Raw genomic sequence first — 42,700 nt, 5'->3', positions numbered from 1 at the left:
GAGTCGAAAACGATCAACTCTGCTCACCCCTCCCCTTCAGGGGAGGGGCCGGGGGTGGGGCGCTTCCGCAAGCGAAACGCCCATGGCGATGCCCCACCCCAACCCCTCCCCTGAAGGGGAGGGGCTAGGCTTGGTTCGATCCCATGCCATCATGCTCTTGCGGAGCTTGCCAGCGTGCTGAGTAGCGCAGCTTGGGTGAGGGATTGAGCAGGCCGTCACTTCCGCCAAGACGAAGTCGGCACAACCCTCTCCCGTCTATGAGGGGCGAGGGGAAAAGCGGTAGGATTGGCTGTCGATCCACTCCGGATCAGCCATCCCCCTGCGCAACGGCCCGCCAGATCCACGCCGTGGCTGGCAAGGCAATCCGGTCATGGGAGCGATACTGCGACAGCGCTTCTCGCAAGGCCGCCTCCATCCGCCGCCGTTCATCGGGGGCGGCCTGTGCCAATGCCCGCGCCGCGGGACCGATTTGCGACAGGAAGGACAGCGCGTCCTCGACCGGATCGTCGCCTTCGCCCACCACATAGTCGAACGGCACGCGGACGGCCCCGTCAGGCCGCCATCCGCTTTCCATCAGCCACACCCCGACCTGGTCCATGTCGGCAAAGGCGAAGGGACCGGGCAGGTAAGCGTCGTCCTGCGGAGGAGCGATACCGGTCACCGCATCCGCCAGCGTCGCGAAACTGTTGGCGGCCCGTTCCGCAAAGCAGGAAAAGACCAGATGCGCTCCGTCGCACGCGGCTTGCCGCAAGCTGGCCAGCGCCTCGACGGGATCGGGAAAGAACATCACGCCATGACGCGAGCATAACAGATCGAACGGCCCTTCGGCAGCCGCCACGGCCAGCGCATCGCCGCACTGGAAACGCAGGCCGTCGCCAGACGCCCTGTCCACCCGCGCCTGTGCCACCGCCACCAATTCCGCCGACAGGTCGACACCCGTCACGCGCAATCCCGGCCGCGTCGCCCGGAGCGCCAGACTGGTCACCCCCGCCCCGCAACCGATATCGAGGGCATGGCCCCGTTCGGGCGCGACCGATGCGATCGCCGCGTCGAGATGACGGGACAGGTCCGCCAGGCTGCGGTCGGTCCGGCGCCATTCCGCGGCCCAGACCTCACCGACCCGCCCCCGCCAATCCATCCCGCCCGTCACGATCCCGCCCCCGGTATTTGCCAGCAAAAAGGCCCGCCATTGCTGGCGGGCCATATATTTTTAGATATCATCCTCGGCATCGGGGCCGGTCATCATTTCCTCGGCGACCTTTTCGGTCCGCTGGCGGATCGCCCGTTCCAGCCGGTCGGCCATGTCGGGATTGTCGCGCAGGTAATTCTTGGCATTCTCACGCCCCTGCCCGATGCGGACCGAGTCATAGGAGAACCAGCTGCCCGACTTCTCGACCAGCCCCGCCTTGACGCCCAGATCGAGGATCTCGCCGATCTTCGAGATGCCTTCGCCATACATGATGTCGAATTCGACCTGCTTGAACGGCGGAGCGACCTTGTTCTTCACGACCTTCACGCGAGTCGCGTTGCCGGTCACTTCCTCGCGATCCTTGATCGCGCCGGTGCGGCGGATGTCGAGCCGGACCGAGGCATAGAATTTCAGCGCATTGCCGCCCGTCGTCGTCTCCGGGTTGCCGTACATCACACCGATCTTCATGCGCAGCTGGTTGATAAAGATCACCATGCAGCGCGAACGGCTGATGGAGCCGGTCAGCTTGCGAAGCGACTGCGACATCAGGCGGGCCTGAAGGCCGACATGGCTGTCGCCCATCTCGCCTTCGATTTCCGCACGCGGCACCAGCGCGGCGACCGAGTCGACCACCAGCACATCGATCGCATTTGAGCGAACGAGGGTGTCGGTGATTTCCAGCGCCTGCTCGCCGGTATCCGGCTGCGACACGATCAATTCGTCGATGTTGACGCCCAGTTTCTTGGCATAGACGGGATCGAGCGCGTGTTCGGCGTCGACGAAGGCGGCGGTGCCGCCCATCTTCTGTGCCTCGGCGATGACGTGCAGCGCCAGCGTGGTCTTGCCCGAGGATTCCGGACCATAGACCTCGATCACGCGGCCGCGTGGCAGCCCGCCGACACCGAGCGCGATGTCGAGGCCGAGCGAGCCGGTCGAGATAGCCTCGACCTGCATCGCTTCCTTCTGGCCCAGCTTCATCGCCGAGCCCTTGCCGAATGCCCGGTCGATCTGGGCGAGTGCGGCGTCCAGCGCCTTTTGCCGGTCTGCGTTTGCGGTTGCCATGCCTGTTTCGATCACTTTCAGATTGGCGGCCATCAGATGCTTCCCTCGCTAGACCAAGCTGGTGGTCCATTCAACGCATCTGCAATGTATGTGTTTTGTTCCAGGAGAACAAGATGCGAACAAAGCCTATCGCAAAAAAGTCGGCAGCGTCCACCAGCCCTGTGTACGCGCGGCCTCCGCCGCCGCGTCGCGCGCGCCGGTGTCGCCGAAAATGGCAAAGCAGGTCGCCCCCGATCCCGACATGCGCGCCAGCTCGACGCCCGGCGCGCTCGCCAGCAGGGCGAGCACCGAGTCGATCTGCGGCGCGATGGCGCGTGCGGGCGGCTCCAGGTCGTTGCGCCCCGCCGCCGCGACCGCCATCACCGCCCCCTGCCCCAGCGCGCCCCGGTCCACACCGTCCCAGCGCCCGAAGACCGCCGCCGTCGACACGCCGACGCCCGGATTGACCAGCAGCACCGGCCGCTCGCCCAGCGGCTCCAAGGGTTGGAGGGCATCGCCCTTCCCTTCGCCGCGCGCGGTCTTCCCGAGCAGGCAGGCAGGCACATCCGCGCCCAGTTCCGCCGCCAGCGCGAACAGCGCGGGATCATCGGTCGCGACGCCGTGCAGCCGCGCCAGCGCGCGCAAGGTTGCCGCCGCATCCGCCGAACCACCGCCAATGCCGGAGGCAACGGGCAAATGCTTGTCGAGGGTGATCGCATGGGCATCGCCCACGCCGAACTGCGCACCGAAACCGCGCGCCGCGCGCATGACGAGATTGTCGTCCTGCGACTCGCCCGCCAGCACGGCCGCGAACGGCCCGGTCAGCGTCAGGCTGGGGCTGTCCGCCCGCTCGACCGTGACGACATCGCCGTCACGGCAAAAGGCGAACAGCGTCTCCAGATCATGATAACCATCGTCACGACGACGACGCACATGGAGCGCCAGGTTGATCTTGGCCGGGGCGGTTTCGACGATCGCGGTCATGTCCATCCCATGCGTCGCATAGCCCCGCTCGGCAAGGCCGGTCAGCCCGCGATCTTTGCGGCCAGCCTGGCCTGCTCTGCAGCATCCGCCGTCAGGGCCGCCGCGCGCCAGGCATAACGTGCCTCGTAACGCCGCCCCAGCGCCCAATAGATGTCGCCGAGATGGTCGTTGATCTCGCTATTGGCGGGTTCGGCCATGGCAGCGCGCTCAACCAACGGCAGACCGCGCTTGGTCTGTCCCGCCTTGAAATAGGCCCAGCCGAGCGAATCGGTGATCGACGCATCGTCGGGAGCCAGCTTGCTCGCCTTTTCAAGCAGCGCAAGCGAGCCGGGCACGTCCTTGCCCCGCTCGATCCGGGCATAGCCGAGATAGTTGAGCGCCAACGGCTGGTCCGGTCCGAGTTCGACCGCCTTGGCCAGCGCCACGTCCGCCTCGTCCTTGCGCCCGGCCTGGTCGAGCGCCCCGCCATATTGCAGCCACGCCGCCCAGGGCAGTGCAGGGTCGGCGCGGGTTACGCGTTCATACCAGGGCGCCGCGTCGGCCGGGCGCCTGGCGGCGATCAACTGGTCGGCATAGACCTGCCAATCGTCGAGGCTGGACTCCTTCGCGGTCGCCAGCCCCTGTGCCAGCATCAGTGCCTCGCCCTGCCGCCCCGCCTCGGCGAGCAGGCCGATGCGGACGATCGCGGCGCGGTGTGCAAAGGCGCCACCCGGGCGCACATCCCTGATCGCGGCGATGGCGGCATCCCAGGCCTCGTCCTTCGACAGGGCCTCGGCCATGATCAGCCGGGCGCGGTCATTGTCGGGGTCGGCGACCAGGGCGGTGCGGGTCAATGCGATGACCAGCGGGCGCGGCCCCTCGCTCGCCAGCTCGGCGCCGATCCGCACCAGCAGTCGCGACACGCCGAACCCGAGGTCCGGTTTGGCGCCCAGCGCCTTGCGATCGGCCAGGACGAGGGGATCGCTGAGCAGCGCGCGGGCATCGGCTTCGTCGCCACGTCCCGCCATGATCTCGGCCGCCGCGATCCGGGTGTCGGGCGCGGCGCGCATCGTCTCCAGCAGGACGCGGACCGAGGCCGGGTCGATCCGCTTGCTCGCCAGCGCGAGAAGGATGCGATGCTCGTCGGCCAGCCGCTTGGCCACCGGCTCCTTGCCCGCACTGTCGAGGCCGGGCTCGACCGGTTGCTTGCGGTCCCACGCCGCCCAGGCACGCAAGGTCGGCGAGAGGATGCGCAATGCGCCGCCATCGATCCGCTTCAGCGCCGCGTCATAGTCCGCCCGGTCACCTTTACGCGCCGCGATCGCCAGGTCGAGCAGCGCCACGTCGAGCGGCGCGACATTCTCGGCCTCCATCACCCGCGCGGATTTCAGGGCCAACGGCATGTCGCCGCTGGTCATCGCCTCGCGATAGGCACGCACCGCGACCGCCGGATCGTCCGGCCAGCCCGCCAGCGCGATCGCGTAGTCGCCGCTTGCGGCCGTCGCGCGCCCTTCCGACGCGGCCACCCGCGCCGCCAGATAGGCCGATAGCGGCGAGCGGGGCACCTCCACCGCCGCCAGCGCAGGCACGGACCAGCAGGCCCCGACCAGCAACACCCCGGTCAGGGCACGCAGCAACGAACGCTTACATATTGGGATAATTGGGTCCTCCGCCACCTTCCGGCACGACCCAGTTGATGTTCTGGGTCGGATCCTTGATGTCGCACGTCTTGCAGTGGACGCAGTTCTGGGCGTTGATCACGAATTTCGGATCGCCCTCTTCGACGCCCACCACCTCGTAAACACCGGCCGGACAGTAGCGTTGCGCGGGTTCGTCGAACAAGGGCAGGTTGTGTTCGATCGGCACATCCGCGTTCTTCAGCGTCAGGTGGACCGGCTGGTCCTCCTCGTGATTGGTGTTCGACAGGAATACCGAGGACAGGCGGTCGAAGGTCAGCACGCCGTCGGGCTTGGGATAGTCGGGCTTCTTCACCTGATCCTTGCGCCACAGGCTTTCGTGATCGGGCTTGTGCTTCATGGTGAAGGGCATCTTCAGGCCCAAATGCTCGGCCCACATGGTCGCGCCCGCCAGCCCGGAACCCAGCGTGTCGCCATATTTCTTGACCAGCGGCACGACGTTGCGGACGGTCGACAGTTCCTTGTAGAGCCAGGACGCGCGGAACGCCTCCGGGTAATCGGTCAGCTCGTCGCCTTCGCGCCCCGCCTGCACGGCGGCGAACGCGGCTTCGGCGGCCAGCATCGCCGACTTCATCGCGCCGTGCGTGCCCTTGATCCGCGGCACGTTGAGGAAGCCCGCCGAACAGCCGACCAGCACGCCGCCGGGGAAGGTCAGTTTGGGGATCGCCTGAAGCCCGCCGTCATTGATCGCCCGCGCGCCGTAGGAGACGCGCTTGCCGCCCTTCAGCAGTTCGGCGATGACCGGATGGGTCTTCCACTTCTGCATCTCCTGGAACGGGGAGATATAGGGGTTGGTATAGTTCAGCCATGTCACGAAGCCGAGCGCCACCTGCCCGCCCGCCTGGTGATAGATGAAGCCGCCGCCATTGGCGTCATGGCCCAGCGGCCAGCCTTGCGTATGGATCACCCGGCCCGGCACATGCTTGGCGGGGTCGATGTCCCACAGCTCCTTGATACCGAGACCATAGACCTGCGGCTGGCTGTCACGGGCCAGATCGAACTGACGGATGATCTCCTTGGACAGATGCCCGCGAACGCCCTCGGCGAAGAAGGTGTATTTGGCATGCAGCTCCAACCCCGGCTGATAGTCGGACTTGCGTGTTCCGTCGCGCGCGATACCCATGTCGCCGGTCGCGACGCCCTTCACCCGGCCATCGTCGTGGAACAGGATTTCGGCGGCGGCGAAACCGGGGAAGATCTCGACGCCCAGTTCCTCGGCCTTGCCCGCCAGCCAGCGGCACAGATTGCCGAGACTCCCGGTATAGGTGCCCTTGTTGTGCATGAAGGGCGGGGTCAGCGCGTGCGGCAGGTTGCGATGCTTGCCCGCGCTCAGGATCCAGTGGAGGTTCTCTGTCACCGGCACCTCGGCCAGCGGACAGCCATCCTCGCGCCAGTCGGGCAGCAGTTCGTCGAGCGCGATCGGGTCGATCACCGCGCCCGACAGGATATGCGCGCCGACCTCCGATCCCTTTTCGAGGACGCAAACGGCGAGTTCTCCGCCCTGTTCGGCCGCCAGCTGTTTCAGGCGGATCGCCGCCGACAGGCCCGCCGGACCCGCGCCGACGATCACCACGTCATAGGGCATCGATTCGCGTTCGCTCATGGCATCCTCGCATCTGGTCCGCGCCCTGCCATACCGGCCCGCTTCGTGCGGGTTCGTCCGGGCGCGGACGGGAAACATCTTGTCCCGACCGTCGATCCGACAGATTGACGCGCACGTCAACCTTGCAGCATGGGCTTACCCCATATGGGGGCTCTTCCAACGTTCGACACCGCACCGCTCGACGGTGCCCTCGCGGCCAGCATACTCGACTGGTGGCACGATGCGGGCGTCGACCTGCTGGTCGAGGACGAACCCCGCGACTGGAGCGCGCCGGAGCCTGTGCGGGCACCCCGCGTCATGCCGGGCCAGCCCCCAGCCGCCGCCCCCGTTGCCACTTCGGTCGCGTCCCTGCCCGACACACTGGAAGCGTTCCTGGCCTGGCGGCTGTCCGATGCCGCGCCGGAGGCGTCGTGGGACGGCATTTCGCTGACCGCGACCGGCCCGGCCGACGCCGCGCTGATGGTGCTGGTCGACTGCCCGGACCGCGATGACGGCGATGCGGGCCAGATCCTGTCGGGTGCGCCGGGGCGGCTGTTCGACCGGATGCTCGCCGCCATGGGCCTGTCGCGCGAGACGGTGCATATCGCCTCGGTATGCGCGCGGCGGCCGATCGCGGGCCGTACGCCCGCCGGACTGGAGACGCGGCTGGCCGAGATTGCGCTGCACCATGTCGCGCTCATCGCCCCCCGCGGGCTGCTTCTGCTCGGCAATGCGGCGAGCCGTGCCGTGCTCGGGACCGAATTGACCGACGCACGCGGACATTCCCATGCCATTGACCATAAAAGCGGAAAAAGCACGGCTGTCGCCACCTTCCATCCGCGCTTCCTGATCGAGAAGCCGATGGCGAAGGCGGAAAGCTGGAAAGACTTGCAAAGGGTCATGGGGGATTTGCGCGCATGAAACTGGGCCGGACGATCGCGAAGGGCGCGACCATCGGGGCTTTGTTGACGGTCATCGGTGGTGCGGCCCTGGCTGCCGAACCTGGCTCCAACGCCGACGTCCGCAGCCCTGCCGCGCTCAAGGCCCCGCCCGCCATCCCCGCGCTGCTCGATGCCGATCAGAAGGCGGGCTATATGCGCGTCTTCGCCGCGATCCGGGACAGCCGCTGGACCGACGCGCAACTGGAACTGGACTCGCTCAAGCCCGGTCCGCTCCACGCCATCGCCCGCGCCGAACTCTACACCGCCAAGGGGTCCCCCAGGGTCGATGTCGAGCGGCTGGTCGCCCTGCTGAACGAAGCGCCCGAACTGCCCCAGGCCGAACAGCTGGCCCGCCTCGCCCGCTCGCGCGGCGCGCATGACCTTCCACCCCTGCCCGAAGCCCATACGCTGATCTGGCAGGACGGCGCCCCGCGCCGCACCCGCGCCAAGAGCGTGCGCAGCGATCAGATCGCCGCCGATCTGGCCGTCCGGATGCAGCCCTTCGTCAAGGCGGACGACGGCCCCTCCGCCCGCGCGCTGCTCGAATCGACGCAAGGCCTGTCGCCCGAGGCGCTGACCGAATGGCAGCAGAAGGTCGCGTGGATCTATTTCCTCAGCGGCGACGATACCAATGCCCGTATCCTGGCGGCGCAGGCCGCCGAAGGGTCGGGCGACTGGGCCGTCCAGGGCCGCTGGACCGTCGCCCTGTCGGCGTGGCGGCAGAATGACTGCCAGGCCGCCGCGACCGCCTTCGAGGGGACGGCGGCGCGCGCCACGGACGTCGATCTGCGCGCCGCTGCGCTGTATTGGGCCGCACGCGCCGACATGGTGTGCGGCCGCCCCGACAAGATCGAGGGCCGCCTGCGCTCCGCCTCGCAGTTCCGCGAAAGCTTCTACGGCCAGCTCGCCCGGCAGGCACTGGGAATGCGCGGTGATCGCGAGCCCAGGGGACAGCTGGTCGCGACCGACTGGGCCGCGCTGGATCGTCGCCCCAATATCCTGGTGGCCGCAGCGCTGGTCGAAGTCGGCGAAACCGACCTCGCCGATCAGGTGATCCGCCAGCAGGCACGGATCGGCCAGCCGTCCGAGTTCCGCAGCCTCGTCCGCCTGGCCGAATCGCTCGACCTGCCCGCGACCACCGTCTGGCTGGCACATAACTGCCCGGCCGGTGTCACCGCCACGGCGGAGGCGCGCTATCCGACGCCCAGCTGGAAGCCCGACAGCGGCTGGCGTGTCGACAAGGCGCTGGTCTATGCCCACACGCTCCAGGAGAGCGGTTTCCGCAACAAGGTGGTCAGCCCGGCGGGCGCCTATGGCCTGATGCAGATCATGCCCGCCGCCGCGACCGATTTCGCACGTGAGCGCGGCGTATCGATCGACCGCAGCGCCCTGACCAAGCCGTCGACCAACATGGATATCGGCCAGCGCCATCTGGAGCGGCTGCGCGACATGACCGGCGTGACCGGCGGCCTGCTACCCAAGGTGATCGCGGCCTATAATGCCGGGCCGAAGCCGGTGGGCGAGTGGAACAGCCTGGTCCGCGACAATGGCGATCCCCTACTCTATATCGAGAGCATCCCTTATTGGGAGACGCGCGGATACGTCACCATGGTCCTGCGCAATTACTGGATGTATGAGAGCCAGACCGGCAAGCCGAAGTCGCCCAGCCGCGCGGCGCTGGCCCAAGGCCTGTGGCCGCGCTTCCCCGGCCTGCCGGGCGCCTCGGCGATCCGCCTGCAACGCCCGAACGTCGCACAGGCGAGCGTGACGCCCAAGACGACCCTCGCCCTGAATGCGACGGTCAGCCCGCAGTCGAATACGACGATGCCTCAGGCGAATTGATGCGGGTTTGCGGCTGGGGGGATTCCCCTGGCCTTCGACTTCGCTCAGGCTGAGCGGGGGTTGGTGTTCGCTCCCACCTCCGTGCGCGCTGAGCCAAGTCGAAGCGCACGCCGACACAGCAGTTGCGCGCAAAAGTCATAGGTCCCCGCTCCGTTCAGCCTGAGCCAAGTCGAAGGCCACGCCCCGCCGCATCCAAAACGCCCCCGAAACCACCGATCGGACGTTCACCCCGCCATGCCCATCGACACGACCCGCAACTTCACCCCCGTCCGCATCGCGGTCCTGACCGTCTCCGACACCCGCTCGCTGGCCGAGGATCGCTCCGGCGACACGCTCGCGGGCCTGCTCACCGACGCGGGTCATGAACTCGCCGACCGCACCATCCTGCGCGACGATGCCGACCAGATCGTCGCACAGCTCAATCGCTGGATCGACGACGCCAGCATCGACTGTATCCTGACCACCGGCGGCACCGGCGTCACCGGCCGCGATGTCACCCCCGAAGCGGTCGAGCGCGTCGCCACCAAGATGATCCCCGGCTTCGGCGAGCTGTTCCGCTGGCTGAGCTATCAGACCATCGGCACCTCGACCATCCAGTCCCGCGCCTGCGCCTGTGTGGCGCGCGGCACCTATATCTTCGCGCTCCCCGGCTCGACCGGCGCGGTCAAGGACGCCTGGAACGGCATATTGCGCGACCAGCTCGACAGCCGCCACCGTCCCTGCAACTTCGTCGAGTTGATGCCCCGCCTGCTGGAGCAATAATCAGTCGGCCTGCATCGCCGCGAGTTCATGCCCGTCGACATCGCGAAAGTGAAAGCGCCGCCCGCCCGGAAAGGCGAAGATCGGCACGACGACCGCCCCGCCTGCCGCCTCGACCGCCGCCAGCGTCGCGTCGAGATCATCGACCCGGATGACCGGCAGCGGCGCCTTAACTCTGTCCGATGCGGCATCGAGCCCGACATCGGTATCCCCGCTCATCGTCGCGGCATAATCCGGCCCGAAATCGGTGAAGGTCCAGCCAAACGCCCCCGCATAAAAATGCTTCGCCGCCGCCCGGTTACCGACCGGCAATTCCAAATATTCCAGCCGCGCCATTCCCCCCTCCGTTCTCGATGCGTTCCGATGATGGTCGAATCGTGACGTGGCCGCAAGCCCCATAGGCTTGCACGTGTGTTCTCTTTATGTTCTAATCAGATCATGCCGAAGATCGCAGCTCGAGGGGCCACCCACAACGCGACGAGCCGACGCTTCGCCCTGCCGGAGCGGGAGGCGGATGGCGACTGGCTCGACGCCCGGTCGCTGGTCGACGGCGCGCCGCCGCCGCTGCGGACCAGCGTGACGGTCCTGACGCCACGCACGATCCTGACCCGAAACAGCTCACCCGACGTGCCGTTCAGCCAGTCGATCAACGCCTATGCCGGGTGCGAGCATGGCTGCATCTATTGCTTTGCCCGGCCGACCCACGCCTATCACGACCTGTCGCCGGGGCTGGATTTCGAGAGCCGGCTGTTTGCCAAGCCGGATGCCGCCGCGTTGCTTCGCGCCGAGCTGGCCAAGCCGGGCTACCGCGTCGCGCCGATCGCGCTGGGCACCAATACCGACCCATATCAGCCGATCGAGGGTGAGTGGCGGATCACGCGGTCCATCCTGGAAGTGCTGGCGGAAACGGATCATCCGGTGGCGATCACCACGAAGTCCGACCGCGTGGTGCGCGATATCGATATTCTCGCCACGATGGCGGCCAAGGGGCTGGCGACCGTGTGCGTCTCGGTCACGTCACTCGATGCCAAGGTGGCGCGCACCGTCGAACCGCGCGCGCCGACGCCCGAGCGACGGCTGACTGCGGTTGCGAAACTGGCGGCGGCGGGTATCCCCACCTATGTCTCGATCGCACCCGTCATCCCCGCGATCACCGATCACGAGATCGAACATCTGGTCGCCCGCGCCGCCGAAGCGGGCGCGCGGCATGCCTTCTTCATTCCGGTCCGCCTGCCGCATGAAGTCGCGCCGCTGTTCCGCGCCTGGCTGGACACGCATTTCCCCGACCGGGCGGGTAAGGTGATGGCGATCATCCGGTCCTTGCGCGGCGGGCGGGACAATGATCCCGATTTCTTCACCCGGATGAAGGGGCAAGGGCCGTGGGCGGACCTGCTGCGCGTCCGCTTTCACCGTGCCTGTCGGCGGCACGGGCTCAATCTGGATCGGCCCATGCTCGACACCAGCCGGTTCCGTCCGCCCAAAGGGCCGCAGGGCGAGCTGTTCTGAGGATCGTCCTGCCTGTCCAAGGCGTTATGCGATGGAAGGAGAAATGCCATGATGACCGACCCCGAACAGACCAGCCCGGACAATATGCCGAACGAGGATGAGGCGGACACCTCCGGCGGCGGCTATGGCAATCACGGTGATGCCGATGAGGCAGGGCAGGATCGGCGTGAAGTCGGTGGCTGATACAAGACCAGCATGACGGAGCCGCGGACCTTTTTTACGGCCAGCAAGCAACCAAGCTGGCAGCTGCATATTCCTTCCCTGTAAGGGGAAGGGGACCAGCGTAGCTGGTGGAGGGGTATCCCCGGTCTCGATGGCGGGACACCCCTTCGTCAGGTCTGACGGCCTGCCACCTCCCCTTCCAGGGCAGGAATGGGAGGTGTCCGTGTTCGCCGAACACTCGTCGAAGGCGTGCCGTCCTACCCCACCAGCGCCAATCGCGCCTCGGACGATTTCATCGCCACCGCCTTCACGCCAGGCAAATCCTCGATATGGCTGGCCAATTCGGCGTCGAGCAGGAAGTTCCGCCCCAGCGTCAGCAGCGTATCGCCCTCCGGCCCCTCGATCCGGGCGCGGACCTCGCCCCGGCCGTTGCGCAGCGGATCGAGCATCGCATGCAGCGCCTTGAACGCCACCTTGTCGGTCACCGTCACCTCCACCACGAATTTGGCGGTGCTGGCGAGGCCATCGAACAGCTGCACCCGCTTGACGCTGACGCGCGGAGCTTCCTCACCCGGTCGGCGGTCCAGCTCGACGGTAATGAGCGCACAGTCGCCTTCCTTCGCCGCCTTTTCCAGATCCGCCGCGACCGAGTCGTCGAAACAGGTCGCCAGAAACTGCCCCGTCGCGTCCGACAGCTGCGCCATCATGTAGCGCTTGCCGCGCGCCGATGTCCGCCAGCGCGCATCCTCGACCAGCGCCGCCATGGTCGCGCCGATCCGCGCGCCGTCGTCGGGGATAACGAGGTCGGTCAGCGAGGTATAGGTCCGCGCACCGTGCATCTTGGCGATATGCGCATGGCGGTCGACCGGGTGCGCCGAGAAATAGAAGCCGAACGCCTCCTTCTCCTGCTCCATCCGCTGCGACAGGGTCCAGCGGGTCCCGTTCGGCAGCTTGATCGCGTCGCCCGCGACTTCGGTTTCGCCGAACAGTCCCCCCTGCCCGCTCGTCCGCCCCTCATGGGTGCGCGCGGCGATGGCGAGGACGGTTTCAGCGACCGCATGGACGCCCGCACGATTGGCTTCGATGCCGTCGAATGCCCCCGCCGACGCCAGCGTCTCCAGCTGGCGCTTGTTCATCAGGCGCGGATCGACCCGCTTGGCCAGCGCATCGAGCGAGGCGAACGCGCCGCCCGCCTGCCGCTCGACGACCAGCTTCTCCATCGCCCCCTCGCCCACCGACTTGAGCGCGCCCAGTGCATAGCGGACGGCCAAGCCATCCTCATGCGCCTCGACATCGAACTCGGCCTGGCTGGCGTTGATGCAGGGCGGCAACATCGTCACCCCCATGCGCCGCGCGTCGTCAACGAAGATCGCCAGCTTGTCGGTCAACGCCATGTCATAGCACATCGACGCGGCGTAGAATTCGTGCGGATGATGCGCCTTGAGCCACGCCGTCTGATAGGCGAGCAGCGCGTAGGCGGCCGCATGGCTCTTGTTGAAACCGTACCCGGCGAACTTGTCGATCAAGTCGAACAGCTCATTGGCCTTTTGCGCCGGGATGCCGTTCACCTCCTGGCATCCCTTGACGAAGATGGCGCGCTGCGCATCCATCTCCGCCTTCACCTTCTTGCCCATCGCGCGACGGAGAAGATCCGCGCCGCCCAGCGAATAGCCCGCCAGGATCTGGGCGGCCTGCATCACCTGTTCCTGATAGACGAAGATGCCGTAGGTTTCGGACAATATCTGTTCGAGCAGGGGATGCGGGTAGATGATCTCCTCGGTCCCCTGCTTGCGTCGGCCGAAGCTGGGGATATTGTCCATCGGACCCGGCCGGTACAGCGACACGAGTGCGATGATGTCGCCGAAATTGGTCGGCCGCACGGCGGACAGCGTGCGCCGCATCCCTTCTGATTCCAGCTGGAACACGCCGACCGTGTCGCCCTTCTGGAGCAGGGCATAGGTCGCCTCGTCGTCCCAGAGCAGCGCGCCGAGATCGACCACGACCCCGCGCTTGGCGAGCAACTGCACCGCCTTTTGCAGGACCGACAGGGTCTTCAGGCCCAGGAAGTCGAACTTGACCAGCCCCGCGCCCTCGACGAACTTCATGTCGAACTGCGTCACCGGCATGTCCGAGCGCGGATCGCGGTAGAGCGGCACCAGCTGCGCCAGCGGCCGGTCGCCGATCACCACACCGGCGGCGTGGGTGGACGAGTGGCGCGGCAGGCCCTCCAGCTTGGTGGCGAGATCGAGCAACCGGCGGACCTGGTTGTCGTTGGCATATTCCTTGGCCAGTTCGGGCACGCCGTTCAGTGCGCGCTTCAGGTCCCAGGGATCGGTCGGGTGGTTGGGCACCAGCTTGGCGAGACGGTCTACCTGGCCATAGCTCATCTGGAGCACGCGGCCGGTGTCCTTCAGCACCGCGCGCGCCTTCAGCTTACCGAAGGTGATGATCTGCGCGACCTGATCGCGACCGTACTTCTCCTGCACGTAGCGGATGACCTCGCCACGCCGGGTTTCGCAAAAGTCGATGTCGAAGTCGGGCATCGACACGCGTTCCGGGTTCAGGAAGCGCTCGAACAGCAAACCCAGCTTCAGAGGATCGAGATCGGTGATGGTCAGCGCCCAGGCGACGACTGAGCCCGCGCCCGAACCACGCCCCGGACCCACGGGAATGTCGTGATCCTTGGCCCATTTGATGAAGTCGGCCACGATCAGGAAGTATCCGGGGAAGCCCATCTGGATGATGATATCGACCTCGAACTTCAATCGCTCGTGATAGGCCTCGCGCCAGCCGGGCTCGCCCTCGCCCTCCAGCTCGGCGATGCGGTCGAGCCGCGCCTCCAGGCCCGCAAAGGCGTCGCGACGGAGCATCTCGGCCTCGCCCTCGCGGTCGCCCGCAAGGCTGGGCAGGATCGGCTTGCGCCACGGGGCCATGACGGCACAGCGTTGCGCGACGACCAGCGTGTTCTCGATCGCTTCGGGCAGGTCGGCAAAGAGCTGCTTCATCATCTCGGCGGGCTTGAGCCACGCCTCGGGACAGCTTTTCGGGCGATCGTCCATTTCGACATAGGTCGAATTGGCGATGCACAGCATGGCGTCATGCGCGTCGCGGAAACCGCTATCGGTGAAACAGCAGGGGTTCGTCGCGACCAGCGGCAGGTCGCGGTCATAGGCCAGGTCGATCAGGTCCTGCTCCGCCGCCATCTCGATGGGGTCGTCGCGGCGCGCGAGTTCGACATAGAGCCGATCGCCGAAGATCGCCTGCAATCGGTCGGCATAGGCCTTGGCCCGATCCGGCTGCCCTTCGGCGAACAGGCGCGCGATACCCCCCTCGCCGCCCGCGGTCAGCGCGATCAGGCCCTTGCTGAACTTCTCCAGCGTGTCGAACCCGACATGCGCGGCCAGTTCGATCGGCCGATCCAGATGCGCCGCCGACACCAGCGCGCACAGATTGTCATAGCCGGCCATGTCCTGCGCATAGAGCGCGACCCAATCGACCACCGCGCCGACATTGTCGGGCATGTCGGGACGCGCGATGCCCAGCATCGTGCCGATGACCGGCTGCACGCCCGCCTTCTTCGCCGCGTCCGAAAAGGCCATGGCGGCATACAGCCCGTTGCGGTCGGTCAGCCCGGCGGCGGGAAAGGCGTTCGCCTTGGCCTGCGCCGCAATCGCCTTGGGATCGATCGCGCCGTCGAGCATCGTGAAGGAGGAAAAGATGCGAAGCGGCACATATCCGGAATGCATTCTCCATCCCTATCCGACCGCGCATGATTCGACCAGTGCGGAACCCCGCCGTCGGAACACCGCCCAAGCCGATCCGTTATGCCAACAGAAGAACCAATCCAGATCAGGGCGAACGACGATGACCGACAGCGACCGTTCCTTTGCCGCCTCTTTCCAGCCCGGCGCGGGTTGGGGCTGGATCCTGGCCTATGGCATCCTGTCGGCGCTGCTCGGGCTGGCGGCCTTCCTGTTTCCGGTCCCTGCGACACTGGCGGCAACGCTGGTGATCGGGGCCTTCTTCATCGCCTCGGGACTGGTGTCGATCGGCGCCGGCATTTTCGGCAAGGGCCATGAGGGGCGCGGCTATGCGATCGGGTTCGGGCTGGTGTCGCTGATCATCGGGCTGATCATGGCGTTGGAGCCTGCGACGGGTGCGATCTCGATCACGCTGCTGGTGACGGTGTGGCTTGGCCTGCGCGGGGCACTGGAAATCGGGCTGGGCGCACGGATGCGGCGGCGGCGCGGGTGGATGATCGCGCTGGGCGTGCTGAACATCCTGCTCGCGCTGTTCGTGCTGGCGACGCTGCCATGGAGCGCGATGACGCTGCCGGGTTATATCCTGGGGCTGAGCTTCCTGTTCGGCGGGATCACGGCGATCGCCTCGGCGCTGGACCATAAGAAGGGGGCGAGCGCGTTTTCGATTTGAGGGGGCAAAACCCCGTTCAGGCTGAGCGTAGTCGAAGCCCATGCCCCGGCATCCGCTAAAAGGGCACGGTTACCCTTGGCCTTCGACTTCGCTCAGGCTGAACGGAGGTTGGGAATAATAGTTCGCCCCGTTCAGGCTGAGCGAAGTCGAGGCGCAGGCTCCGCCCTAGCGAAGCCGTGCCTCGATATCCTTTACCAGATCCTCGGGCTTGGTCGTCGGGGCATAACGCGCGACCACCTGACCATCCCGGTCCACCAGAAACTTGGTGAAGTTCCACTTGATCGCCTTGGTCCCCAGCACGCCCGGCGCCTGGGCCTTGAGCCACTGGAACAGCGGATCGGCATCGTCGCCATTGACGTCGACCTTCGCCATGACCGGAAAGCTGACGTCATAGGTCAGCGAGCAGAAGTGCGCGATCTCCGCCGCATCCCCCGGCTCCTGCGCGCCGAACTGGTTGCAGGGAAAGCCCAGCACCGTCAGACCCTGCCCCTCATAGCGGCGATGGAGCGCCTCCAGTCCTTCATATTGCGGGGTAAAGCCGCATTTCGACGCGGTGTTGACGATCAGCAGCGCGCGCCCCTCAAAGGTCGCCATGTCGAGCGCCTGACCATCCGCCGCCTTGACGGTGAAATCCGTGATACCGCTCATGCGTATTTCCCCAGCAGATAGTCGAGATTGGCCCGGACGCCCGGCCATTCGCGGTCGATGATCGAATAGACGACGCTGTCGCGGATGCGCCCATCGGCCATCACCTGATGCCCGCGCAGCACGCCGTCCTTCCTGGCGCCCAGGCGTTCGATCGCCGTCTGGCTGCGCGTGTTCAGCGTATCGGTGCGAATCTGGATCGCCTGGCACCCCATGACCTCGAAGGCATGGGCCAGCAGCATCCGCTTCGCCTCGGTATTGACGCCGGTCCGCTGGACGCGGGTGGCGTAGAAGGTGCCGCCGATCTCCAGCCGACGATGCTGGGCCGCGATCCGCATATAGCGCGTGGTGCCGACGACCTCGCCGCCCGGCGTCTCGACCGTGAAGAGCAGCGCTCGGCCCACGTCGCGCTCTTTCAGCGCCGCCGCCAGCCACCGCTCGGGCGTCTTCATCATCGACACATTGGCGAAGAAGATATTCCAGAGATCGCCCTCGCGCGCCACCTCGACCAAGGCGGGCAGGTCGGCCTCGACAAAGGGGCGGAGCGTGACGTGGCGGCCGGTCAGCGTCGGCGTCTCGGTCCAGACGCTCATTGCAGGCGCCCTTCGTGGAGGCGAACCACCCGGTCCATCTTCAGCGCCAGCCGTTCGTTATGCGTCGCGACCAGCGCTGCCGAGCCTTCGCCGCGGACCAGGCGCAGGAACTCGTCGAGCACGATTTGTGAGGTATGCTCATCGAGATTGCCCGTCGGCTCGTCGGCCAGCACCAGCGGCGGCTGGTTGGCGAGCGCGCGGGCGACCGCCACCCGCTGCTGCTCGCCGCCGGACAGCTGGCTCGGCCGGTGCGTCAGCCGGTGGCCAAGGCCGAGCGCGGTCAGCAATCCCTTCGCACGCATTTCGGCGGCCTCGGGCATCGCACCCTTCACCAGCTGCGGCAGGACGACATTCTCGATCGCGTTGAAGTCCGGCAGCAGATGGTGGAACTGATAGACGAAGCCCAGATAGTCACGCCGCGCGACGGTGCGACCATGCGAGTCGAGCTTCGACACCTCCTCGCCCGCAATGCGGATCGAGCCGGAGAAACCGCCCTCCAACAGACCCACCGCCTGCAACAGCGTGGACTTACCCGAACCGGACGGCCCGAGCAGCGCGACGATCTCGCCCGGCGCGATGGCCAGGTCGACGCCGCGCAGCACCTCGATGGTCTGGCCGCCCTGGGTGAAGCTGCGCGACAATTCGCGCGTAGCCAGCACGGGCTCGGCGGCATGGGGCTGGGCGACCGTTCCCATGCGGATGATCGGATCATTCATAGCGCAGCACCTGAACCGGGTCCGTGCTCGCCGCCTTCCAGGCGGGGTAGAGCGTGGCGAGGAAAGAAAAGACGAGCGCCATCGACGCGATCACGACGATCTCGACCGGATCGGGCTTGGACGGCAACTCGGTCAGATAGCGGATCGAGGGGTCCCAGAGATTCTGACCGGTCACGAACTGGACGAAATTCACAACCGCCTGACGATAGAACAGGAACACCGCACCCAGCCCCAGGCCAGCGACCGTGCCCAGCGCGCCGATGATCGTGCCCACCGTCATGAAGATGCGCATCAGCCCGCCGCGCGTCGCCCCCATCGTGCGCAGGATCGCGATGTCGCGCGTCTTGGCGCGGACCAGCATGATCAGCGAGGACAGGATGTTGAACACCGCGACCAGGATGATGATCGACAGCACGGTGAACATCGCCACCCGCTCGACCGCCAGCGCCTCGAACAGCTGCGCGTTCATCGTCCGCCAGTCGGCGATGACCGCGCGCCCGCCCAGCTTGTCGGCCAGCGGCGCCAGGATCTGGCCCACCCGGTCGGCGTCGACCGTCTGCACCTCGACCATGCCGACCGTGTCGCCCATCAGCAGCAGAGTCTGCGCATCCTCGATGGGCATGATGACATACGCCTTGTCATAGTCGTACACCCCGATCTCGAAGATGGCGCCGACCGTATAGCTGACGATGCGCGGCACGGTGCCGAACGGCGTCGTCTGCCCCTGCGGACTGATCAGCGAAATTTCCGAGCCGACCTGCGCACCCAGCGCCTCGGCCAGGCGGCTGCCGATCGCGATGCGGCCGCTGCCCGGCGTGATGCTGTTCAGATTGCCCATGATGATCTTGGAGCGGATGGCCGAATTACCACGGATATCGGCGACCCGCATGCCGCGGACCAGCACCGCCTCGACCCGGCCGTTATAGCTGGACATCAAAGGCTGTTCGATCATCGGCACCGCGCTCGTGACACCGGGCGTGGCGCGCGCATCACGCACGATGTCGCGCCAGTCGGGCAGGCGTCCGCCCACCCCCTGCACCACGGCATGGCCGTTCAAGCCGACGATCTTGTCGAACAGCTCGGCGCGAAAGCCGTTCATCACGCTCATGACGATGACGAGCGCGGCGACGCCCAGCATGACCGCGACCAGGCTGATCGAGGCGACCAGGAAGATAAACGCCTCTCCCTTGCCCGGCAGCAGATAGCGCCGGGCGATCATCCGTTCATAGCGTGACAGGATCATTGATGTCCGATCGATCCGTGGAGAAACTGAAAAGCCCTGGGGCTGTACGGGGGGCTTCGGGTGCTGGCAATGCCGCGCCCGGATTGGGAGGCCAAACGGCCGACCCCGCCCATTGTTGCGCGCACGCCACACATCCGAGTCAATCGTAGCGCGAATGCCGCAAGAGGGATGACAAGCCGCCCCGCCGTACCGTACCACCGTCTTACTGAGACACAGGCACCAAAGGCCGTGGTTCGGGGATTGCTCCAACGCTCACCCAACGAGGTTGATGCGGGAGCGGGAAAAGGGGGCTGACGAGCGATCGTCACGCAGGCGCCCGGATCGGAAACGGTCCGGGCGTTTGTCATTCGGGTCTCGTCGCGCATCATTCCACCCGCAAAGCCGCCGGAACCGGCTGAGGTACGGGGAGCTTCCAGACTCCGTCCCCAAATGCCGGCCCGGCGCCCGTTCACGGGATCTTCGCTATACCAGATCAAGATGAACCGAATGTGGACGAATCCTGAGATTCGCCTACCCAATCCTCCCCAAGCTTGCTTGGGGAGGGGGACCGCCGGGCGTCAGTCCGGTGGTGGAGGGGCCATGCCGTTGGCTGGCGTAACCCGCCCCTCCACCACCGCTAACGCGATGGTCCCCCTCCCCTTCGAAGATGGGGAGGATTTGTCTAGAACGACTTGGAAATGGTGAACCCATAGGTGCGCGGATCGCCTGGCTGACCCACGATCAGCCCGGTCGACCCCGATTGGGTGGCCAGCAGTTCGTAATAATCATGGTCGAACAGGTTACGCACCCAGACAAAGGCATTCCAGCTGCCCGGCGCCTTGAACCCGGCCCGAACGTTGGACAGGCTATAGCCATTGATGTCCGTATAGGCCGAGCGCGACGGATTGGATGAGAATTTCGACCGATAGCTGCCGTCATAACCCAGATAGAATTGCCCCTCGGTCCCTGCCACGGTTGCGGGCAGGTCATATTCCGCGCCGTAGGAAAAGGCCCAGCGCGACACGCCCGGCAGCCACTGGCCCGAGATGTCGCAATAGGGCAACGATGCCCCCGGCTTCCCCGCCGCGGCCGGGGTCCCGACGATCTGGCCGTTCACCACCGGCAGCGCGGTGCCGCCCGACAGCTCGGGCGGGCATGGCGCGTTGGTGAAGCGGGTATAACGCGCGTCGGTGAACGCCCCATTGGCATAGACGTTGAAACGCTGCGTCGGACGGAAGGCCGAGTCGATCTCGATCCCGCGCGTCCGCACCCGGCCCGCATTGGCGAGATAGCCGCGCAGAACGTTGACCTGAAGATTGTTCACCGTCGCCTGATAATCGCCGATCTCGGTCCAGAAGCCCGCGATGTTCACGGTCGCGCGGCGATCCGCGAACTGGGTCTTCAGCCCCAGCTCGAAATGATTGACCTTTTCGGGCCGCACCGTCTGCGTCGCCAGGATGGGGTTGTTCTGTGCATCGAGCGGCAGGCCGGACAGGTTGATCCCGCCCGACTTATAGCTGCGGGCGTAGGTGGCGTAATAATGGACGTTGGGATTGAATTCATAGGCGATGGTCAGGTCGCCGGACAGGTTCCAGTTGGTGAAGGAGGGCGTGTAGTTCTGCGGGGCGAGCACCCCACGCTGGTCGCTGGTCAGCGTCGTTGAGCCCGCCCCGTTGGTCACGACCGAAACATAGGAGCCGTCCTTGCGATCATAGTTCAGCCGCAGGCCCGGCGACACCGACAGGCGATCGTCGACATGCCAGGTCAGCTTGCCGAACAAGGCCGCCGAGGTGTTGGTGAAGCCGATCGTGTTGCGCGAGGTCAGGCCGTTCAGCGTCGCCGGATTGCGCCCGCCCGCGCTGGTCGGGTTGAGCAGGAAGGCGCTCGCCGCCGGTCCCTGGACCTGTAGCCCCTGCGTGTCGATCGATTGCCAGAAATAAAAGGCGCCCAAGACATAATCGAGCGTCCGCTTGCCATTGGAGGCGATCCGCACTTCCTGCGTCACCTGGCTCTGCTGCGACGGGTTGGCCGAGACGGTGGTGATCGGCAGGCCGATGAAATCGCGGTCGTTGGACGGATCCCAATGCCAGAAGCGCCATGCCGACACGCTGGTCAGCGTCGCCTCGCCCACATCCCAGTTCGCCACCAGCGACAGGCCGCCCAGCTCCTGCTTCGCGCGCAGATCGGTATCGACATCGGTCAGCCGGTCGAAGGCATTGGTCGACGGCACGCTATAGCCCTGCGCTGCCGCCAGTGCCGCATATTGCCGGGTGAGCGGCCGCTGCGTCGCGCCCACCCGCGCATAATATTGCACGCAGCAATTGGGGTTCTGCCGCGCATAATCACCCGACAGCGTCAGGTCGAGCGTCGGCGTCGCGTGCCACAGGAACTGGCTGCGCAGCGACAGATTGTCCTGCGAGTTCTGCCATTCCTGCTGGCGGGTATTATAGACGGTGCCGCGTCGCGTGGTGATCGACGTCGACAGCCGCACCGCGACCTTGTCATCGACGAGCGGGCCGGACACCGACGCCTTGCCCTGGAAGAAATCGTAATTGCCCCCACTCAGCTCGACCCGTGCCTCGGGCGTGAAGCTGGGCGGGCGGGTAATGATGTTGATCGCCCCCGCCGTGGTGTTCTTGCCATAGAGCGTACCCTGCGGCCCGCGCAGCACCTCGATCCGTTCGGTATCGGTGAAGTCGAACGTCGCCGAGGCGATGCGGCTGTAATAAACCTGATCGACATAGATGCCGACGCCCTGCTCGATCCCGTCATTGGTCAGCCCGAACGGCGCGCCCAGACCGCGGATATTGGCGGCCGAATTTCGCGGATTGGTCGAGTAGAATTGCAGCGTCGGCTGTATCTGGGTCAGCCGATTGACGTTGTAGGTCCCCGTCTCGGCCAGCGCGGTGCCGCCGATCACCGACATGGCGATGGGGACGCTCTGGATCGTCTCGGCCCGCCGCCGCGCGGTGACGACGACATCGCCCCCGCCCTGCTGCGCGGTGCCCAACCGCCCTTCGTCGCGGCGGGTCTGAGCGGTCTGCGGATCGGCATTCGGATCGGTTTGCGGATTGGCAGCGACGGCCGTCTGCGCCGCCAGGATGAAGGCCAGGGTCAAGGACATGGAAGCTCCCCTCTTAATTTCATCTCCTATTCACACATCGTTTTAGTAGGTGTTCAATCCAGCGATGGCTTGGCCCGCCCGAAGTTTTGCTTTTCGATCCTCAATGGCCCTTGAAGGCGCTTTTGCATGAACCATATGGGTTCGCGTGCGGTGCCGTTATCGGGCCGCACGGATGGGTCGAACCGCCCCGTGCCGGGGTGGACCGGCCGATCCCGTTTCAATTCGCTTCTGATGGAGGTTTTGACATGCGTATCGACCTGACTCCGTATCGCCGTTCGACCATCGGCTTCGACCGGCTGTTCGATCTGCTGGAGGCCAATTCGCGGGCCAATTCGGCGGAAAATTATCCCCCCTTCAACCTCGAGCGTCTGGCCGACGACCGTTACCGCATCACCCTGGCGGTGGCCGGTTTCAGCCGTGACGAGATCGAGATCACCGCGCAGCAGAACATGCTGCTCGTCACCGGCAAGAAGGATGACAAGGCGAACGCGCCCAACTTCCTGCATGTCGGCATCGCCAATCGCTCGTTCGAGCGGCGCTTCGAGCTGGCGGACTTCGTGTTCGTCGAGGATGCGCGCCTGAACGACGGCCTGCTCGTCATCGACCTCGTCCGCGAGGTGCCCGAGGCGATGAAGCCCAAGACGATCGCGATCAAGACGGGCCAGCCGCTCGCCGCGGTGGAACATCAGGTCAACGAGGCCAAGGCGGCGTAACCAGCTCGACGTCTTATTCTCCCTAAAGACGTCGCGGGGCGTCCGGGCCGACGGGTCCGGGCGCCTTTTGGTTTTCTCCCTACCTCCGTTCAGGCTGAGCGTAGTCGAAGCCCATGTCCGAACATCCGCCAAGAGGATAAGCCCTCCCTTGGCCTTCGACTTCGCTCAGCCTGAACGGAGGGTTTGTGCCTTCCGGGAAAAGAAAAACCCCGCCTCCATTATCTGGAGGCGGGGTTTCCCATCACACCAAGCGGCTCTGCTTCACCGCCGCTTCGATGAAGCTGGCGAAGAGCGGGTGCGGGTCGAAGGGCTTGGACTTCAGCTCCGGGTGGAACTGCACGCCGACGAACCAGGGATGGTCGGGCCGCTCGACGATTTCGGGCAGCGTGCCGTCCGGCGACATGCCGCTGAACACCAGGCCGCCCTTTTCCAGCGCTTCCTTATAGGTGGTGTTCACCTCATAGCGGTGACGGTGCCGCTCGGAGATGTCCTCGCTGCCATAAATGGACGCGACGACGCTGTTGCCCGCCAGCTTGGCGTCATAGGCACCCAGCCGCATCGTGCCGCCCATGTCGCCGCTCGCTTCGCGCTTCTCCAGCCCGTCGCGGCCCATCCACTCGGTGATGAGGCCGACGATCGGCTCGGAGGTCGGGCCGAACTCGGTCGAGGACGCATCGGCGATACCCGCCAGGTTCCGCGCACCTTCGACGCACGCCATCTGCATCCCGAAACAGATGCCGAAATAAGGCACGCGCCGTTCGCGGGCGAAGCGGACCGCCTCGATCTTACCCTGCGCACCGCGCTCGCCGAACGCGCCGGGGACGAGGATCGCGTGGCAGGGTTCGAGCTGCTGCGCGATCTCGCTTTCATCGCCTTCGAACAGTTCGGCGTCGATCCAGCGGATATGGACCTTTACCTTGTTGGCGATGCCGCCATGGACCAGCGCTTCGTTGAGCGACTTATAGGCGTCCTGCAGGCCGACATATTTGCCGACCACGCCGATCGTCACTTCACCTTCCGGGTTGACCAGGCGGTCGACGATCTCGGTCCAGCGCGACAGGTCGGGCGCACCCTCGGGCTCGATGCCGAACGCGCGCAGCACTTCCGAATCGAGACCCTCGGCATGATATTGGAGCGGCACCGCATAGATGCTCTTGGCGTCCAGCGCCGGGATGACCGCCGAGGGCGGTACGTTACAGAACAGGCCGATCTTGGCCCGGTCCGAGGCGGGCAGCGGATGCTCGCAGCGGCAGACCAGCACGTCGGGGGCCACGCCCAGCGCCGCGATCTCGCGCACCGAATGCTGGGTCGGCTTGGTCTTCAGTTCGCCCGCCGCCGCGATGTACGGCACCAGCGTGACATGGATGCTGATCGACTTGCCACGACCCAGCTCGTTCTTGAGCTGACGGATCGCCTCGATGAAGGGCAGCGATTCGATGTCGCCGACCGTCCCGCCGATCTCGCACAGGATGAAGTCGATCTCCTTGCCGTTCTCGTCGAGCGTGTCGGCCTTGGCGAACGCCTTGATCGCGTCGGTGACGTGCGGGATGACCTGGACGGTCGCGCCCAGATAGTCGCCGCGCCGCTCGCGCTCGATGATCGTCTTGTAGATGCGGCCCGAGGTCACATTGTCCGACTGGCGCGAGGATACGCCGGTGAACCGCTCATAGTGACCCAGATCGAGGTCGGTCTCGGCCCCGTCGTCGGTCACATAGACTTCGCCGTGCTGATACGGGCTCATCGTGCCCGGGTCGACGTTGAGATAGGGATCGAACTTGCGGATGCGCACGCTGTAGCCGCGCGCCTGCAAGAGAGCCGCAAGAGAGGCCGCCATGAGGCCTTTGCCGAGCGACGAAACCACGCCGCCGGTGATGAAGATATACCGCGCCATGGGAAGAATCGCCTAGCTTGGATGGGGTGGATACGACAACAGCAAAGATGCGCGCCGCCGGAAAATATCGGCGGCGCGTTGGCCTATGCTGCGATGGAAACGCGGTTTAGCGGGCGAGCGGAACCGCCGAATTGTCCGCAGGCGCCTGTGCAGGAGCAGCGCCGGTCGGGACCGGGGCGGGCGCGGGCTGGGTGATCGGTGCCTGAGTCGCGGGCGTGCGGGCCAGCGAGGTGTCGATGGCGGGCGCGCCGCGCGTCGCGGCCAGCACCGCCAGCAGGATCGAGAAGCCGACGAACGCGGTGGCCAGCACCGCCGTCGCACGGCTGAGGAAGTCTGCCGCGCCGCGCGCCGACATCAGCCCCGACGGGCTGCCCCCCATGCCCAGACCGCCGCCTTCCGACCGCTGCATGAGGATCACCGTGACCAGGGTCGCGGCGATGATGGCGTGGATGACGAGCAGAAATGCGAACATGAGGCGCGTATGATCCCGAACAAGGGGTGTGCGAAGGGGCGCACATAGGCGACGTGCGTGGCGGGATCAACCGTGCGGCGGATCGGAGTTCCCTTCCCCGCCCGTCCATGCACTGAAAAGGTTCCGAAAAATCCCTGCCACAAGTTGTTCATCTCGTCGGAACAGGAGTGAAACCACCACGGATAAAGGGCGTTATGACAACGAAACAACGCCCGGCAAAGCCCGGCACAGCCATTGGAATCGCCGCCGTGTCCAATCCGCACGACCCGCAGTCGCTGTTCGCCTGGATGAGCGCCCTTGTCGATTATGTCCGTTCGGGCGAGCCCGATCTGACCAACCGGCAAATGGCGTTGCTGCTCGTCGTATACCTGCGTCCCGGCCCCCATACGGTACGCGGTTTGGCGCGCGCCTTGAACGTCTCGAAACCTGTCGTTACCCGCGCCTTGAATAGACTGGGAACGCTGGGCTATCTGCGCCGCCAACGCGATGATAGCGACAAGCGTAACATCTTTGTCGCCAGGACACCTGAAGGGGCGGACTTTCTTGAAGAATTCGGACATTTCATCGGCGCTGGCGACGCCCCAGCCCTCCAGCGGGCCAACGCGTAAGAGCTTCGCCCTGAAGGGGCGCACCGTCGGGCTCGACCCGAGAACCCACGCGGTTCGTCCCGATCTCGCCGATGTCCGGCTGGCTGAATACGTATTCGCGCCTCATTATGCAGCCCCGCTGCCCTATAGAAGCAGCGCACCGGTGACACTGCGCGAGGGACGTGCCACGAACAGCACGGTCCTGGCCGAATTGCGCTCGGGCGAGACGTTCGAGGTGCTGGAGCTGGCAGGTGGCCATGCCTGGGGTATCGCGCCCCATCTTGGGCTGGTCGGTTATTGCGATGCGGGACTGTTGGAGCGGGTGCAGTGACGAAGACGGTCTTCATCGATGGCGGCGCGGGCACGACCGGGCTGGAGATCGCCGACCGGCTGGCGGGTCGCCCCGACCTGTCGATCCTGACCCTGCCCGATGATCGCCGCAAGGATGCCGATGCCCGTCGCGAGGCGATCAACGATGCTGATTTCGTCATTCTCTGCCTGCCCGACGATGCCGCGCGCGAAGCGGTGTCGCTGATCGCCAATGACCGGACACGGGTCGTCGACGCCTCGACTGCGCACCGGACCGCCGCGGGCTGGGTCTATGGTTTCGCCGAGCTGGAGCCCGAGCAGTTGGAGCGGATCGCCGCCGCCCGCTTCGTGTCCAATCCCGGTTGCTATCCGACCGGCTTCCTCGCCCTTGTCCGCCCGTTGGTGCGCGCCGGTATCATCCCGGCGGACTTCCCGGTGACGGTCAACGCCGCCTCGGGCTATTCGGGCGGCGGCAAGGCGATGATCGCCGAATATGAGTCCGCGACCGAGCGCGCGTTCCGCCCCTATGGCCTCAGCCTCGCGCACAAGCACGCGCCGGAGATGCAGCGTCATTCGGGCCTGACCCACGCGCCGATCTTCGCTCCGTCCGTCGTCGACGCCTATCGCGGCATGGTCGTCGAAGTACCCCTGCCCCTTTACGCCCTGCCCGGCGCGCCCTCGCTCGACACCGTCGCGCAGGTGTTGGCCGACGCTTACGCCGACAGCCGCATCGTGCGTTTTTCGGCGGATGCCGTAGCGGCGGTGAATGTCGAGGAAAATGCCGGAACCGACCGGATGACCTTGCGTGTCTGCGGCAATGCGGCCACGGGACAGGCGCGACTGATCGCCACGCTCGACAATCTTGGCAAGGGTGCCGGGGGTGCGGCGGTCCAGAACCTGAATATCATGGCCGGGCTCGATCCGACCGCCGGCCTCGTGCTCTAAGGAGACGTCATGACGCGCAATCCCGTTGGCAAGCTGCTGCTGTTCGGCGCGACCGGCGACCTGTCGCAGCGGATGCTGCTGCCCTCGCTGTTCAACCTCCATTCGGACGGGCTGCTGCCCGAGGGGCTGACGATCACCGGCACCGCCCGGTCGGATCATGACGATGCCAGCTTCCGCGAGTTCGCGGCCAAGGCGCTCGACACCTTCCTGCCGGACGACCGCAAGGACGCCGACAAGATCGCCAGCTTCCTGGAACGGGTCCAGTATCAGTCGCTCGACGCCTCCTCGACGGACGGCTTCCCGGCGCTGGCGGAGAAGGTCGGCGACGTGTCGAACGGCCTCGCCATCTATCTGTCGACCGCGCCCAGCCTGTTCGAGTCCACCATCAAGGGCCTCGAATCGGTCGGCCTGGCGGGCGAGACGGTGCGGATCGGCCTGGAAAAGCCCCTCGGCTACGATCTCGCCTCGTCCAAGGAGATCAACGACGCGGTCGCCTTCGGCTTCCCCGAGGAGCGGACCTTCCGCATCGACCATTATCTGGGCAAGGAAACCGTCCAGAACATCCTGGCGCTGCGCTTCGGCAATTTCTTCTTCGAGCCGATCTGGAACGCGCACGGTATCGACAATGTGCAGATCACCATCGCCGAGACGGTCGGTCTGGAGGATCGCGCCGGTTATTACGAGGGTGCAGGCGCGCTGCGCGACATGGTGCAGAACCACATCCTGCAACTGCTTGCGCTCGTCGCGATGGAGCCGCCCGCGCGCTATGACGGCACCGCGATCCGCGACGAAAAGGCCAAGGTCTTCCGCTCGCTCCGCCTGATGACTCCGGAGGAAGTGCCCAACAACACCGTTACCGGCCAATATGCCGATGGCGCGGTCGGGGGTAAGATCGTCGGTTCCTATGCCGACGAGCTGGGCAAGCCGTCCAAGACCGAGACCTTCGTCGCGATCAAGGCGCATGTCGACAATTGGCGCTGGCAGGGGGTTCCCTTCTACCTGCGCACCGGCAAGCGCATGGCCGCGCGCCGTTCCGAGATCGCGATCCAGTTCAAGCCCGTACCGCACTCGATGTTCGCCGGGCGTGGCGGCCTGCTCCAGCCCAACACGCTGGTCATCCGCCTGCAGCCCGAGGAATATATCCAGCTGCTGGTGATGGCGAAGGAGCCGGGCCTCGACCGCGACGGCATCCGCCTGCGCGAAGTCCCGCTGAACCTGTCGCTCGACGCCGAGTTTGCGGGCACCCGCCGCCGCATCGCCTATGAGCGATTGCTGCTCGACCTGATCGAGGGCGATCAGACGCTGTTCGTCCGTCGCGACGAGGTGGAGGCGCAGTGGACCTGGATCGACGCCATCCGCGCCGGTTGGGACGCCAACGACGTCAAGCCCAAGACCTATCCGAGCGGCAGCTGGGGCCCCTCCTCCGCCATCGCGCTGACCGAGCGCGACGGGGTGCACTGGCAGGACGACTGATCGCCGCCGCCCCGATCGCGAGGGCGAAGACTTTGGCGCAATATGGCCCGTCCGTGCGGCGGGTCCTATCTTGCGCCCCGAATCTCTAGGACAGGATGACATGACCGACGAAATCGAATGGTGGGATTACGAAGACACCACCGAAATGGCGAACGCGCTGGCGGGCGACATCCAGTTCATCATCGAAAGCGCGATAGAGGCGCGCGGCGCGGCGGTGATCGCGCTGTCGGGCGGCAAGACGCCGATCCCGGTCTATGAAAAGCTGGCCCAGGCCAAGCTCGACTGGAAGCGCGTGACCATCGTCCCCGCCGACGAGCGCGTCGTGCCGCTGGGCGATCCGCTGTCCAACGTCACCATGATCGGCAAGATCTTCCTGCCCAAGGGCGCGCGCGTCATGCCGATCGTGCCGCAGGCGACGTCGGACTATAAGGCCGCCGGTCGCTCGGCCGATGCGCTGATGCAGGAACTGCACTGGCCGCTCGACCTGGTGCTGCTGGGCATGGGCGCGGACGGGCACACCGCCTCGATCTTCCCCGGCCCGGACTATGACGAAGCGCTCAACGGCCCCAAGGAGCGCCGCGCGCTGGGCCTGATGCCCGACCCGCTGCCGCCCGAAGCGCCGGTCGCGCGCGTGACGCTCAGCCGGGCGGGCATCGTTTCTGCCCGTTCGATCATGTTCGCCATCTCGGGCCCCGCCAAGAAGAAGGTGCTGGAAGACGCGATCAAGGAAGGCGCATCCTCGCCCTATCCGGTCGGCCGCGTCCTGGCCGAAGTCGAACTGCCGATCGACATCCACTGGAGCGAGCAATGAGCCTCAACGCCGCCGTCTCTGCCGTCACCGACCGGGTCATCGAACGCTCGCGTCCGGGCCGCCAGGCCTATCTCGACCTGATCGCGCACGAGGCCGAGACGGCGGTCCGCCGCCCCAATCTGGGCTGCGCCAACCTCGCCCATGCCTATGCCGGGACCGAGGAAGACCGCGACGCCATGAAGGCGGATCGGGGCATGAATATCGGCGTCGTGTCGGCCTATAACGACATGCTGTCCGCCCACGCCGTCTATTATCGCTATCCCGAACTGATGAAGGTCTGGGCACGCGAAGTCGGCGCGACGGCGCAGGTGGCGGGCGGCGTGCCCGCCATGTGCGACGGCGTGACGCAGGGCTATGCGGGCATGGAGCTGTCGCTGTTCAGCCGCGACACCATCGCGCTGTCGACGGCGGTCGCGCTGAGCCACGGCACCTTCGAGGGGGCCGCGCTGCTGGGCATCTGCGACAAGATCGTGCCCGGCCTGCTGATGGGCGCGCTGCGCTTCGGCCATCTGCCGATGATCCTGGTTCCCGGCGGTCCGATGCCGACCGGCCTGCCCAATAAGCAGAAGGCCGCCGTCCGCGAAGCCTTTGCCGAGGGCAAGGCGGGCCGCGACGAACTGTTGGATGCCGAGATCGCGGCCTATCATTCGAAGGGCACCTGCACCTTCTACGGCACCGCCAACACCAACCAGATGATGATGGAGGTGATGGGCCTGCACATGCCGGGCGCCGCCTTCGTCAATCCGGGTACCAAGCTGCGCCAGGAACTCAGCCGCGCCGCCGTCCATCGCCTCGCCGCGATCGGCCAGCGTGGCGACGACTATCGCCCGCTGGGGCGCTGCGTCGACGAGAAGGCGATCGTCAATGCGGCGGTCGGTTTGCTCGCGACGGGTGGTTCCACCAACCATCTGATCCACCTGCCCGCCATCGCGCGCGCGGCGGGGATCATCATCGACTGGGAGGATATGGACCGCCTGTCGGCCGCCGTGCCGCTGATCGCGCGTGTCTATCCCAATGGCTCGGCCGATGTGAACGGGTTCGAGGCGGCGGGCGGCATGCCCTATGTCATCCGCGAACTCCTGTCCGCCGGGCTGCTCCACCGCGATATCATGACCGTCGCGGGCAAGGACCTGTCCGATTACGGCCAGACGGCGGTCATCGCCGAGGACAAGCTCAGCTGGACCCCGGTCGGCGACAGCGGCGATGAGACGATCCTGCGCCCCGCCGCCGCGCCCTTCTCGGCCGATGGCGGTATGCGCATCCTGTCGGGCAATCTCGGCCGCGCCTGCATCAAGGTGTCGGCGGTCGAGCGCGAGCGCTGGATCATCGAGGCCCCGGCGCGCGTCTTCTCCGACCAGTCGGAGGTGCAGGCCGCGTTCAAGGCGGGTGAGCTGGAGCGCGACGTGGTGGTCGTGGTCCGCTTCCAGGGGCCGAAGGCGAACGGCATGCCGGAACTGCACAAGCTGACCCCGCCGCTCGGCGTGCTCCAGAATCGCGGCTTCAAGGTCGCGCTGGTCACCGATGGCCGTATGTCGGGCGCGAGCGGCAAGGTCCCTTGCGCCATCCATCTCAGCCCCGAGGCGATCGGCGGCGGCGCGATCGGCCTGATCCGCGACGGCGATATCGTTCGGCTCGACGCGGTCGAGGGCACGCTGAACGCCCTGGTCGATCCGGCCGAATGGGCCGCCCGCGAACTGGCCGCGACGCCTGCCCCGGCGCAGGGCATGGGCCGCGAACTGTTCGCGCTGTTCCGCCAGGCCGCCGACGAAGCCGAGAAGGGCGCCTCGCCCATCCTCGCCGCGGCCGGCCTGTAAAACGATAAGGGGGAGGACATCATGGAAATCGTAGCCGTCGACATCGGGGGCACGCATGCGCGCTTCGCGATCGCCGAGGTCGAGAATGGCCGGGTGGTGAAGCTCGGCGAGCCCTGCACGCAAAAGACCGCCGAGCACGCCTCGCTCCAGACCGCGTGGCAGGCGTTCGAGGCGCATCTGGGCCGCCCGCTGCCCAAGGCCGCGTCTCTCGCCATCGCCTCGCCGATCACCGGCGACGTGATCCGCATGACCAACAACCCCTGGGTCATCCGCCCCTCGCTGATCCCCGAGCGGCTGGGCGCGGACGTCTATACCGTCATCAACGATTTCGGCGCGGTCGGCCATGCCGTGGCGCAGGTGCCGGAGGAGGACTTCCTCCACATTTGCGGCCCCGAGGAGCCGATGCCCGCAAACGGCGTCGTCACCGTCTGCGGCCCCGGCACCGGCCTGGGCGTCGCGCAGGTGCTGATGACGCCCAACCGCTATCATGTTATCGAAACCGAGGGCGGGCATATGGACTATGCCCCGCTCGACGGGATCGAGGATGCGATCCTGAAGCGCCTGCGCCGCACCTATACCCGCGTGTCGTGCGAGCGGATCTGCTCCGGCCCCGGCATCGTCGCCATCTACGAAACGCTCGCCACGCTGGAGGGCCGCGCGGTGCCCAGCCGCGACGATCGCGAAATCTGGACCGAGGCGCTGGATGGCACCGACTCGATCGCGCTCGCCGCGCTCGACCGCTTCTGCCTGGCGCTGGGCGCGGTCGCGGGCGACTTCGCGCTGGCGCAGGGGGCCAAGACCGTCGTGATCGCGGGCGGCCTGGGCTACCGGATCAAGGACAAGCTGTTGCGCTCGGGCTTCGACCAGCGCTTCGTCGCCAAGGGGCGCTTCCAGTCGCTGATGGCGCGTATCCCCGTCAAGCTCATCACCCATCCCCAGCCCGGCCTGTTCGGCGCGGCCGCGGCCTTTGCCCAGGAGCATTCATGACCGACATCGCCACCATCATGCGCACCAGCGCGGTCATCCCCGTGCTGGTCATCGACGACGCCGCCACCGCCAAGCCCTTGGCCGAAGCGCTGGTCGCGGGCGGCTTGAAGGTGCTGGAGGTGACGCTGCGCACCCCCGCCGCGCTGGAGGCGATGGCCGAGATGAAAAAGGTCCCCGGCGCGATCGTCGGCGCAGGGACCGTGGTCAACGAGCAGCAACTGCGCGACGTCGCGGATGCGGGTGCGGAGTTCATCGTCTCGCCCGGCCTGACCGACCGGCTGGGCGCGGCGGTGATCGACAGCGGCATCCCCTATCTGCCCGGCATCGCCAATGCGGGCGACATCATGCGCGGGCTGGACCTGGGCCTGACGCATTTCAAGTTCTTCCCCGCCGAGACGAGCGGCGGCCTGAAGGCGCTGAAGGCGCTGGCCGCGCCCTTCTACCAAGCGCGCTTCTGCCCAACCGGCGGCATTACCGAGGCGAGCGCGCCCGATTGGCTGGCGTTCGACCGCGTGCTATGTGTCGGCGGCAGCTGGGTGACGGGCGGTTCGATGGCGGACGTGGAGGCCAAGGCACGGGCGGCGGCGGCTCTGCGCGGGTAAATCTATCCTCCCCTCGCAGGGGAGGTGGCAGCGCGAAGCGCTGACGGAGGGGTGTCCCGCTATCGAGAGGACGACACCCCTCCACCATGCTGCGCATGGTCCGCCTCCCCTTGCAGGGGAGAAATTTCCTTTACCGCCCCCAGCAACCACTGCCGAAATGCTCGCATCGCAAGCCCTTCCTTGCGCGACAGCAACCGCGTCAGCCAGTAAAGCCCCGCATCGATCTCGAGCGCAAAGGGCTGGACCAGTCGCTCCGCCGCCAGCTCGCGCAGGAACATCGCGCGCGGCGCCAGCGCCACGCCCAACCCCGCCATCGCCGCCCCCGCCATCAGCGCCGAACTGTCGAACATCGGCCCACGCAAGGCTGGCGACGGAACGCCAGCGGCGTCAAACCAGCGCTCCCACTCGCTGACCCGATAGGACCGCAACAGCCTTTCGCGTGCCAGATCGGCAGGTTGCCGCAAGCGCCCTGCGATCCGGGGCGAGCATAGGGGCGTCAGCGGCGCCGCCTGCAATGGCTCGGCATGGGTACCGTGCCACGCCCCGTCGCCGAACCGGATCGCGTAATCGAGGCCCTCCCCGGCCAGATCGACGCGGTTGTTATTGATCGACACGCGAACGTCGATGTGCGGATGGGTCGCGGCGAAATCGTCCAGCCGCTCCAGCAGCCATCCGGTCGCGAAGGTCCCCACCACGCCCAGCCCCAGCGTATATTGGAAGCGCCCGTCGGCAAACCGATCCAGCGTCGCCCCGATCCTGTCGAACGTCTCGGCCAGCACCGGGACCAGCGCATGGCCGTCATCGGTCAGCGCCAGCCCACGCGGCAGCCGGTGGAACAGCCGCGCACCCAGCCGCTTTTCGAGAGCCGCAACCTGATGGCTGACCGCACCTTGGCTGACGCACAACTCGATGGCGGCACGGGTGAAGTTCAGATGCCGCGCCGCCGCCTCGAAAGCGCGCAGGGCGTTCAGCGGAAGTTGGGCGCGGTCCATGCCTCATCATGAATTTCCCTCATGGCTCTGTCGAGGGAAGATGCTTTGTAGGCCCTGCCGACCCGCTTCATGATGCCGGACGAAGGAGATACGCCATGCTTGCCAGACCGACCCTGCTTTCGCTGATCGCCATCGCCTCCGCGCCTGCCATGCCTCGGGCACCCGATCCCCTGACCCGGCCGATCGTGACGGACCACACCGCCGAATGGCTCGCCCCCCGCCCGCCGATGAAGGTCTTCGGCCATAGCTATCTGGTCGGCTTTGGCGGACTGAACGTCGCGCTGATCGATACGGGCAAGGGCCTGATCCTGATCGACGGCGCCCTGCCCCAAGCCGCGCCTGCCATCCTGGCGAATGTCAGGAAGCTCGGCTTCGCACCCCATGACATCAAATATATTCTCAGCACCGAGCCGCATTTCGACCATGCGGGTGGCTTGGCGGCACTCGCCCGCGATACCGGTGCGACCGTCATCGCCAGTCCGCGCGGGGCCGAAGGACTGCGCACCGGGCGGCTGGCGGCCGACGACCCGCAGCGGGGCTATGACAGCCGCTTCCCGTCCGTTCGCACGGTGAAGGTGGTTCGCGACGGCGGACGACTGCCCTTGGGCAACACCATCCTCACCGCACGGGCGACGCCGGGCCACACCATGGGCAGCATGAGCTGGAGCTGGCGCGCCTGCGAAGGCCAACGGTGCAAGACGATCGTCTTTGCCTCCAGCCTGAACCCGGTGTCGACCGACGATTATCGCTTCTCCGCCCCGGCGAACAAGGCGGTGGTGGCGGCCTTCGCGCGCGGTCAGGCGGCGATGCGCGCCCTGCCCTGCGATATATTGATTACCGCCCATGCCGATCAGGACGGCGCGACCAGCCGGTTCCTGCCGAAGCCCGGCGCCTGTCGGGCCTATGCGGATGCGTCACAGCGCAAGGTCGCACAACGCCTCAAGGACGAGGCGCGCTGACGCTTACATCTCGCCGCGCTGGCGGCGGATCGCGTACCATTTCTGCACATTGGCGTTATGTTCGGCCAGCGTGTCCGCAAAGACATGCCCGCCCGATCCGTCCGCCACGAAATACAGCGCCTTGCTGTCCGCCGGGTTCAGCACCGCGTCGATCGAGGCGCGGCCCGGATTGGCGATCGGGCCGACCGGCAGGCCGGGGCTGGCATAGGTGTTGTAGCCGTTCTTGGCGTGCAGTTCCGACCGCAGGATCCGGCGGCCGAGCGGGCGCCCCTTGGTGATCGGATAGATCACGGTCGGATCGGCCTGAAGCGGCATGCCGATGCGCAGTCGGTTGCCATAGACCGCCGCCACAGTCCGCCGCTCGGAGGGCTTGGCCGTCTCCTTCTCGACGATCGAGGCGAGGATGATCGCCTCCTGCGGGGTTCTCACCGCGATGCCGGGCTTCCGTTCGGCCCAGGCCTGGGCAAGATAGTCCTTCATCGCCTTCTGCATCCGCGCCACCACCGAGGCACGGGTGTCGCCCTTCTGATAGGCATAGCTGTCGGGCAGGACCGATCCTTCGGCGGGGACCGGCACGTCGCCGGTCAGCCCATCGGCCCGCAACAGCGCGTCATGGACCAGCACCGAGGGATAGCCCTCGGGCACCGGCACCAGCCGCTGGCGAACCTTGCCCTCCTGCAGCAGGGTCAGGACGTCATGCGCGCTGGCCTGTTCGGGAATGGCATATTCGCCCGCCTTGATCGCGCCGCCATCGCCGAAAATCCGGGCATAGAGGCGAAAGCGGCTGGCCGAGCGGATCGCGCCCGCCTTTTGCAATTCGTTGGCCGCGCGGGCCAGGCTGGCCCCTTCGGGCACGACGACCGCCAGCGGCTTCTCCGCCGGACCGCTGCCCGCCCAGTCATGCGCGACCCAGGCAAAGACGGCGATGCCGATCAGCCCCAGCAGCAACCCGATACAGCCGACCTTGCGCATATCTCACCCGGTTTTGACTAGGGCGCCCAGGCCCGGACATGGAACAACCCCGGCACCGATCCGGGTCCGCTCGCTTGGCCGCCCGATGGCGCGGGCCGAACCATTTTGCAAGCGGACCCGGCCGGTGCCGGGGTTGGAATTCTATCGCTGCCCTCCGTTCGCGCTGAGCGACGTCGAAGTGCACGCCCTGACCTCACCCTTTATCCCTTGGCCTTCGACTTCGCTCAGGCGGAACGGAGGTCCGGGCACTGGGCGGAACACAGGGGATGGGGGCGCACCACCGCCGTTCAGCCTGAGCGAAGTCGAAGGCCACGGGAATCCCCCGGAACACAACGACCCCGCCCCTCACGAACGGCGGTTGGGCCGATCAGACCGCCTTCATCACCAGCGAAGCATTGGTGCCGCCGAAGCCGAACGAGTTGTTCAGCACCGCCTTCACCTCACGCTTCTTGGCCTTGTGCGGCACCAGATCGACGCCCTCGGTGCCCTCATCGGGATTGTCGAGGTTCAGTGTCGGCGGCACGATCTGGTCGCGCAGCGCGAGGATGCAGAAGATGCTCTCCACCGCACCGGCACCGCCCAGCAAGTGGCCGATCGCCGACTTGGTGCTCGACATCGACGCACCCGACAGATCGTCACCGAACACGCGCTTGGCCGCGGCCAGTTCGATCGTGTCGGCCATGGTCGAGGTGCCATGCGCGTTGATATAGTCGATGTCCGACGGCTCCATTCCCGCCTTGCGCAGCGCCATGCGCATGGCGTTCTCGGCACCCTTGCCCTCGGGATGCGGCGCGGTGACGTGATAGGCGTCGCCCGACAGGCCATAGCCGACGACTTCGGCATAGATCTTCGCGCCGCGCGCCTTGGCGTGCTCATATTCCTCCAGCACGACGACACCCGCGCCCTCGCCCATCACGAAGCCGTCGCGGCCCTTGTCATAGGGGCGGCTCGCCTCGGTCGGGCGGTCGTTCATGCTCATGTTGAGCGCGCGCGCCTGGGCGAAGCCTGCCACGCCGAGCGGGTTGATCGTGCTTTCCGCGCCACCCGCCAGCATGATGTCGGCATCGTCGTCGCGGATCATCCGCGCCGCGTCGCCGATCGAATGCGCGCCGGTCGAACAGGCGGTGACGACCGCATGGTTCGGCCCCATCAGGCCGTATTTGATGCTGACCTGGCCCGAGATCAGGTTGATCAGGCGGCCATGCACGAAGTGCGGGCTGACCCGGCCGGGACCACGCTCATGCAGGTTGACCGATTCGATCTCGATGCCCGGCAGGCCGCCGATGCCCGAACCGATCGACACGCCCGCACGCAGCTTCGTCGCCTCATCCATCTCGGTGAGACCCGCGTCTTCCAGCGCCTGTCCGGCGGCGTCGATGCCATAGACGATGAACGGATCGACCTGGCGCTGGACCTTGTGGTCGACGCGCTTGTCGGGATCGAAGCCATATTCATGGTCCTTGGGCTTCACCTCGCACGCGATGGTGCATTTCTGCCCCGTCGTGTCGAAGCGGGTGATCGTCCCCGCGCCCGACTTTCCAGCGATCAGATTGGCCCAGGCGGTTTCGACGTCCGCGCCCAGTGGCGTGACAAGACCCAGACCGGTGACGACGACGCGCCGCATATTCCACTCCATTCCCAAACGAAAACGGCTCCCCGCCCGCTAGTCGGGGTCGGGGAGCCGCTTGAAACCTGGTCTTGCGACCCGTTCGGCCCGCATCATCTGCGGGCCGAGGCCCCGGTATTAGGCCTTGTTCTCGTCGATATAGGTGATCGCGTCCTTGACGGTCGTGATCTTCTCGGCGGCATCGTCCGGGATTTCGACACCGAACTCTTCCTCGAACGCCATGACGAGCTCGACGATGTCGAGGCTGTCGGCACCGAGGTCGTCGATGAAGCTCGCGTCCTCGGTCACCTTGTCGGCTTCGACGCCGAGATGCTCGACGACGATCTTCTTCACGCGGTCGGCGGTCTCGCTCATGGTAATCCCTTCTCGTAATTCATCGGGGGTTGATACTTGCTGAACGCACGTAGAACGCGCGCCCTAGTCTGGCAAGCCCGTCCAGCGACGGACTTGGTGTAGGATCGGATCATTCGAGCCCTTTTTGCGGGCTCAGAGCATCGCCATGCCGCCGTTGACGTGCAGCGTCTGGCCGGTGACATAGCCCGCCTCCTTCGACGCCAGATAGACGACGGCGGCCCCGATATCCTCGCCCTTGCCCAGGTCACCCGCCGGAATCTTGCCCAGCAGCGCGGCCTTCTGCGCTTCAGGAAGAACGTCGGTCATCGCCGAGCGCATGAAGCCGGGCGCCACGCAGTTGACGGTGATGTTGCGGCTGGCAAGTTCCTGCGCCACCGCCTTGGACATGCCGACGATGCCCGCCTTGGACGCGGCATAATTGGCCTGGCCCGGATTGCCGGTCGCGCCGACGATCGAGGTGATCGAGATGATGCGGCCGAAGCGCGCCTTCATCATCGGCTTGGCGGCGGCGCGGATCAGGCGGAAGGTCGCCTCCAGGTTGACGCGGATGACCTGGTCCCACTCCTCGTCCTTCATCCGCATGGTCAGATTGTCGCGGGTGACACCCGCATTGTTGACCAGGATGTCGAGCTTGCCGCCAAGTGCCTCGACCGCCTGCGGGATCAACGCATCGACGGCGGCGGGGTCGGACAGGTTGCACGGCACCGTGACATGATCGCCGCCCAGTTCGACGCGAAACGCCTCCAGCTTGTCGATATTGGAGCCGGACAGCGCCAGCTTGGCCCCCTGCGCCGCCAGCGCCTTCGCCACAGCGGAACCCAGGCCGCCCGATGCGCCGGTCACGAGGGCGGTCATTCCTGTCAGGTCGAACATGCTTATCCTCCAATTCTTTGGTTCACGCGAAGCCGCGAAGACGCGATGGGCGTGTAGTCATTAACGATGCGGCGTAGCCCTTCCTTGAGGGTGGCTCCGCCAAAGTTGATCAGCAGCCCCAAGGGCTGCCTGGTAAGGCGCAGATATGTGAGCAGTTGCTTGGCATGAGCGGCATTCAGCCGCTCAACCGATTTGATTTCAAGCAGGAGCTGCCCTTCGACCAACAGGTCGATCCGAAAGGCGGCGCCGAACCGCAATCCGTCGAAGCTGAAATCGACTGGGCACTGCCGTTCCACCCGATAGCCCATCGCGTCCAACTTGGCCGCCAGGATCGTCTCATAGACGCTCTCCAGCAAACCCGGCCCAAGTTCGCGATGAAGGCGCAGGGACAGATCGATCACATCGAACGCTATCGTTTCAATGTCTCTCATCTTCGCGTCCTCGCGCCTTCGCGTGAAAAAAGGTTATAGGCGCTTCAGAAGCCCCTCGATATCGTCCATCGTCACCACGCTGACCGCATCGACGTCCGGCGCGATACGCTTGACCATGGGGCCGAGCACCTTGCCGCCGAATTCGACGCACTGCGTCACGCCCGCATCCTGCATCGCCAGCACCGATTCACGCCAGCGGACCATGCCCGTCACCTGCGCCACCAGCAGCGCGCGGATCGCGCCCGGATCGGCGACCGGCGCCGCCTCGACATTGGCGTAGACCGGCACCAGCGGCGCGCGGATCGTCGCCTCGGCCAGCGCGGCGTCCATCGCATCGGCGGCGGGCTGCATCAGCGGGCAGTGGAACGGCGCCGACACCGGCAGCAGGACGGCGCGCTTGGCCCCCAGGTCCTTGGCCAGCGCCACCGCCTTCTCGATCGCCGCGCGGTGGCCGGAGATCACCACCTGCGACGGGTCGTTGTCGTTGGCGACCGTGCAGACCAGTTCCTCGCCGCCCTCGGCCAAGATCGCGTCGACCGCCGCACCTGCGATCGTCTTCGCCTTTTCCAGGTCCGCGCCGAGCAGCGCCGCCATCGCCCCCTCGCCCACCGGCACCGCCGCCTGCATCGCCCGGCCACGCAGCTTCAGCAGGCGTGCCGTCGTCGGCAGGTCGATCGCATCGGCCGCACACAGCGCGGTATATTCGCCCAGCGAATGGCCAGCGACGAAATCGGCCTTTTCGGACAAGCGTACGCCGCCTTCCTTCTCCAGCACGCGCAGGGTCGCAATCGCGTTGGCCATGATCGCAGGTTGTGCATTCTCGGTCAGGGTCAGTTCGTCGGCGGGGCCTTCGACCATCAGGCGATAGAGATGCTGGCCCAGCGCCTCGTCGACCTCCTGGAACACCTCGCGGGCGACGGGGCTCGCCTCGGCCAGCGCCTTGCCCATGCCGACGGCCTGGCTGCCCTGGCCCGGAAAGATGAATGCACGCATGTTCGTATCTGCCATCAAACAGTAATAGGATGGCCCGCGCGGTAGAAAGGTCCGGCATGGCTGGCAAGAGCACGCCCCCTTCCGCGCTTGCCTTTTGGCCACGATCCGCTATGAGCCAGCGCACCATTGGGCGGGAAGCACCTGCTTCACCCGCCCTCATGCCATTTTGGCGTGACGGTATTGAAGTATGGAAGACAGCCGGAGGGGCGCGCCACATGGGGTGGGCGTCAGCGATCGGCCAACATAAGGTAAGCTGCATGGCTCTTTACGAGCACGTGTTCCTTGCGCGCCAGGATCTGGCACAGGCGCAGGTGGACGCGCTGGCGGAAGCCGCCACGAAGATCGTCGAGGACAATCAGGGCAAGGTCGTGAAGACCGAGACCTGGGGCCTGCGTTCGCTGGCGTACAAGATCGCCAAGAACCGCAAGGCGCATTACGTCATGCTCGAAATCGACGCCCCCGCGGGTGTCGTCGCCGAGCTGGAGCGCCAGACCCAGATCAACGAAGACGTGATCCGCTACATGACCGTCAAGGTTGACGGCCATGAAGAAGGTCCGTCGGTGATGATGCGCAAGCAGGAGCGCGACCGCGAACGTCGTGCCGATCGTGGCGAACGCCCCGACCGCGCTGACCGCCCCCGTCGTGATCGTGAAGAGGAAGCCGCATAATGGCCCGCCCGTTTTTCCGTCGCCGCAAGAGCTGCCCCTTCTCCGCGAAGGACGCGCCCCGGATCGACTATAAGGACGTCCGTCTGCTTCAGGGCTTCGTGTCCGAGCGCGGCAAGATCGTGCCTTCGCGCATCACCAGCGTGTCGGCCAAGAAGCAGCGCGAGCTGGCTCAGGCGATCAAGCGCGCCCGTCACCTGGGCCTCCTGCCCTACGTCGTGAAGTAAGGGGTCTTACAGATGAACGTTATTCTGCTTGAGCGCGTCGAGAAGCTCGGCGCCATCGGCGACGTGGTGACGGTGAAGGACGGCTATGCCCGTAACTTCCTGCTGCCGCGCAAGAAGGCGCTGCGCGCCAACGAAGCCAACAAGAAGGTGTTCGAGGCCAACCGCGCCCGCATCGAAGCCGAGAACGCGAACCGTCGCGCCGAGGCCGAGGTCGAGTCGAAGACCTTCGAGAACGCCACCGTCACCCTGATCCGTCAGGCGTCGAACGTCGGCCAGCTGTACGGCTCGGTCGCGGTGCGTGACCTGGTCGAGGCGCTGGTCGCCGATGGCCACAAGGTCAACAAGAGCCAGATCGTGCTCGACCGTCCGATCAAGGCGATCGGCGTGTACGACGTGCGCGTCGCGCTTCACCCGGAAGTGGCCGTGACCGTCAAGGTCAACGTCGCCCGCTCGCCGGAAGAAGCCGAGATGCAGGCGCAGGGCGTCGACGTCATGGCCTCGATGTTCGAGCGTGACGAAGCCGGCTTCACCGAGGATTACGATCCCAACGCAGAGCCCGGCGCCACCGCCGAGGTTCAGCCGGAGCAGGAAGAAGCGCAGGGCTGATCCCCAGCGCTTCGGCCTTCCGCCGAAAAGAGAAGGGGCCGTCCGGCATGTCCGGGCGGCCCTTTTTTGCGTCCTGGGAATGGTAGTATGGAAGCGCGACACGGCAGCCGCGCAGAACGACGTTACGGGCAGGTCACACAGGCGCTGACGACGGCGGCCAGCGGGATCAAAGCAAAAATCAGCGGCATGATATGTTTCATGGTAAAATTGCCCGTCTGTCCAATGACCGATTAATACACGGCCAAGTGCAAAAGTTTCGTTACGATGAACGGCGAAGCGCAAAAAATCTCGACTCACCGCTCAATCGATATAGTTTATCGCACGTGCAAGGCTCAGATTAGAGTTGAAAGCGATCAGCATTGCACGGTTTTAGCCCCTCCCCTTTAGGGGAGGGGTTGGGGTGGGGCATCGCCATGGGCGTTTCGCTTGTAAAAGCGCCCCACCCCCGGCCCCTCCCCTGAAGGGGAGGGGTGAGCAGAGTTGATCGTTTTCAACTCTAGGTGTTTGATCCCGGCCTTTGATGGTGCGGGTTTGATGTGAAGCGATTTGGCTCGTTTTGCCATGTCTTGCAGATGGCCTCGTAGGGCGTGAGCCGTTTGAGTGTCTTGAGCCTGCGGCCGAAATTGTAGGCGTCGACGAAGTCGCCGAGGTGCTGCCGAAGCTGGTCATGACTGTCGTAATGGTAGCGTTTGACGGTCGCTTCCTTGATCGTCCGGTTCATCCGTTCCACCTGCCCGTTGGTCCACGGGTGCTTCACCTTGGTCAGACGATGCTCGATGCCGTTTTCGTCGCAGAGGCGGTCGAAGATATGGTGGAAGGCGTAATTGTCGCAGGCGCGGTTGGTGAACTGGATGCCGTAGCACATTGGGAAGCGCTGGTTCGGGGGCCGCTATGGCCCTGATGAAGGCAAGGCCGCGAAGCGGCCGCAGGCTTCATCAGGGCAAGCCATGGTCGGTCAGCAGGTATCTAAAGTGAGGTTGTCGA

General features: G+C 66.1%; 40 protein-coding genes and 1 pseudogene. 19 read left to right on the top strand and 22 right to left on the bottom strand.

Annotated features, from left to right (window positions below; genetic code table 11):
* Positions 1-307 precede the first annotated feature (307 nt).
* The 5 genes from BSZ14_RS13185 to BSZ14_RS13165 form a co-directional block, all read right to left on the bottom strand.
* Positions 308-1,204, bottom strand: coding sequence for a class I SAM-dependent methyltransferase (locus BSZ14_RS13185; protein ID WP_241823754.1), 897 nt, complete (start codon positions 1,202-1,204; stop codon positions 308-310).
* Between the two features lie 6 nt (positions 1,205-1,210).
* Positions 1,211-2,284, bottom strand: coding sequence for a recombinase RecA (gene recA, locus BSZ14_RS13180; RefSeq protein WP_042482753.1), 1,074 nt, complete (start codon positions 2,282-2,284; stop codon positions 1,211-1,213).
* Positions 2,285-2,377: 93 nt separating this feature from the next.
* Positions 2,378-3,214: a 4-(cytidine 5'-diphospho)-2-C-methyl-D-erythritol kinase gene (locus BSZ14_RS13175; protein ID WP_076711268.1), complete on the bottom strand. Its 837-nt coding sequence runs from the start codon at positions 3,212-3,214 to the stop codon at positions 2,378-2,380.
* A gap of 41 nt (positions 3,215-3,255) precedes the next feature.
* Positions 3,256-4,830, bottom strand: coding sequence for a hypothetical protein (locus BSZ14_RS13170; protein WP_241823753.1), 1,575 nt, complete (start codon positions 4,828-4,830; stop codon positions 3,256-3,258).
* A 7-nt stretch (positions 4,831-4,837) separates the two neighbouring features.
* Positions 4,838-6,493 (bottom strand): electron transfer flavoprotein-ubiquinone oxidoreductase, encoded by a 1,656-nt coding sequence (locus BSZ14_RS13165; RefSeq protein WP_076711265.1) that lies wholly within the window; start codon positions 6,491-6,493, stop codon positions 4,838-4,840.
* Between the two features lie 144 nt (positions 6,494-6,637).
* On the opposite strand from BSZ14_RS13165, the gene BSZ14_RS13160 reads away from it, so the two are divergent.
* The 3 genes from BSZ14_RS13160 (at position 6,638) to moaB (ending at position 10,017) form a co-directional block, all read left to right on the top strand.
* Complete coding sequence (locus BSZ14_RS13160) at positions 6,638-7,393, top strand: uracil-DNA glycosylase (RefSeq protein WP_076711264.1); 756 nt, start codon at positions 6,638-6,640, stop codon at positions 7,391-7,393.
* Positions 7,390-9,255 carry a lytic transglycosylase domain-containing protein gene (locus tag BSZ14_RS13155; RefSeq protein ID WP_076711263.1) on the top strand — a complete coding sequence of 622 codons (1,866 nt, stop codon included), beginning with the start codon at positions 7,390-7,392 and terminating at the stop codon, positions 9,253-9,255. Before BSZ14_RS13160 ends, BSZ14_RS13155 begins: the two co-directional genes overlap by 4 nt.
* Before the next feature lie 234 nt (positions 9,256-9,489).
* On the top strand, positions 9,490-10,017 hold the full coding sequence (moaB, locus tag BSZ14_RS13150) for a molybdenum cofactor biosynthesis protein B (RefSeq protein ID WP_042482765.1): 528 nt from the start codon (positions 9,490-9,492) through the stop codon (positions 10,015-10,017).
* Here moaB and BSZ14_RS13145 read toward each other — a convergent pair whose 3' ends face one another.
* Positions 10,018-10,350 carry a VOC family protein gene (locus tag BSZ14_RS13145; RefSeq protein ID WP_076711262.1) on the bottom strand — a complete coding sequence of 111 codons (333 nt, stop codon included), beginning with the start codon at positions 10,348-10,350 and terminating at the stop codon, positions 10,018-10,020.
* Positions 10,351-10,452: 102 nt separating this feature from the next.
* Between BSZ14_RS13145 and BSZ14_RS13140 the strand changes: the two genes are divergently transcribed.
* Positions 10,453-11,520, top strand: coding sequence for a PA0069 family radical SAM protein (locus BSZ14_RS13140; protein WP_076711261.1), 1,068 nt, complete (start codon positions 10,453-10,455; stop codon positions 11,518-11,520).
* Positions 11,521-11,568: 48 nt separating this feature from the next.
* On the top strand, positions 11,569-11,703 hold the full coding sequence (locus BSZ14_RS20210; RefSeq protein WP_274533664.1) for a hypothetical protein: 135 nt from the start codon (positions 11,569-11,571) through the stop codon (positions 11,701-11,703).
* 236 nt (positions 11,704-11,939) lie between these two features.
* Here BSZ14_RS20210 and dnaE read toward each other — a convergent pair whose 3' ends face one another.
* A complete protein-coding gene (gene dnaE, locus BSZ14_RS13135; protein WP_076711260.1) occupies positions 11,940-15,428 on the bottom strand; it encodes a DNA polymerase III subunit alpha in 3,489 nt (1,162 codons plus the stop codon).
* A 118-nt stretch (positions 15,429-15,546) separates the two neighbouring features.
* On the opposite strand from dnaE, the gene BSZ14_RS13130 reads away from it, so the two are divergent.
* Positions 15,547-16,113 carry an HdeD family acid-resistance protein gene (locus BSZ14_RS13130; RefSeq protein WP_042482774.1) on the top strand — a complete coding sequence of 189 codons (567 nt, stop codon included), beginning with the start codon at positions 15,547-15,549 and terminating at the stop codon, positions 16,111-16,113.
* Between the two features lie 165 nt (positions 16,114-16,278).
* Here BSZ14_RS13130 and BSZ14_RS13125 read toward each other — a convergent pair whose 3' ends face one another.
* The 5 genes from BSZ14_RS13125 to BSZ14_RS13105 form a co-directional block, all read right to left on the bottom strand.
* Positions 16,279-16,761, bottom strand: a complete 483-nt coding sequence (locus tag BSZ14_RS13125) for a glutathione peroxidase (RefSeq protein WP_076711259.1) — start codon at positions 16,759-16,761, stop codon at positions 16,279-16,281.
* A complete protein-coding gene (locus BSZ14_RS13120; protein ID WP_076711258.1) occupies positions 16,758-17,351 on the bottom strand; it encodes a GNAT family N-acetyltransferase in 594 nt (197 codons plus the stop codon). The genes BSZ14_RS13125 and BSZ14_RS13120 overlap by 4 nt, the downstream gene beginning before the upstream one ends.
* Positions 17,348-18,067, bottom strand: a complete 720-nt coding sequence (locus BSZ14_RS13115) for an ABC transporter ATP-binding protein (protein WP_375244747.1) — start codon at positions 18,065-18,067, stop codon at positions 17,348-17,350. The genes BSZ14_RS13120 and BSZ14_RS13115 overlap by 4 nt, the downstream gene beginning before the upstream one ends.
* Positions 18,060-19,310, bottom strand: a complete 1,251-nt coding sequence (locus tag BSZ14_RS13110) for a lipoprotein-releasing ABC transporter permease subunit (protein ID WP_042482782.1) — start codon at positions 19,308-19,310, stop codon at positions 18,060-18,062. The genes BSZ14_RS13115 and BSZ14_RS13110 overlap by 8 nt, the downstream gene beginning before the upstream one ends.
* Positions 19,311-19,971: 661 nt before the next feature.
* Complete coding sequence (locus tag BSZ14_RS13105; protein WP_076711257.1) at positions 19,972-22,413, bottom strand: TonB-dependent receptor; 2,442 nt, start codon at positions 22,411-22,413, stop codon at positions 19,972-19,974.
* 245 nt (positions 22,414-22,658) lie between these two features.
* Here BSZ14_RS13105 and BSZ14_RS13100 point away from each other — a divergent pair, with 245 nt between their 5' ends.
* The gene (locus tag BSZ14_RS13100) at positions 22,659-23,126 is read left to right on the top strand and encodes an Hsp20 family protein (RefSeq protein WP_076711256.1); all 468 of its coding nucleotides are present in this window, start codon (positions 22,659-22,661) and stop codon (positions 23,124-23,126) included.
* A 241-nt stretch (positions 23,127-23,367) separates the two neighbouring features.
* Here the strand turns inward: BSZ14_RS13100 and BSZ14_RS13095 are convergent, their stop codons facing one another.
* Both BSZ14_RS13095 and secG read right to left on the bottom strand, forming a co-directional pair.
* Positions 23,368-25,017, bottom strand: coding sequence for a CTP synthase (locus BSZ14_RS13095; RefSeq protein ID WP_076711255.1), 1,650 nt, complete (start codon positions 25,015-25,017; stop codon positions 23,368-23,370).
* Positions 25,018-25,123: 106 nt separating this feature from the next.
* Entirely contained in the window at positions 25,124-25,489 is a 366-nt protein-coding gene (secG, locus tag BSZ14_RS13090; protein ID WP_042482793.1) for a preprotein translocase subunit SecG, read from the bottom strand.
* Between the two features lie 287 nt (positions 25,490-25,776).
* Here secG and BSZ14_RS13085 point away from each other — a divergent pair, with 287 nt between their 5' ends.
* The 8 genes from BSZ14_RS13085 (at position 25,777) to eda (ending at position 33,017) form a co-directional block, all read left to right on the top strand.
* A complete protein-coding gene (locus BSZ14_RS13085; RefSeq protein ID WP_042482995.1) occupies positions 25,777-26,097 on the top strand; it encodes a MarR family transcriptional regulator in 321 nt (106 codons plus the stop codon).
* Positions 26,098-26,239: 142 nt separating this feature from the next.
* The gene (locus BSZ14_RS20255) at positions 26,240-26,407 is read left to right on the top strand and encodes an SH3 domain-containing protein (protein ID WP_335695348.1); all 168 of its coding nucleotides are present in this window, start codon (positions 26,240-26,242) and stop codon (positions 26,405-26,407) included.
* On the top strand, positions 26,404-27,330 hold the full coding sequence (gene argC / locus BSZ14_RS13075; protein WP_076711254.1) for an N-acetyl-gamma-glutamyl-phosphate reductase: 927 nt from the start codon (positions 26,404-26,406) through the stop codon (positions 27,328-27,330). The genes BSZ14_RS20255 and argC overlap by 4 nt, the downstream gene beginning before the upstream one ends.
* Before the next feature lie 9 nt (positions 27,331-27,339).
* Positions 27,340-28,803, top strand: a complete 1,464-nt coding sequence (gene zwf / locus BSZ14_RS13070; RefSeq protein WP_058716760.1) for a glucose-6-phosphate dehydrogenase — start codon at positions 27,340-27,342, stop codon at positions 28,801-28,803.
* 100 nt (positions 28,804-28,903) lie between these two features.
* Positions 28,904-29,614 carry a 6-phosphogluconolactonase gene (gene pgl / locus BSZ14_RS13065; protein WP_056437543.1) on the top strand — a complete coding sequence of 237 codons (711 nt, stop codon included), beginning with the start codon at positions 28,904-28,906 and terminating at the stop codon, positions 29,612-29,614.
* Positions 29,611-31,428 carry a phosphogluconate dehydratase gene (gene edd, locus BSZ14_RS13060; protein WP_076711253.1) on the top strand — a complete coding sequence of 606 codons (1,818 nt, stop codon included), beginning with the start codon at positions 29,611-29,613 and terminating at the stop codon, positions 31,426-31,428. Before pgl ends, edd begins: the two co-directional genes overlap by 4 nt.
* A gap of 21 nt (positions 31,429-31,449) precedes the next feature.
* Entirely contained in the window at positions 31,450-32,415 is a 966-nt protein-coding gene (glk, locus tag BSZ14_RS13055; protein WP_042482807.1) for a glucokinase, read from the top strand.
* Positions 32,412-33,017 carry a bifunctional 4-hydroxy-2-oxoglutarate aldolase/2-dehydro-3-deoxy-phosphogluconate aldolase gene (gene eda / locus BSZ14_RS13050; RefSeq protein ID WP_058744040.1) on the top strand — a complete coding sequence of 202 codons (606 nt, stop codon included), beginning with the start codon at positions 32,412-32,414 and terminating at the stop codon, positions 33,015-33,017. Before glk ends, eda begins: the two co-directional genes overlap by 4 nt.
* Positions 33,018-33,076: 59 nt before the next feature.
* Here the strand turns inward: eda and BSZ14_RS13045 are convergent, their stop codons facing one another.
* Positions 33,077-34,009 carry a LysR family transcriptional regulator gene (locus tag BSZ14_RS13045; protein ID WP_076711252.1) on the bottom strand — a complete coding sequence of 311 codons (933 nt, stop codon included), beginning with the start codon at positions 34,007-34,009 and terminating at the stop codon, positions 33,077-33,079.
* A gap of 95 nt (positions 34,010-34,104) precedes the next feature.
* On the opposite strand from BSZ14_RS13045, the gene bla reads away from it, so the two are divergent.
* Complete coding sequence (gene bla, locus BSZ14_RS13040) at positions 34,105-34,968, top strand: subclass B3 metallo-beta-lactamase (protein WP_076711251.1); 864 nt, start codon at positions 34,105-34,107, stop codon at positions 34,966-34,968.
* A gap of 3 nt (positions 34,969-34,971) precedes the next feature.
* On the opposite strand, the gene mltG is transcribed toward bla, so the two are convergent.
* The 6 genes from mltG to fabD all read right to left on the bottom strand — a co-directional run bounded on the left by mltG (position 34,972) and on the right by fabD (position 40,218).
* A complete protein-coding gene (gene mltG, locus BSZ14_RS13035; RefSeq protein ID WP_042482818.1) occupies positions 34,972-35,940 on the bottom strand; it encodes an endolytic transglycosylase MltG in 969 nt (322 codons plus the stop codon).
* A gap of 367 nt (positions 35,941-36,307) precedes the next feature.
* Positions 36,308-37,564 (bottom strand): beta-ketoacyl-ACP synthase II, encoded by a 1,257-nt coding sequence (fabF, locus tag BSZ14_RS13030; protein WP_042483000.1) that lies wholly within the window; start codon positions 37,562-37,564, stop codon positions 36,308-36,310.
* 120 nt (positions 37,565-37,684) lie between these two features.
* Entirely contained in the window at positions 37,685-37,921 is a 237-nt protein-coding gene (locus BSZ14_RS13025; protein WP_007403554.1) for an acyl carrier protein, read from the bottom strand.
* Positions 37,922-38,053: 132 nt separating this feature from the next.
* A complete protein-coding gene (gene fabG, locus BSZ14_RS13020; protein WP_076711250.1) occupies positions 38,054-38,794 on the bottom strand; it encodes a 3-oxoacyl-[acyl-carrier-protein] reductase in 741 nt (246 codons plus the stop codon).
* A gap of 2 nt (positions 38,795-38,796) precedes the next feature.
* Positions 38,797-39,225 (bottom strand): GxxExxY protein, encoded by a 429-nt coding sequence (locus BSZ14_RS13015; RefSeq protein ID WP_076711249.1) that lies wholly within the window; start codon positions 39,223-39,225, stop codon positions 38,797-38,799.
* Positions 39,226-39,258: 33 nt separating this feature from the next.
* A complete protein-coding gene (gene fabD / locus BSZ14_RS13010) occupies positions 39,259-40,218 on the bottom strand; it encodes an ACP S-malonyltransferase (protein WP_076711266.1) in 960 nt (319 codons plus the stop codon).
* 257 nt (positions 40,219-40,475) lie between these two features.
* Between fabD and rpsF the strand changes: the two genes are divergently transcribed.
* Genes rpsF through rplI form a run of 3 tightly spaced genes read left to right on the top strand, consistent with a single transcriptional unit; the run spans position 40,476 to position 41,716 of the window.
* Positions 40,476-40,886: a 30S ribosomal protein S6 gene (rpsF, locus tag BSZ14_RS13005; protein ID WP_037567458.1), complete on the top strand. Its 411-nt coding sequence runs from the start codon at positions 40,476-40,478 to the stop codon at positions 40,884-40,886.
* The gene (rpsR, locus tag BSZ14_RS13000) at positions 40,886-41,110 is read left to right on the top strand and encodes a 30S ribosomal protein S18 (RefSeq protein ID WP_007403456.1); all 225 of its coding nucleotides are present in this window, start codon (positions 40,886-40,888) and stop codon (positions 41,108-41,110) included. Before rpsF ends, rpsR begins: the two co-directional genes overlap by 1 nt.
* 12 nt (positions 41,111-41,122) lie before the next feature.
* Entirely contained in the window at positions 41,123-41,716 is a 594-nt protein-coding gene (rplI, locus tag BSZ14_RS12995) for a 50S ribosomal protein L9 (RefSeq protein ID WP_042482825.1), read from the top strand.
* Between the two features lie 496 nt (positions 41,717-42,212).
* On the opposite strand, the pseudogene BSZ14_RS12990 reads toward rplI, so the two are convergent.
* Positions 42,213-42,572 (bottom strand): annotated as a pseudogene (locus BSZ14_RS12990) (integrase core domain-containing protein); the annotation flags it as partial.
* Positions 42,573-42,700: the final 128 nt, after the last annotated feature.

It is taken from the genome of Sphingomonas sp. Sph1(2015), assembly GCF_001970915.1.
GTDB classification, from domain to species: Bacteria; Pseudomonadota; Alphaproteobacteria; order Sphingomonadales; family Sphingomonadaceae; genus Sphingomonas; species Sphingomonas parapaucimobilis.
Note: the sequence above shows the minus strand (reverse complement) of the source record. Positions and strands in the feature narration are given on the sequence as shown.

What these genes read in the sequence shown, in the direction of transcription:
- rpsR (WP_007403456.1), top strand. Translation starts at nt 40,886, where the DNA reads ATGGCCCGCCCGTTTTTCCGTCGCCGCAAGAGCTGCCCCTTCTCCGCG.
- BSZ14_RS13145 (WP_076711262.1), bottom strand. Translation starts at nt 10,350, where the DNA reads ATGGCGCGGCTGGAATATTTGGAATTGCCGGTCGGTAACCGGGCGGCG.
- BSZ14_RS13100 (WP_076711256.1), top strand. Translation starts at nt 22,659, where the DNA reads ATGCGTATCGACCTGACTCCGTATCGCCGTTCGACCATCGGCTTCGAC.
- BSZ14_RS13120 (WP_076711258.1), bottom strand. Translation starts at nt 17,351, where the DNA reads ATGAGCGTCTGGACCGAGACGCCGACGCTGACCGGCCGCCACGTCACG.
- BSZ14_RS13025 (WP_007403554.1), bottom strand. Translation starts at nt 37,921, where the DNA reads ATGAGCGAGACCGCCGACCGCGTGAAGAAGATCGTCGTCGAGCATCTC.
- BSZ14_RS13140 (WP_076711261.1), top strand. Translation starts at nt 10,453, where the DNA reads ATGCCGAAGATCGCAGCTCGAGGGGCCACCCACAACGCGACGAGCCGA.
- recA (WP_042482753.1), bottom strand. Translation starts at nt 2,284, where the DNA reads ATGGCCGCCAATCTGAAAGTGATCGAAACAGGCATGGCAACCGCAAAC.
- BSZ14_RS13165 (WP_076711265.1), bottom strand. Translation starts at nt 6,493, where the DNA reads ATGAGCGAACGCGAATCGATGCCCTATGACGTGGTGATCGTCGGCGCG.
- mltG (WP_042482818.1), bottom strand. Translation starts at nt 35,940, where the DNA reads ATGCGCAAGGTCGGCTGTATCGGGTTGCTGCTGGGGCTGATCGGCATC.
- BSZ14_RS13085 (WP_042482995.1), top strand. Translation starts at nt 25,777, where the DNA reads ATGAGCGCCCTTGTCGATTATGTCCGTTCGGGCGAGCCCGATCTGACC.
- BSZ14_RS13130 (WP_042482774.1), top strand. Translation starts at nt 15,547, where the DNA reads ATGACCGACAGCGACCGTTCCTTTGCCGCCTCTTTCCAGCCCGGCGCG.
- BSZ14_RS13115 (WP_375244747.1), bottom strand. Translation starts at nt 18,067, where the DNA reads ATGAATGATCCGATCATCCGCATGGGAACGGTCGCCCAGCCCCATGCC.
- BSZ14_RS13155 (WP_076711263.1), top strand. Translation starts at nt 7,390, where the DNA reads ATGAAACTGGGCCGGACGATCGCGAAGGGCGCGACCATCGGGGCTTTG.
- dnaE (WP_076711260.1), bottom strand. Translation starts at nt 15,428, where the DNA reads ATGCATTCCGGATATGTGCCGCTTCGCATCTTTTCCTCCTTCACGATG.
- BSZ14_RS13045 (WP_076711252.1), bottom strand. Translation starts at nt 34,009, where the DNA reads ATGGACCGCGCCCAACTTCCGCTGAACGCCCTGCGCGCTTTCGAGGCG.
- BSZ14_RS13125 (WP_076711259.1), bottom strand. Translation starts at nt 16,761, where the DNA reads ATGAGCGGTATCACGGATTTCACCGTCAAGGCGGCGGATGGTCAGGCG.
- rplI (WP_042482825.1), top strand. Translation starts at nt 41,123, where the DNA reads ATGAACGTTATTCTGCTTGAGCGCGTCGAGAAGCTCGGCGCCATCGGC.
- BSZ14_RS13095 (WP_076711255.1), bottom strand. Translation starts at nt 25,017, where the DNA reads ATGGCGCGGTATATCTTCATCACCGGCGGCGTGGTTTCGTCGCTCGGC.
- glk (WP_042482807.1), top strand. Translation starts at nt 31,450, where the DNA reads ATGGAAATCGTAGCCGTCGACATCGGGGGCACGCATGCGCGCTTCGCG.
- BSZ14_RS13185 (WP_241823754.1), bottom strand. Translation starts at nt 1,204, where the DNA reads ATGGCCCGCCAGCAATGGCGGGCCTTTTTGCTGGCAAATACCGGGGGC.
- BSZ14_RS13160 (WP_076711264.1), top strand. Translation starts at nt 6,638, where the DNA reads ATGGGGGCTCTTCCAACGTTCGACACCGCACCGCTCGACGGTGCCCTC.
- BSZ14_RS13175 (WP_076711268.1), bottom strand. Translation starts at nt 3,214, where the DNA reads ATGACCGCGATCGTCGAAACCGCCCCGGCCAAGATCAACCTGGCGCTC.
- bla (WP_076711251.1), top strand. Translation starts at nt 34,105, where the DNA reads ATGCTTGCCAGACCGACCCTGCTTTCGCTGATCGCCATCGCCTCCGCG.
- fabG (WP_076711250.1), bottom strand. Translation starts at nt 38,794, where the DNA reads ATGTTCGACCTGACAGGAATGACCGCCCTCGTGACCGGCGCATCGGGC.
- edd (WP_076711253.1), top strand. Translation starts at nt 29,611, where the DNA reads ATGAGCCTCAACGCCGCCGTCTCTGCCGTCACCGACCGGGTCATCGAA.
- zwf (WP_058716760.1), top strand. Translation starts at nt 27,340, where the DNA reads ATGACGCGCAATCCCGTTGGCAAGCTGCTGCTGTTCGGCGCGACCGGC.
- BSZ14_RS13105 (WP_076711257.1), bottom strand. Translation starts at nt 22,413, where the DNA reads ATGTCCTTGACCCTGGCCTTCATCCTGGCGGCGCAGACGGCCGTCGCT.
- rpsF (WP_037567458.1), top strand. Translation starts at nt 40,476, where the DNA reads ATGGCTCTTTACGAGCACGTGTTCCTTGCGCGCCAGGATCTGGCACAG.
- moaB (WP_042482765.1), top strand. Translation starts at nt 9,490, where the DNA reads ATGCCCATCGACACGACCCGCAACTTCACCCCCGTCCGCATCGCGGTC.
- BSZ14_RS13110 (WP_042482782.1), bottom strand. Translation starts at nt 19,310, where the DNA reads ATGATCCTGTCACGCTATGAACGGATGATCGCCCGGCGCTATCTGCTG.
- pgl (WP_056437543.1), top strand. Translation starts at nt 28,904, where the DNA reads ATGACCGACGAAATCGAATGGTGGGATTACGAAGACACCACCGAAATG.
- BSZ14_RS20210 (WP_274533664.1), top strand. Translation starts at nt 11,569, where the DNA reads ATGATGACCGACCCCGAACAGACCAGCCCGGACAATATGCCGAACGAG.
- fabF (WP_042483000.1), bottom strand. Translation starts at nt 37,564, where the DNA reads ATGCGGCGCGTCGTCGTCACCGGTCTGGGTCTTGTCACGCCACTGGGC.
- secG (WP_042482793.1), bottom strand. Translation starts at nt 25,489, where the DNA reads ATGTTCGCATTTCTGCTCGTCATCCACGCCATCATCGCCGCGACCCTG.
- eda (WP_058744040.1), top strand. Translation starts at nt 32,412, where the DNA reads ATGACCGACATCGCCACCATCATGCGCACCAGCGCGGTCATCCCCGTG.
- fabD (WP_076711266.1), bottom strand. Translation starts at nt 40,218, where the DNA reads ATGCGTGCATTCATCTTTCCGGGCCAGGGCAGCCAGGCCGTCGGCATG.
- BSZ14_RS13015 (WP_076711249.1), bottom strand. Translation starts at nt 39,225, where the DNA reads ATGAGAGACATTGAAACGATAGCGTTCGATGTGATCGATCTGTCCCTG.